This window comes from Mesorhizobium vachelliae (assembly GCF_033977325.1).
Classification (GTDB): domain Bacteria; phylum Pseudomonadota; class Alphaproteobacteria; order Rhizobiales; family Rhizobiaceae; genus Mesorhizobium; species Mesorhizobium vachelliae.
Genome location: NZ_JAVIIR010000002.1, coordinates 1 through 51,802 on the forward strand (window position 1 = coordinate 1; position 51,802 = coordinate 51,802).

A 51,802-nucleotide genomic window follows, 5' to 3' on the forward strand; every position below is an offset into this window, starting at 1 on the left:
TCAGTCTTGGTCATGGTGGCGTTCCTTCGCGGGAATCGGTGACGTGAACAATCACCAGCCTGCCATGACCGCCCTCTCTCGGCGAATTTGCAGAACTCTCAGCACACTACCACTTAAAATCAAGCACTTAACCCACGAAATGCCGCCGGCAAATCCTCACCTGAAGTGGCTGGGGTAACGAATCGGGTAACAAGAACCTTCCATCGGCCCGTTCCACGCGACGCAGAATCACCGTCGCGGCCGGCGTCGAGTTCATCCCTGAGAATGGTGGGGGCGCCGGGGTGAGGCTGCGCAAAGCATAGCTTGCGCCTCTGGCGGAGTTGCGCAAATGTATTGCAGACCTTGGGAGGGGTAGAAATGGCGCTGATTACTTGTGGGGAATGTGGCCGCGAAATTTCAGATAAGGCAGCGCAATGCGTTGGATGCGGCGCGCCAGTTGAAGCTGCCACTAACAGGACGCCGCTGCCGACTGAGGTTAAGCTTCAGCCAGATGGTTCGTTCATCGGCACAAAAGCACTACTTGTGAGCTTGGCGCCAAAGCAGTGCTGCAGATCGGATGGAAGCTCGATTCTGCCGATGAGCAGGCTGGACTTGTAGGCTTTACGACCGGCATTACGTGGGGTTCGTTCAGCGGTGTTTCCGGCACGGTCTACATGGAGGATCTTGGCGGCAATCGCTTCCAGGCTACTGGCTCGGCCAAGCAAAATGTTCGTGGTGGCCAGTTCCTGGCGCCGAACCTTTTCAATGAGGCGCAAAGCAAGGTCAAATAAGGTGATCTTGACCATGCGTGAGCTTGCCAACAATCAATGGGACTAGCAGCCACGCCAGCGCACGTTTCCAGACCATCGCCGCAGGAGCCCGCCGCACCAATGGCCCCAAAGTCCGACTTTCGCAGTGTAACGGTTGTTGTCGGTGCAGCCCTCGGTTTCTCGCTTTTGGTGGGCAGACCGTTCTTTCCAGTCGCGTTCAAACCGTATGCGCTTCCGTTGGCATTCCTGGTAGTGATAGGCATGTTTGGGCTAGTAGCTGCTCAAAACAAAGTCTCGGTCGGCCGCGCTCTTCCGGGACCGAAGGCAACAATCAAGAGATCCCATCTTGTTCTATTCATAGCGATTTTGGTGATCTCTGCGTCAAACTTCCTGTTTCACCTAATTCACCGCTAAACCGCGCTTTCGACGTCGGTCTTGGAGAAATCGTCGCCGACAAAGAGCAGCCGGCAAGCCCGGTCCTTCGCTACCTCATAGGCAAAGCAGTCGCCGAAGTTGAGCGCCGCGGCGTGGATGCCTTTGCCCCACCGCGCGTAAGCCTCGGCAACACGCCGAGCCGCGCCTTCCGTCACTGGCGTAATCTCGAAGCCGAGCCCGTCGAGCAGGGATTGCGCCTCCTCGGCCACGCCTCGTCGTGCCGCGACGATCAGGAGTTCCGCAACAGTTCCCGCCGATATCAGAAGATCATCTTCCGCTTCGAGCACGGCGATACAAGCGTCCGCCGCCGGCTCGTCAAGGACGATGGCCATCAAGGCCGAGGTATCGACGGCGATCATTCCGGCAGGCCGTCATCGCCATAGAGGAAATCCTGGCTGCGCGCCGCAGGCGGGCCGGCACTGGCTTTGGCGGCCCCGGAGGCCCGGACGGCCTGCAGCAGGCCCCGGCGGTGCTTCCGGTCCGGCACGGACCGTATTGGGACAAGACGCACGGCCGCGTGACCGTGGCGGGTCAGGATAATCTCATCTCCAGCCTCAGCGCGCCTTACCAATTCGGTCAGTTGCCCCTTGGCGTCTGTCACGGATATCTGCATGATAGCCCCTAATGGACCATGGTTTGGTCCATTAAATAGACCATTCGATGGCCTGCTTCAACGCCGCGATGCGGAGGAACGGTAAACCCGCCGGGCGAGAACCCCAACACCTCGAGCCCGGCGAGCCTACAACCCGATCTGGAACGCGACCGGGGCCGGGATCAACCGGCATTGTCTGCGCTGCAAGAGCGATGCCGGAAAGTCTGTTCCGGAGTGGGACAGCTACTCTGATGTCACGTGGGCAATTCAATATCAAATATCGAACTCGCCCTGCCCTTCGTCCATGGCGCTGACCGTCTCGGCGGCCAAGGCGCGGGTGATCGGCGTCTTGCGCTCGAGCGCCGCGCGGTCGAGGCGCTCGACGACGCGCATGGCGGTGCCGAGCGAGCGCTCGATGCGGCGCACCAGATATTGCACGACATGCGGCTCGACCTCGACCTGGCGGTCGGCGAAGAGCTTCGTGATGACGCCGGCGAGCAGCAAATCGTCGGGCTCGTGGATCTCGACCGTCGCCGCCGCCTTCAACCGCGAGACGAGGTCGGGCAGCGCGACACGCCAGGCCGAGGGGAAACGCCGCGCCGTGAGGAGCAGCGTCGAGCCCGCGCCGCGCACGGCGTTGATCAAGTGGAACAGGCCCGGCTCGTCGATCGCCGCCTTGTCGATGTCGTCGACGAGCGCGGGCCTGATGCCGAGACCGGCAATGTGCTCGCCGATCCGGCCGGGATCGATGGCGACGGCGTGCGCCCTGTCCTGCCAGATCCGGGCGAGATGCGTCTTGCCGGAGCCGGGCGGCCCGGCCAGCACCACGACCGGCGACGGCCAGTCCGGCCAGCGGTCGACCAGCGATGCCGCCTGTGCATTGGTGCCCGAGACGACGAGCTCGTCGCGCGAATAGCCGGTGCCGTGGCCGAGATCGAGCGGCAGCTGGCGCGGCGTATCTGCTGGCTGAGCAGCCATTTCAGCCCCGTTTCGAGCGGTGGCCGCCGCCGCGATCGGCCGGCAATGGCGGCGCGGGCTCGGTGGCGTGGCCCTTGTAAAGCGGCGATTCGAGATAGCGGCCGATGGCGAAGCGCACCAGGACCGCAATCGCCGCCGAGGCCGGCACGGCGATCAAAAGGCCGACGAAGCCGAACAGCGCGCCGAAGGCAAACAGCGCGAACATCAGCCATACCGGATGCAGGCCGACGCTCTTTCCGACCAGCCGCGGCTGCAGGATGTTGCCCTCGATGAACTGGCCGACGAAGAACACACAGGCGACCGCGACCACCATGGTCCAGTCCGGCCAGAACTGGACGAAGGCGACGCCGACGGCGAGCACCAGCCCGGTCAGCGAGCCGACATAGGGGATGAAGGAGATCAGCCCGGCGAACAAGCCGATGAGAATGGCGAAGTTCAAGCCGGTCAACGTCAGCCCGGTGGCGTACATGGCGCCGAGCACAAGGCACAGCGTGCCCTGCCCGCGCACGAAGCCGGCGGTGGCGGTGTTGATGTCGCGGGCCAACGCGCGCACCGTCTCGACATGGTCGCGCGGCACCCAGCTGTCGACCTCGGCCACCATGCGGTCCCAGTCGAGCAGCATGTAGAAGGCGACGACCGGCGTGACGACGAACAGGCTCACCACCGAGACCAGCGCCACGCCCGAGCTCCAGATCGAGGTGAAGACGGTGGTGAGCAGGCTGAAGCCGGAGGTCAGCAACGAGTTCAGCCCGTCACGCAAACCACTGGTACTGACGCCGAAACGCTGCTCCAGCCATTTCGGGTCGAAGCTGGTGATCAACGACTGCAGGCGGGTGAGATATTCCGGCAGCTTGCGGGCGAAATCGGCCATCTGGGTGGCCAGCACCGGCACCAGGATGACGAAGGCCAGCACCACGATGACGATGAAGGCGATCAGGATCACCACCGTCGCCATCAGGCGCGAGAGGCCGAGCCGCTGCAGCCAGTCGGCGACCGGGTCGAGGAAATAAGCGAGCACCATGCCGGCCACGAATGGCAGGAGGATGCCTGAGAAGACATAGAGGAACAGCGCCAGCAGGACCGCTGTCGCCAGCCAGAAGAAGACCTGGCGCCGCAGCCCGCCCGAACCGTCGTCAGTGGCGATCATCGCACCGTCATTGTCAGGCGTCCGTGCTGGAGCCGCCCGACTTGCCGATGCCCGACTTGTTGTCGCCGGTCTTGATGTCGCCGGTCTGGGAGTTGCTCGTCCGGGAGCCTTCGCCATAGCCGCTCATATGCCTTAGCCAAGCCACGAGATAGGCCGCGGCCGAAGCCACGGTCAAGACCCCGGTCAGCAATATGAGCGCGGTCCGCAGCGGGCCCACGTGCACGGAAAAGGCAAGTTCGCCCAGCACTAGCGCCGCCAGCACGATCTGCGCCGCTGTGTTGGCCTTCGATACAAAGAGAGGCTTCACCTCGACCGGATGGCTCATCACGCTGGACAAAAGCACGGCGCAGACGATCAGCCCGTCGCGCGAGACCATGGTCACCACCAGCCAGAGGGGCAGTTCGCCGGCAAAGCCCATGACGACGAAGACCGAGACCAGAAGGAGCTTGTCGGCGATCGGGTCGAGATACGCGCCGAGGCGGGACGATTGATTCCAGCGGCGCGCGATGAAGCCGTCGACGCCATCGGACACGCCGGCGACGAGGAAGCCGGCGAAGGCCCAACCCCAAAGCGACTGCAGCATGGCCAGCACCACGGCGGGCACAAGCAGCAAGCGCAGGATAGTGATCAGGTTGGGGATGGTCACGTGATGTCCCGTCGTGACTTTTTGTTGGGAAATAGATGAGGGAGATGGAAGATGGGTGCAAGGGAGGTGCTGCTAATCTCCCCATAGGAAGAGATCAGCTCTCGCGCCTTGCTCCCCGAAACCATTCATGCGAAGAGCCCGCAATGGAAACAGGGACGAGCCAACGATGAGCAAGGGCGATAAGGCCAAGCGCAAGAACGGGCTCACCTACGCCGAGGCGGGCGTCGATATCGATGCCGGCAACTTGATGGTCGAGAAGATCAAGCCGCTGGTGCGCGCGACGCGCCGGCCGGGCGCCGACGGCGAGATCGGCGGCTTCGGCGGGCTGTTCGACCTGAAGGCCGCAGGCTTCACCGATCCGGTGCTGGTCGCCGCCAATGACGGCGTCGGCACCAAGCTCAAGATCGCCATCGATTCCGGCAAGCACGACACGATCGGCATCGACCTTGTCGCCATGTGCGTCAACGACATCGTCGTGCAGGGCGCCGAGCCGCTGTTCTTCCTCGACTATTTCGCCACCGGCAAGCTCGATCCCGATCAGGGCGCTGCGATCGTCGGCGGCATCGCGCAAGGCTGCCGGCAGGCCGGCTGCGCGCTGATCGGCGGCGAGACGGCCGAGATGCCGGGCATGTACCACGACAAGGATTACGACCTTGCCGGTTTCGCCGTGGGCGCGGCCGAGCGCGGCCAGTTGCTGCCGACCGACGACATCGTCGAGGGCGACGTGCTGCTCGGCCTCGCCTCCTCCGGCCTGCACTCCAACGGCTTTTCGCTGGTGCGCCGCATCGTGGCCGCAAGCGGTCTTGGCTGGAGCGATCCGGCGCCGTTCAACGAGGAGCTCAGCCTCGCCGAGGCGCTGCTCGAGCCGACACGCATCTATGTGAAGTCGATCCTCAAGGCGATCCGCAACACCCATGGCATCAAGGCGCTGGCTCACATCACCGGCGGTGGCTTCCCCGAAAACATTCCGCGCGTGCTGCCGAAGGATTTTTCCGCCGAGCTCGACCTCGAGGCGATCGACGTGCCGCCGGTGTTCTCGTGGCTGGCCGCGACCGGCGGGGTCGCGCCGGAAGAGATGATGCGCACCTTCAATTGCGGCATCGGCATGATCCTGGCGGTTGCGTCCGGCCAGGCGGCGCAGGTGGCGGCGGTGCTGCAGGAAGCCGGCGAGACGGTGACGCCGATCGGCCGCATCGTGCCGCGCCGCGACGCCGGCGTCATCTATCGGGGCTCGATCGGCCTATGAGCAGGAAACGCACGGTCGTCCTGATCTCGGGACGCGGCTCCAATATGACCGCGCTGATCGCGGCCGCTGCCGACCCTGCCTATCCGGCGGAGATCGTCGGCGTCATCTCTGACCGCGCCAACGCCGCCGGCCTCGGCATCGCCCAGTCGCGCGGCATCGCCACCAAGGTCGTCCAGCGCGCCGACCATCCGAGCAAGGATGCCTATGACGCCGCGATCGATGCCGCGCTCACCGGCTTCGGTGCCGATATCGTCGCCTTGGCCGGCTATATGCGCATCCTCGGCCGCGGCCTTGTCGAGAAATGGCAAGGGCGCATGGTCAACATCCACCCTGCCCTGCTGCCGGCCTTCAAGGGTCTGGACACGCATGCGCGCGCGATCCGCGCCGGCGTGCGCATCCATGGCTGCTCGGTGCATTTCGTCACGCCCGAGACGGATGACGGCCCGGTGATCGCACAGGCAGCCGTGCCGGTGATGGTCGGCGACAATGAAGACACGCTCGCGGCCCGGGTGCTGAAGGTCGAGCACCGGCTCTACCCGCTGGCGCTGGGGCTGGTCGCCGAAGGCAAGGCGCGCATGGAAAAGGGCCACACCGTGTTCGCCCATTTCGCCGACGACGCCGACAACGCCACCTCGGTGGTGATGGCGCCGGACCCGTTGCGCGAGGAGACCGATCTCGAACAGCTGGCGCGGATCACGCCGTAGCCTCGGTTGGAAGCAGCAGTATGGCGATCAACTCGGAACTGCCGAACCAACCGCAAAGCCGAACTGAAACAGACCGGCTGCATAAGGCGTGGGAAGACGAGCTGGCCAGCGGCCCGTTCGATGATTTTGACATCGAGGCAATCAAGGAGAAGGCTCGCGCTCGTCTCGCTGGTTGCCCTGGTCCTGATCGATGCCCCTGAAACAGCTGCTCATCCTGCGCCACGCCAAGTCGAGCTGGGACGATCCGGCACTTGCCGATTTCGACCGGCCGCTAGCGCCGCGCGGCTTGAAGACGGCGCCGCTGATGGGTCGCGAGCTTGCCCGACGTGGCTGGCTGCCCGACCTCGCTTTGGTCTCGCCGGCGCTGCGTACGCGCGACACCTGGCGGCTGGTCACGGCTGAACTGCCCCAGCGTGTGCCGGCGCAGTTTGCCGAGGAACTCTACGAGGCGGCGCCGGCCGCCATCCTGGCGCGCCTGCGGCAAGTCAAGGCCAGGCGTGTGCTGGTGATCGGCCACAATCCCGGCTTGCAGCATTTTGCGCTGCGGCTGGCCGGCGCGGGATCGGATGAGGGCGTCTTCAAGAAGATCGAAGCGAAGTTTCCGACGGCAGCACTTGCCCGGTTCACGCTGGATGAGGATTGGGTGGACCTCGACTTTCGCGGCGCCCGGCTTACCCATTGCGTTCGGCCGAAGGACCTAGCCTAGAACCCGAAGCTTGCCGGTCCCCTAAAGTAAGGCGGCGGGCAAGCCCGCCGCCGTCAGTATTTTCAAAGACGCTGATCAATTACCCCAATTGTCCGCGGGCGGACCCGGCCAATTCGCAGGGTCGGTCGCTCCGGTCTTCATCTCGGTATCGACCTTGGGGGCCGGCTTGGCCATCCTGTGCTTCGGGATCGAGGCCGTGACGCTGGTGTCGGCGCCAACGGCTGCCTGATTCACGCCATCAGCGCCGTAGTGATCGCTGCCGGCGGATGCGGTGCCCATGGCGGCGACAAGTATGGCGGCCGCGACGAATGCAATCCTGGTCATGTTCTGTTTCCTTTGTTCCGTGTCGTTTCATCGGCGGTAGCCTTGGGAGGATGGCCCCGCTGCCGAGAAGACCTGAGGCGGCCGGGATTTATTCCCGGGCGCTTCGCTGTTTTCAGCGACCAAAGCAGCGTCGGCTTCGACTTCGCTCGGAAAAAGGCAAACAATTACAAATGCTTGTGATACAAATACTTGTGAAGACGATTCATCTTGCCGGTAGCCGGCTGCACAAAAGCAGAGCGGCGGGACAAGCCCGCCGCCTGGTATTTCCCGGGCCGGATCAGTGGTTGCCGAACAGGTCGTGGTTGGCGCCCTGGGTGACCGGCTTCTGGGCATCCATATCCGATTTATTGATCGACGTCGTCACCGTCCGGTCGATGGCAATGGCCGGCTGACTTGCGTTGGTGGAGCCGTAATGGTCGGAACTGGCGAAAGCGGCGCCTGTGGCTACGAGGATGGCGGCTGCGGTAAGTGCGATCCTGGTCATATCAAATACTCCTGGTTTCGGGTTTCGCTGTTTTCGATCGGGCGCGATCGACGATCCGATGACCCCAGTGGATCGGCTAAGGACGGCCCTGGGCATCGCCCGGGTGCTGCCCGCTCGTTCCACTCGCGAATTTCCCTGGATCGGCCCCGTCTATCGGCCCTTGCTCCCACTTCGGTGACAGCCAAAGCGCCGTTACAGGCCTCACCACTTCGTGATCGACGCTGACCAACCCCACAAAGGCCCCGGTCTAACGGATAGCCGGCTTCATAAAAGCAGAGCGGCGGAACAAGCCCGCCGCTTTGAGGTCTGTCGAGGATAGAACCGGTTAGTGGTTGCCGAACAGGTTGTGATCGGCGCCCTGAACGACCGGCTTCTGAGCATCCGCGTCCGACTTCTTGATCGAAGCGGTGTACGAGATGTCGACCGAAGCGGCGGGCTGGTTGGCGTTGGCCGAGCCATAGTGGTCGGAGCCGGCGAAAGCGGCACCGGTGGCAACCAGAAGGGCGGCGGCAGTAAGAACGATCTTGGTCATTTGAGTTACTCCAGATTCAAAGGTTGTTGGTTGGGTTGTTGGTTGACGTGGACAGGACGGAGCCGCTTAGCGGCCCCAGATGCCCTGGCCCGACTGCGGCTGGTTCTGATCAGGCGTGATGTGGAGGTCGCGCTGCTCGAACTTGTTGAACTCGCGGATCGAACCGGTGACAGTGTTGTCGACATTGCCCGCAGGAGCGGTCACAGCCGGCTGATTGACGTTGTCGGAACCGTAATGGTCGCTGCCGGCAAAAGCGCTGCCCGTGGCAATGAGGAAAGCAGCGGCGGCAAAAGCAATCTTGTTCATTTTAGGTACTCCAGATTTCAAAAGTTATGTCCGTCTAGTGGCGTGCCGTAATGGAAATTCGCGTCGCTCGGACCACCCCGAAATGGGTCGGCCCTGTTGCCATTTCCAATCACGAAAAGTTGTGAACCGAACCGTTCGGTTCGATCTTGAAATCGTATAAGCGGCGCAGAGGCCACATTCTTGTCGTTTAATATCAATCGGTTACGGCAATCGTCGCGCGATGCGGCACCCAGATAAGAGGTGCCAGCGTTCACCCCGGTTACACGAACCGTCAACATTAATTGAACCGAATGGTTCGATTTCTTCACTTGCACGACCCATCGGGCGGCTCGGCAGGCGCCGTGACCGGAGTGGCGACCGCCGAGAAACCGCGTTTGCGTTGCCGGCCGATCGATACTATTCGGTTGCCTCAGGGACCAATTTGGACGCCGCCTGCCCCCTTGGCGACGGTCGGCGCCGTTGGGAGGAAACAGCGACAAACGATGCGGCTGCTGCTTGTCGAGGACAATCGCGAACTGGCCGATTGGCTGAGCAAAACGCTGCGCCAGGCGAGCTATGTCGTCGACGTCGTCCATGACGGCGAGGATGTCGAGCATGCTTTGGCCGCCGGCGACCACGCCTTGATCATCCTCGACCTCGCCCTGCCCCGCATGGGCGGCATGGAGGTGCTGAAGAGGCTGCGGGCGCGCGGCAACCCGGTGCCGGTGATCGTGCTCACCGCCAATGCCAGCCTCGACGGCCGGGTCAAGGGCCTCAACGAAGGCGCCGACGACTATCTGGCGAAACCCTTCCAGATCGAGGAGCTGGAAGCACGCATCCGCGTGCAGCTGCGCCGCGCCAACGACCGCACCGCGCCGGTCATTGCCTGCGGCGACCTTGTCTTCGACACCAACACACGCCTGTTCTCGCTTGCCGGGGCGACGCTGTCGCTGACGCCGCGCGAGCACGCCGTGCTTGAACAACTCGTCGTCAAGGCCGGCCGCACGGTGAGCAAGGCAGCGCTTTCGGCCGCGATCTACGACTTCGAGACCGACGCCGACCCCAGCGCCATCGAGATCTATGTGCATCGCCTGCGCAAGAAGCTCGAGGGATCGCAGGTCCAGATCGCCACCTTGCGCGGCCTCGGCTACCTGTTGCGCCACGACGATCCGGCGCCATGAGGATCGGCGGTCTTCGGATCGGCAGCCTTCGCCTGCAGTTGCTGGCCTGGGTGGTGCTGCCGCTGGCGGGGCTCGCCGCCATCAATCTGTGGACCAGCCATGGCAATGCGCTCGCGACTGCCGATCTGGTTGCCGACCGGATGTTGATGGCGTCGGCGCGCGCTATCGCCGAGCAGGTCGCGGTAAAAGACGGCGTGCTTGACGCCACCATCCCGCCGGCGGCGATCGAAATGTTCGATACCGGCGACCGCGACAGGGTCTACTACCATGTCGAGACCGCGGGCGGCCGCCTGCTCACCGGCTATCCCGACCTGCCCAAGGCGACAGATCGCGCCAGCATCGAGACCGGCTTTCGCGATCACCGTCTGCGACTGGCAACGCTAAGCCATAGCGTGATCGGCGCCGGCGCGGATTCGCCGATCACGGTCACAGTCGGCGTGACGCTCGGGGGGCACGACGCGATGGTGAGGCGTCTATGGTTGAGCGCCTTCGCGCAGCAGCTTGCCTTGGTGGCTATTGCCGGCGTGTTCGTGCTGCTTGGCCTGCGCCGCGGGCTGGCGCCGCTCATCCGGCTGCGCGATGCCGTGCGCTCGCGAAGCCGCAGCGATCTGGATCCGGTCGAGATCTCGGGCGCCCAAACCGAAATCCGGCCGCTGATCGAGGCGCTCAACGCCTACATGGCGCGCGTGCGGGCCCAGATGGCGGCGCAGCGCCGCTTCATCGCCAATGCCGCCCACCAGCTGCGCACGCCGCTGGCGCTCTTGTCGACACAGGCGAGCTATGCCTTGCGGGAGACTGTCCCCGATGCCCGCCATGAAGCGCTTGTGGCCCTGCAGGCAAGTTCTGGTCGCCTGGCGCGTTTGGCCGAGCAGTTGCTCACCCTGTCGCGGGCAGAGCCCGGGAGCAGGCGGCCGCGCGCCGATCGCATCGATCTGACCGAAGCGGCGCGGCAAGTGCTCGAAACCCACGCACCGATCGCCGTTGGCCGCAATATCGATCTCGGGCTGGAGGAAACCGGTTCCGTGACTGTCATCGGCGACGGCACCATGCTGCGCGAGATGATCGTCAACCTGGTCGACAATGCGCTGCGCTACACCCAGGCGGGCGGCACGGTCACCGTCAAGCTTGTCGCCAGCAATCGCGAAGCCGTGCTCACGGTCACCGATAACGGACCGGGTATACCTGCCGACGAACGCGAGCATGTTTTCGAGCGATTCTATCGCCTCGCCGACGCAACCGGCGAAGGCAGCGGACTCGGACTGGCCATCGTGCGCGAGGTGGTCGAAAATGCCGGCGGCCGCGTCACCCTTGCGGATGGCGCGACCGGCGGGCTGGTGGTCGAGGTGCGGCTGCCGCAGGCGGGCGGTTGATCCCGCTTACTGCGTCTCGTGCAACGGCTGCGGCCGCCATTTCGCCAGCCGGCTTTCGACCAAGGTCATCAGGTACTCGGCGCCAAGCGCCACGACCATCACGATGACGATCGCCGCATACATGCCGGCGGCGTCGAACGAGCCCTTGGCGATGTTGATCAACAGGCCGATGCCGAAGCGCGAACCAACGAACTCGCCAACGATGGCACCGATGATGGCGAAGCCAAAGCTGACATGCAGGCTGGCGAAGATCCAGCTCATCGCCGAAGGCACGATCACCGAGCGGGTCAGCTGCCAGTCGGAGGCGCCGAGGATGCGGGCATTGGCGATCATCGCCCGGTCGGCCTCGCGCACGCCCTGGAAGGCGTTGTGGAAGACAACGAAGAAAACCATGACGAAGGCCAGCGCCACCTTGGAGGCAAGCCCGAGGCCGAGGATCATGATGAAGATCGGCGCCAGCACGACGCGCGGGATCGAATTGATCACCTTGATGTAGATCGAGAAGATGTCGGCGGCCATGCGGTTGCGGCCGAGCGCGACGCCGATGATGATGCCGGCGACCGAACCGGTGACGAAACCCAGCACCGACTCCTCCATGGTGACATAGAGGTGGTACCAGAGCGGACCCTCCGAGGTGCCCTCGGTGATCCATTCATAGAGCCGGCCGGCGATCGTGCTCGGCATGGCGTAGAAGAAGGGATCGATCCAGGCCATGCGGCCGGCGATTTCCCACAAGCCAAGGAAGACAATCAGGATGGCGAGCCGCCAGAACGTGACGGTGTGGCGGCGATGCGCCGCGGCCTTGGCGGCGGTCGCCTCGATCTCGGCGTCCGAAGTGCCGGGCCGGAAGCTGGCGGTGGTGATGTTGACGGTGGCGTCTGTCATATCGCCCTCCTCAGGCCGCCGCGCGGGCGTAGCTGGTCTCGACCTCTTCCTTGAGGTCGGCCCAGATGGTGCGCGAATAATCGATGAAGCTCTGCTCGTAGCGGATGTCGGCGACGACGCGCGGGCGCGGCAGGTCGATCGTATAGACGGATTTCACAGTCGCCGGGCCGGCGGTGAGCACATAGACCTTGTCGGCCAGCGCGATCGCCTCCTCGAGGTCATGGGTAACGAACACCACCGAAGCCTTCGCCTCCGACCACAGCCGCAGCAGTTCCTCATGCATGAGCACGCGTGTCTGCACGTCGAGGGCCGAGAACGGTTCGTCCATCAGCAGGATCTCGGGGCCGTTGATGAAGGTTTGGGCTAGCGCCACGCGCTTGCGCATGCCGCCCGAAAGCTGGTGCGGATAATGCTGCTCGAAGCGCGCCAGCCCGACGCGCGCCAGCCAGTCGCGGGCTGAAGCCTGCGCTTGCGCCTTCGGCTTGCCGCGGAAGAGCGGTCCGGCCATGACGTTCTCTATCACAGTGCGCCAGGGAAACAGCGCGTCGGTCTGGAACACGAAGCCTATGCGCGGATCGATGCCCTTGACAGGTGCCCCCATGACGCGGACCTCGCCGGCGCTCGGACTGGCAAGTCCGGTGACGAGGTTGAGCGTCGTCGACTTGCCGCAGCCGGTCGGTCCGACGACAGCGACGAACTCGCCGCGCTCGACCGTCATGGTGAAATCGCGGATCGCAGTCAGCGATTTACCGGTGGGGGAAAGGAAGCGGCGGCTGACGTTGATCAGCTCGATCGCCGGAGCGGTCTTTTCGATAGCCATGGGGAGCAACTCCAATAGCAGGCGCTCCGCGCGGGATCGCCTGGCGCAAAGACACAGGGCGGATACTGGCGCGAGGCGAACCTCGCGCCGGCCTTGTCCGCTATTTCGCGTTCTTGACGAATTCGCTTGTGTAGGTCTTCGAAAGGTCGATCTGCTTGCCCTGCAGTTCCTTCTTGAAGGCCGACAGCACGGTGAGCACCGTTTCGGGACCGCCTTCGGGCATCACGCCATCGGCGGTGAACATCGCCTTGCCGGCATCGAGGGCCTTCACATAGCCGTCCTTGTCGCCGACATAGTAATCCTTCGGCATCTTTTCGGCGATCTCGGCGCCGCTGTGTGTGCCGATGAACTTCAGTGTCTTGACGAAAGCATTGGCCAGCTTCTGCGTCTCGTCCTTGTGCGCTTCGACCCATTCAGTTTGCATATAGAGCGAAGCAGCCGGATAGGTGCCGCCGAGAGCTGCCTTGGTGCCTTCGATCGTGCGCATGTCGATCAACACCTTGGCCTCGCCGGTCTTGAGCAACCGCGTGATCGTCGGCTCGGTCGTCATGCCGGCCTGGATCTTGTCCTGCTGCATGGCGGCGATGAAAGTATTGCCCGCGCCGACCGGCACCGAGGTGAACTCGCCGAGCTTCAGGCCGTTCTTGACGGCAAGATACTCGGTCAGGAAGTTGGTCGAGGAGCCGAGGCCCGTGACGCCAAGGCTCATGCCCTTGAAGTCGGCCGGCGACTTGATCTCGGGGTGCTTGGAAGAGACCAGCTCGACCTCGCCCGGCGCCTGGCTGAACTGGACGACGGATTCGACGAACTTGCCCTTGGCCTGCAGGTCGATGCAGTGATCGTAGAAGCCGACCACGCCCTGCACGGCACCCGCCAGCATCTCGTTCTCGGCGTCGACGCCGGCAGGTTCGTTGAGCAGCTCGACATCGAGGCCCTCATCCTTGAAATAGCCGAGCGCCTCGGCAAGCTTCGCTGGCAGGTAGATCTGTTTTTCATAGCCGCCCACCATGATCGAGATCTTGTCGGCGGCCGAAGCCGTCGTCGCGCCTGTTGCGACCATGGCAAGCGTTAGCGCCACCGAACGCAGGGCGTGCTTAGGGATGAAACCGGTCACTATTCTTCCTCCACCTGGGCGGCGCGGAGCGCCGCATTCCTCCTCGCGGCCACTCCCAGCCGCTCATGTGGCGAACGCCACGAAACTGTCATGGCACGGCCAAGCTTTCAGCTGGCTTTCAGCGGTTTTTAGCAGCCGCTGAAACGAAATCCCATGAAATCCAGTCAAGAGTCAGCGAACCCAAGCACATCGTGCATGTCGTATTCTCCGGGCGACCGCCCGGCAACCCAGAGTGCCGCCGCGACAGCGCCGCGCGCGAACATCGAGCGGTCGCCGGCCGCATGCGAGAGCGTGAGCGCCTCGCTCTCGGCGAGGAAGCTCACGCTGTGCTCGCCGACGATGCTGCCGCCGCGCAGCACGGCGAAACCGATCTCGCCGGCACCGCGCGGGCCAACGAAGCCATCGCGGGCGCGCTTCGCCACATCGTCCAGCCTGACGCCCCGCCCGCGCGCGGCCGCCTCGCCCAGCATCAGCGCCGTGCCCGACGGCGCGTCGACCTTGAAGCGATGATGCGCCTCGAGGATTTCGATGTCGCAGTCGTCGGGTCCAAGCGCCCTCGCCGCCTGTTCGACCAGGCCGGTCAGCATGTTGAGCCCCAGCGAGTAGCTGCCGGAGCGGACGATGGCGATCTTCCTCGCCGCTTCGGCGATTGCAGCCAATTCCCCCGCGCTGAAGCCGGTCGAGCCGATGACCAGCGCCGGGCCACCGCGCGCCGCACAGGCTGTTGCCAGTTCGACGGAGGCCGCAGGCGTGGTGAAATCGATGGCGACGTCGGCAAGCGCCAGGGCTTCGTCGCGCTCGACCAGGCCCTCGCCGGCGCTACCCGGCCTATGGAAGCGAGCGACGAGTTCCAGCCGAGAATCGGCAGCGATTGTTTCGGCCATCTGCCGGCCCATGCGGCCGAGCACGCCGGCTATGGCAATCTTGAGCGGCTGCGGCATGGCTATTCCTGTCAAAAGCCGAGTCGGTACAATCCTCTAGCACGCCGCCTTGTTAAATGGATTCAGGCGGCGCCGTTGGTCTTCAGCATCACGCCGGCGATCTCCTTGACCAGCTTGGCGGCGACCAGCGCCGTCACGTTGGAGAGGTCCTGGCGCGGATTGTATTCAACCACGTCGGCGGCCACGACAGGCTGGTCTATTGCCTGGATCAGGCCGATGACCTGGCGCGTCGTGAAGCCGCCCGGCTCACGATGGGAGATGCCAGGAGCGAAGGCCGGATCGAGAGCGTCGATGTCCATCGAGATATAGACCGGCGTCTTGAGGTCGAGCTGCAAGCCTTCTCTGAAATGCCGCATTTCCACCACCTCGACGCCGAAGCGTCTGAACTGGTCGCGATGGTGGTCGTTGACGGTGCGCAGGCCGATCTGGATCAGCCGGTCGGCCAGCTTCTCCTCCATGATGCGGGCGAAGGGCGAGGTGTGCGAGCGCGGATTGTCGTCATAGGAATGATAGATATCCGGGTGCGCGTCGATGTGGACGATCGTGAGGCTCTGGTGGCGGCGGCGCACCGCACGCAGCACTGGCCAGGAGATGGCATGGTCGCCGCCGAGCGAGATCAGCGGATGGCCGGCGTCGAGCGCGCGGCCCACCTCGGCCTCGATGCGCTGCCACGGGTCGCCACCTTGCGTGAAATCGATGTCGCCGTGATCGACGAAGCGGTCCGTCAGGTCGAAGCCTGTTTCCGACCATGAAGTGTAGGCGTCGCTTACGAGTTCGCGCCGGATCAGCGCCGGCGCCTCGGCAGGCCCGCGCAGATAGGACGAATTCTCGTCATGCGGAATGCCCAGAAGCGAAACCTTGGCGATGACATCCTCCCTCGTTGCGGAGATAGGGTGCCTCTATAGACGCCGGAGCTGGCGGGCGCGACCCGGAGCCACTAGGCCAGATGGCAAAGGCCGGCGGCGGACCGCCCGCAAATGTGAAGCGCCACACTCATCATCAATCGCTCGATGTGCTAATTTAGGAGTGTCCGGCAGCACCCGGACCATGTCCGAGGGGGGACGCTCATGCTGCGGCCAGTGCATGCCCTGGTTCTTTCCTGCCTCGCCTTGACGCCGCTAGCCGGTGCGGCCTTCGCGGCCCAGGCATCTTCCGACAAGTCCGACGATGCTGCCAAAAAGGCTGCCGACGACGCGGCGAAGAAGGCGGCGCTCGCCGAGGCAATCAGCGTCTGCGACAAGGGCGCTTCCGTGCCGCTTGATCCTGAAGCCAAGGCGCCGCCTGTCCAGTATGGCGAGCTCTTCCCGCAAGATTTTGATCTCAGCAAGCTCAAGACCCTCGCCGACAAATGCCAGGCGGCGATGCTCGGCGCGCCGAAAGAAAAGCGGCTGGCGCTGCAATGGCTGCGGGTCCAGGTGGCGCTCAACCAGCCGGGGCTTACCTTCCTCCTCCCGCAGATCAAGCTACTCGCCGACGGCGGCAGCCCGGAGGCGAACTATCTTCTCTACGAGGTCTATTCGGTGCATCGGCACGACGGCGCCGATGCCGGTCCGCCGCCGGTAACGCGGGACATGGCGCTCGATGCCTTGCAGAAGGCCGGCAAGGCCGGTCATCTCACAGCGCTAGAGACGTTGCTCCGTCAGTATATCGACGGGCCGCTGCTGCGTCGCGACCCGCACAAGGTGGTCGAGACCGCACAGCGCATTGTCGACGCGCCGGTCCAAGGCCAGTCGCCCGGCGAATGGGACAGCCAGCTCCGCAAAGCCATGCCGCTGCTGATCACGCAGACGACCTTGGAGAATGACGGTTTTTCTGGCGAGGAGCAGCAAAAGGCTTTTCACGCCGTGGACGCGGATTCCAAGGCCGGAACCACTGGGCCGGAACCGTCCGTGCTCGCCTATATCAAGGCGCTGCGGCTGGGTCGCGGCACGCAGCAGGACGCGGCGAAGGCGAAGCAATTGCTGGAAGCGCGTGTCGCCAACGATCAGTACGCGGTGCCGATGCTGGCCGACATGCTGGCCAAGGGCGAAGGCGGCCCGGCCGATGGCAAGCGCGCCATCGCCATTTTGCGCCCCGCCTCCAAGAATGTCGCCGGCGCCGCACCGCTTCTGGCCGGCCTGCTCCTTGACGGCAAGTTCGTCGGCCGCCAGCCGCGCGAAGCGATCCAATTGCTTAACGCCCCATGGGACCTCGACGCCAGCATCAGGCTTGCGAACCTGCTCCCCGACTACGGCTTTCAAGTCGATAATCCAGACCAACTGGTCGAGCGCCTGAGCGACGCCGCCGAGGCCGGCGAGCCCGGCGCGGCCCTTGCGCTGGCGCGGCTCCAACTCTCGGACGATCAGCAGTTCAGGAACGAGGACGTGGCGCGCGCCATGCTGAAGCCGCTGGCGGATGCGGGCGATCGTGAGGCGCTCTGGCTCTATGCCTCGACGCAATATGCCAACCTCGATTCGACCAGCTACCGCCCGTCGCGCCGCGACGAGGGCCTGAGCGACGATCAGTTGAAAGCGCTCATCAACGAAGGTGAAGCCAAGAAGGAGCAGCAGGCTTATCTGCTGCAGGCGAAGCTGTTGCGCAAAGGCGTGGTCTATCCGCAGGACGACCAGAAGGCGACCGCGATGCTGATCAATGCCGCCAATCTCGGCAGCGTCGAGGCGATGGTGCTGCTGGGCGACGCCTATGACGATGGTCTCGGCATCGACAAGAACCCGCGCGAGCGGCTGCATGCCTGGCGCGAGGCGGCGCGGCTCGGTTCGCTCAAGGCGAAGGACAAGATTGCGAGCGCCTTCCCCTTCGACAGTTTCGACCATCTGATGACGCTGCGCGAAGGCATCACCGACCGCATCGCGCTTTACAATGACGGCATCGGCCGCATGGGCATCGGCGTGTTCGGCGGCGACGCGGCGAGCATCGAGCTCAGCGGCCTCTTTTCCGGTCCGGCGTCCAGCGCCGGAACGGCGGCGATTGCCGCGGCGGTGATGGACGCATTTCGCGAAGCGCCGGCCGGGCTCGACGAAGACAACCTCGTCGGCCTCGGCAAGGCGCTGCCCGACGAGATCCGCGTCGCGATCGAGACGACGCTGAAGAGCGAAGGTTTCTATGCGGGCGAGCCAAAGGGCTATTTCGGCCCGGACGTGCGCATGGCGCTCGCCGCCTGGGTCGATGCGAAGGGCCCGCTTGGCGATGCTCCCGCCTCGCAAGCCACTGCGACGCAGCTGGCTGTGCCGGCTCCAGGCGGGCTCGATGTGGACGCCGTCAACCGCATCCGCGACAAGGTCTTCGCCCAGGCGCAGGCGGCCAAGACGGACAAGCAGAAGCTCGCGGCCATCAAGCAGCTTGGAGCGCTCGCCCGCTACGGCGATCTTCCCTCACGCTGGGTGCTGGTGCGCAACTACCATCAGGCAAGGGCCATCCGATCGGTCGTCACGCCCGAGGAGATCACCCGCTATGCGCTGGACATTCTGGTGTCGAAGCCCCAGGGCGTCGACAAGCCGGAATTCGAGTTCATCTTCGACCTCACGCAGATCGCTCAAGACCGGAAATCGAAGGCGGTGGGAAGCGCTACGCTTCAGGCGATTCGCGACGATCCGCGTCTGCAGGATCCGCTCACGCTCGGCGCCATCATGGGCCAGTTCGCCTTCGCGCCGGACGCCTGCGACTCCGTGCTTGCCGCGGCCCGCAAGGCCGGCATCGACGGCCTGGGTGAGGATGGATGCGACGAGCAGACACGCACCGCCCTCATCGCCTTTGCCAAGGACAAGGGCGCTTCCGGCGTCGATGCCGCGGCGCGCAAGGCGGCCGCGGATGAGATCAAGGCGATGGACGCGCAGGCGGCGAAGTAGCCGGGGCGGGTAATCGAAGAGTTGAAGACCTGAGAAACCGACGGTGCCGCCGGTAAGCTCATAAATGCCGGATGACCATGGTGGAAAGCAGATGATCAGGTTGCTATTCTCCGAGCATGAACGCCTTTGCGCAATCGCCCACAACTTCGCTGACTCCATGGCCAGTGGCTTGAGCTTTGTTGTCGGCTTCTACTCAACTGACGTGTTTGAGGAGGCTGCGACCAGCCCTGGCGGAGTAATCGAGATTGATTTCCTGCAAGGGACTATTGTTAGAGGCCGTCCCTCGGACGGATTGAAAAGTGCTGCGGCCATATTCGGCCAAGCCTTTCCCGACTTCTGCAAGAAAAATGGCGCAGAGGTGACTGACTTCCGAAGTTTCTTAGCCGCCTTTCATGTCAAAGGAGGCAGGCCCGGAGCAGTGCTGACCGTCGTAGACCGCGGCGGTCGCCGTTCTCTTACCGAGTATGATGGAGTCCCGTTGAAGCGCTTGAGAGTGCTCGACGCCTTGGGCCGTATACGCCGAAAAACAAGGCAAATCGAGAAAGCGGGCTAATAGGCAGGTTGGTTGAAAAACACCTCGCCACCGCCTCACACTTTCCTGCTTCAAAGACGTTGTCAGAGCGCCTTGAGCCACACCTTGTTGTCATGGACGGCGGCGCCGCCATAGGGCGCCGGGGCGTCGGCGCCGGTCAGCACGTTGATGCCTTCGCCGCGCTCATGCGCGCTGTTCGGCCAGATGCCTTCCGCAATCACCACGCCGCGTTTCACGCCGTCGAAGAACCTGGCATGCAGCACCACGTCGCCGCGCTGGTTGCCGACCTCGACGCGGCCGCCATCCTCGATGCCGAGCGCTGCGGCGTCTTCGCGGTGAATGAGCAGTTCCGGCCTGCCCTCCTTGGCCTTCGACACCGGTGTCTCGGCAAAGCTGGAATTGAGGAAGTTGCGCGCCGGCGAGGTCGCCAGCCGGAACGGGTGCTCCTCATCCGCGACCTCGATCAACTCGACATGGTCGGGGAATTCCGGCAGCCGCTCGACCGGGCCGAACAGGCCCATGCTTTTCGGCGGCCGGTTGGGCGCCGACTGCCCGGTCCAGTTGGGCCGGAAGTGGAATTTCTTGTCGGCATGGCTGAAGCCGTTGATGAAATGCGCATCGTCGAAGTCGGGCTGAAGGTCGACCCACTTCTGTTCTTTCAGACTGTCGAAGTTGCCGAGCCCGCGCTTGCCGAGGATGATGTCGATATGCTCGCGCTCGGTCAGGCCGAAGCCGGGACGGTCGCCGACGCCGAGCCGCTTGCCGAGCTCCTCGTTGACGTAGTGGTTGGTGCGCGGCCCTTCCGGCGGCTCGATCAGCTTGGGGCCGAGCGTGATGTGTTGGTTGCCGCCGCCCTTGTAGATGTCGTCATGCTCCAGGAACATCGTCGCCGGCAGCACGACGTCGGCGAGCTTGGCGGTATCGGTCATGAACTGCTCGTGCACGCAGGTGAACAGGTCCTCGCGCAGAAAACCCTTTCTCACCAGCCGCTGCTCCGGCGCGACATTGGCCGGATTGGTGTTCTGGATCAGCATCGCCGTCACCGGCGGGCCGCCATAGAGCGCATCCTCAGCGCCGGTCAGCACCGGGCCGATGCGCGAATGGTCGAGATAGCGGATGTTCGGATCGCGCATCGCGGTGCCTTCGAGCACATCCTGGTTCAGCTTGAAGATGCCGGAGTTGGAGTGGAAGGCGCCGCCGCCCTCATACTGCCAGGCGCCGGTGACGGCGGCGATGCAGGAAGCGGCATGCATGTTGACCGAACCGTTGCGCTGGCGGGCGAAGCCATAGCCGAGGCGGAAATAGGTCTTTTTCGTCGTGCCGACGAGTTGCGCGAAAGCCTCGATCTCGGCGGCGGATAACCCGGTGATGGCGGCCGCCCATTCCGGTGTGCGCGTCCTGAGATGCTCTTCCAGCCCGTGCGGATCGTCGGTGTATTTTTCGAGATAGGCGCGGTCGGCCAGCCCGTCGCGGAACAGCACATGCATCACAGCGCAGGCCAGCGCGCCATCGGTGCCGGGCTTCAGCACCAGGCCGAGATCGGCCTGTTTCATGGTGGCGTTGTCATAGATGTCGACGACGACGATCTTCGCGCCGCGTTCCTTGCGCGCCCACATCGCATGGGTCATGACGTTGACTTGGGTCACCACGGCATTGGTGCCCCAGATCACCACGCAGTCGGCTTTCGCCATCTCGCGCGGGTCGGGCCCGCGCAGGGCGCCCGCGCCCATCATCCAGCCGGTCCAGGCCAGATTGGTGCAGATCGAGCCGAAGAAGCCCGAATATTTCTTGGCGTGCCGCAGCCGCTCGATGCCGTCGCGCTGCACCAGCCCCATCGTGCCGGCATAGAAATAGGGCCAGACCGTCTCGGAGCCGTATTTTTCCTCGGCCGCGATGAATTTTTCCGCCACGAGATCGAGAGCCGCTTCCCAGCTCGCTTCCTTCCAGGCGCCCTCGCCCTTGGCGCCGGCCCGCACCAGCGGCTTCAGCAGGCGGTCGGGATGGTGCACGCGGTCGGCATAGCGCGCGACCTTGGCGCAGACCACGCCCGACGTATAGGTGTTCGCCTTGGCGCCATGGACGCGGCCGATGCGGTTGTTGTCGAGCAGCTCGACTTCGAGCGCGCAGGTGGAAGGGCAGTCATGCGGACAGGCCGAATGGCCGATCCGGAGCTTGGCGTGCTGGTTCATACCGGGTGTTTAGCGGGTTTTGGGGGAGAGGTGTAGGGCCAGAGACAATTAGCCAATCTCCCCCCTCGTGGGGGAGATGGCCGGCAGGCCAGAGGGGGCGCGAAGGAACGCCAACTTTTGATGTTGTCGCCCCTATGACCACTCGGCGACTGGTCACCTACGAAGAATTGATAGGCCGGCGGGACAGCGCCCCCCTCTGCCCTGCCGGGCATCTCCCCCACAAGGGGGGAGATTGGCCAATCACTCCGCGATCCCCTCTTCATATTCCGCCGACATGGCCAGCCACTTGTCTTCGTTCAGCGCCAAGGTGTGTGCCAACTGCGAGCGCTCCTTGGCCAGCCGCGTCGCGGTCGAGGGGTCTTTTTCGTAGACGGCCGGATTGGCGAGCTCGTCCTCGATCAGGTCGATGCGCTTGCGGATGCGGTCCATCAGCGCCTCGGTGGCGCGGATCTCCTTGGCCAAGGGCTCGAGCGCGGCACGGCGCTGGGCTGCCTCGCGGCGGCGGTCGGCCTTGGAGGCCTTGTCCGCCTCCTTCTGCTCGCGGCGGTTGGAGGAAACGCCGGTGACCAGCGTCTTATAGTCCTCAAGGTCGCCGTCATAGGGATTGACCGCGCCATCCTTGACCAGCCACAGCCGATCGGCCGTCGCTTCAAGCAAATGCCGGTCGTGCGAGATCAGGATGACCGCGCCCGGGAAATCGTTGAGCGCATGGATCAGCGATTCACGGCTGTCGATGTCGAGGTGGTTGGTCGGCTCGTCGAGGATGAAGAGGTTCGGGCCCTCGAAGGCCGACAGCCCCATCAGCAGGCGCGCCTTCTCGCCGCCGGACAGGTCTTTCGCCGCGGTGTTCATTTTCTCGGTCGAGAGGCCGAACTGGGCAACACGGGCGCGCACCTTGGCTTCCGGCGCATCCGGCATCAGCCGGCGCACATGTTCATAGGCGCTTTCCTCGGGGCGGAGATCGTCGAGCTGGTGCTGGGCGAAGATCGCCACTTTCAGGCCAGGCGCGATCGTCATCGAGCCGGTCTCGGCCTTCAGCCGGCCGGCGAGCAATTTGGCGAAGGTCGACTTGCCGTTGCCGTTGGCGCCGAGCAGCGCGATGCGGTCGTCGGCATCGATGCGCAGCGTCATCTTCTTCAGCACCGGACTGCCCTCGGTGTAGCCGACATTGACGCCATTCAGCGCCACGATCGGCGAAGCCACCGTCTTCACCGGTTCGGGGAAGGAGAACGGCCGCACCGTGTCGTTCACGATAGCGGCGATCGGCTTCAGCTTCTCCAGCGCCTTCAGGCGCGACTGCGCTTGTCTCGCCTTGGAAGCCTTGGCGCGAAAACGCTCGACGAAGGATTCCATGTGCTTGCGCTGCGCTTCCTGCTTGACGCGGCTCTTTTCCTGCAATTCCCGCTGCTCGGTGAGCTGGCGTTCGAACTGATCGTAGCCGCCGCGCCAGAAGGTGAGCTTCTTCTGGTCGAGATGGACGATCGAGTTGACGGCGCGGTTGAGCAGGTCGCGGTCGTGCGAGATCAAAAGCACCGTATGCGGATATTTGGAGACATAGTTCTCCAGCCACAGCGTGCCTTCGAGGTCGAGATAGTTGGTCGGCTCGTCGAGCAGCAGAAGGTCGGGCTCGGAGAACAGCACCGCCGCCAGCGCCACGCGCATGCGCCAACCGCCGGAGAAGGACGAGGCCGGGCGCTTCTGCGCGGCATCATCGAAGCCGAGGCCGGCAAGGATGGTGGCGGCGCGGGATTCGGCCGAATGGGCATCGATATCGGCCAGCCGGGTGTGGATCTCGGAGATGCGGTGCGGGTCGGTCGCGGTCTTCTCTTCTTCGAGCAAGGCCTGGCGCTCGACATCGGCCTTGAGCACGATCTCGATCAGCGGCTCCTCGGTGCCGGGCGCTTCCTGCGCCACCTGGCCGATGCGCGTGTTCTTGGGCAGGCTGATCGAGCCGGTCTCCGAAGGGAAATCGCCGGTGATCGCCTTGAACAGCGTGGTCTTGCCGGTGCCGTTACGGCCAACCAGACCGGCCTTGGTGCCGGCCGGCAGGGTCAATGAGGCATGATCGAGAAGCAGCCGCCCCGCCATGCGCAGCGTAAGGTCGTTGATGATAAGCATGAGCGGGCTTTTGCACGGGACATCGGCTCTTCGCAAGAGCCAGTGCCTGGACGAAGCCCCGCCGCGCACTACCTTAAATCGGCCGTTCAGCAAAAAACTCGATGGACTGGAACCAGTTGTCTGCCGGAGCGTTTTGGAGCCCGTGATCCGCTATCTCGCCCTCGCCTTCATCTTCTTCCAGGTCGCCACGACAACCGCGCTGGCGACGCAGGTGGTTCTGTTCGAGGACGAGACCCCTCATATCGCTCTCGCCACTGAACCCGCGAGCGGGCCGCAGGCCCAACCGACCTCCCCCCAAGCGGGCAAGATTGCGAGCCGGCCAGAGACGCGGGAGCCGGAACACCTGTTGATCCAAATCGATTCCGGAAAAACATCTTAGGCTTCGCCTATGATTGACCAAGAGGCTGGTAGGACAGCACGCCCGTCTGCCCTGCAGGGTATCTCCCCCTCGCCGAAGATTGCTCGCTCCTCCGCTTTCCCCAATCACCGGTCACACTTTGCTTGCCACGTCACAGGTTTGGCGTTGATCGTCGCTGTCGTCTCAACCTATGCTGGCGGGAGCGGCGGGTCGATTCAAGCAGAGGGCAGATCAGATGTCGGGCAAGACCACGCTCCTTTCGGCCTCACTGGCGGTCGCGACTTTCGCAGTCGCCGCTGGGCTGGCTATGCTTCTCACCACCCCCGCGGCCCGTGCGGCAGCCGTCGACTGCGCGGCGGCGAAGACGCAGGCCGACCTTGCCACCTGCACGGCCGCGAACGCCGCTTCGGCGGACGCCGGGCTCAACGCAGTCTACAAGGCGCTGGCGGGACGTCTCGCTCCCGCCGACCTGAAGCGCCTGCGCGATGCGCAGCGCGCCTGGATCCCGTTCCGCGACAAAGAATGCGCCTTTCGCACCCAGCCCTATGCCGATGGCTCGGTGTACTCGACCCTGGTCGAGACCTGCAAGGCGGAGGTGACCAAGGTGCGGCTGGCGCAGTTGCAACACCAATTGCAATGCCCGGAAGGCGACCTCTCCTGCGTGCCGCAAAGCGGCGGCAATGCCGCGCCCACGAAGAACGCGCCCGCGGCAGCCAAGGCTGCGCCTGCGACGCCCAAGGCCGCGCCTGCGACGGCTGGCGCCGCGCCTGCGAAACCCGCCCCTGCCCAGGCAAGCCAGAACGACACGAAAACATGCGTGCAATCCGCCGGCAAGGCAAAGTCGGACCAGTATGTCTCGCAATGCATCCAGGTGTCGCCGGCGACCAATCCGCCCTGCAACGGCCAGAATGCCTGCAGCATGATGATCGACGAGATCAAACGCGGCTGCGCCATGATCGGCAACGACAACCCGCCGGGCTTCTGCTCTGCCTATAAAGGTTGAGCGGCCTGACAGCCGTAGCCGATCCACATTCCGTTACGGAAAATCAACCGGGCGAGGCAAGACAACCGCAAGTTCGGCTTTGGCTGAATATTGGCGGGACAAGCGACCATGCCACCAAAAAAGAGCAGCGAAATCTTGCCAGCCAAGGATGATGCTTATCAAAAATTGATTTCAGTTTTATCGCAAACCTGCAAACCTATGAACGCGCTGTGAGTCGTGAGTAGCGCCAACGATAACTTGGTCCCACGTAACTTGGCCCAAATAACTTGGCCGTGTCAGGAGCTCACGATGGATGGAGCGCCCAGCGATCTACGAACGCTGAGATATGTCGCGGAGATCACGCGCAAGCTGGCAAGAATGCTCTCGCGCACGCGCTATCAGATGCTTGTCTATCTTCTTGAAATGACTGCGGTAGAGGCGGAGAGCCTTGCCGGCGAACAGGATCCCGAACGCACCCGGCCGGTCAAGCCATCTCAGGCCCGCCGCTAGCTCTATAGCGCGTCGCGATCTTTCAGATTCGCTCCATGCGCTTTAGGTCTTTGATTTTACGCATGTCTTTATCTCGAAACCGGTTCTCACTTTCGGGAGACCTGCTTTAGCAGCTCGCTCGGGGCTGGCCGTTCGCCGCAAGGCGGTCCAGAACGGCCAGGCAGTTCAGCCTGCGCGCCTCGATGGCCGACGGGTCATCGCATTCGATGATGGCGCGCTCGAACCGGTCGAGCGCGTCGAGCGCGGCAAGCAGTTCGCCGGTCGGCTCGCCCAGCGAAAACAGGATGCGCCGCATCCTGACGCCGTCGGCCGCGTCCACCGAGGACTGGGCGGCCACCCCGCGGCGCAAAGCGCCAAGAGCAGCCAGACGATCGCGCCATGGCCATGGCGCGACGTCACCCGTCGCGGGCACCATGCCTCAGGCCTTGGCCTTGCGCTTACCCTTGCCTGCATCGCCGCCGGCCGGCTTGCGGCCGAGGCCGGACGATTTGGCCAACGCCGAGCGGGTCGCCGAATAGCTGGGTGCCACCATAGGATAGTCGGCGGGCAGGCCCCATTTCGCGCGGTATTCGTCCGGCGTCAGGCCGTGATCCGTCGCAAGGTGGCGCTTCAACGACTTGAACTTCTTTCCGTCCTCGAGGCACACGATGTGATCGGGGAAAACCGAGCGCTTCGGGTTGACGGCGGGCGTCAGCGCCACCGCCTCCTTGACAACGCTGCCGCTGGCGAGCTTGCGCACCGAGGCGCTGACGCTGGCGATCAGGTCAGGCAGTCCAGAGGCCGGGAGCGGGTTGTTGCCGACATAGGCCGAGACAATGTCGGCGGTCAGTTCGATTGCAGTCTTGTCGTCGATGTTGGACAATTTTTTCACCTTCTGCTGGCCCTCAAATCGCCAGGCGTTTTTTAAGACTTTCGTCGGTGTATCGTATTGGACCTGTCCCCCAACGGACCGTCCATAGTCAGTAAAGCTACCAGACTCAATACAGGGTGATGTTTCTACGCGGACTGGAGACGCGCAAGTTAGGAATTCTAATAGCTATAGCCAACGTTTTATAGCACCGGCGGTCTGCCTGGATGCGTAAAGGGCGCTATAGCACTTCGATTTGCGATGGAAGTTGCTGAAAAATCGAAGTTCAGGCCAAGTTCCAGCACGGCAACGATAATCCGCCAGCCGAATACTCGACCATGCGCGATTCGGCGGTCCCATTGCAAATCGCTATCTGGCGGCGGCGCCGCGCCTGAGCTCTGCGGGCGGCTCGTCCGCGAGGATCTCCAGCACGCGCTTCCAGCGCGCGCAGCGGCCGAAATCCTTCTGCTCGATGGCCTTTTCGGCCTTCATGGCCGCATAGAGCGGCGCCTCCGCGCCAAACTCCCTGACCAGCCAGTGCGCCTCCTGCCTGGCGCGGCGTTCGTCCTCGTCAACGGCCATCTTGGACATTGTGCCTGGTCTCCGTACCTTCGATGCCGACCGCGAGGCAGCTGCCAATGACGAGGACGGCGCCGGCAACGGCCGTCATCGACAGGCTTTCGCCCGACAAGGTCAGCAGAAACGTGGAAGCGATCGGCGTCAGATAGGCGACGACCGCTATCCTGCCGCCCTGGTCGAGCTTTGCCGCGCGCGACCAGAAATAGTAGCCGAGCCCCATCGGACCGGCGCCGAGATAGAGGCCGAGCAGAAGATGCGCGCCGCTCGGGCGCACGACGCCGTCATGCAGGCACCAGGCGAAGGTGAGCGCGACGCCGATCAGCGCCGAAGGCAAAAGCAGGCGCTCCGGCGACACGGCAAGGCGGCCGACAATGAGCGAGTAAAAGGCCATGCAGAGCGCCGAGCCGAAGGCTGCGAGATAGCCGACGAAGCTGCCGCCTCCGAACCAGGTCGGCGCGCGGCCGCCGGAAATCACCAGCGCCACGCCGACAAAGCCAAGCGCCGCCGCCAGCCCGAGCAGCAGCGGACGACGCGGACGGCCAAGCACGATAACCGCCGCGGCGGTCATCAGCGGCCAGGTGTAGGCGACAAGGTTGGCCTCGATCACCGGCATCGAGGCGAAGCCGATATATTGCAGGACCATCGTTCCGACGAGACCAATGAAGCCGACGGCGTAGGCGGCAACCTCGGACGTCACCTTCTCCCCTTGTGGGAGAAAGTGTCGCCGAAGGCGACGGATGAGGGGTGTTCCGGCCTGGCAATGACGGCGATCCGTCCAACACCCCTCATCCGTCTCGGCGCTGCGCGCCGACCCGCCTTCACCCGCAAGGGGGGAAGGAAAGAGCCGGATCAGCGCGAAGACCAGCGCCGCGCCGCAAAATTGCAGGAACTGCACTTGCGAGACCGGATAGGCGGCGAGCAGCGTCTTGCCGACCAGGGCGTTGGTCGCCCACAGAGCCACGGCGCCAAGGGCGAAGGCCGGCGCCGCCCCGAGGGCGGCGCCGGAACGGCTTTGGCTTTCCGGCACGACCGGACCGAGGCTCAGCGACACCGCAGGCGGCTGATGCTCGACCGGATCGTCGGTCATTACCACGACTCCCTCGCACCGCCGGAAACAGGCTCGGCGGCCGGCTGCGGCACGGGATGCTCCTCGGCATGACGGCGATAGGCAGGCAGCTGGTTGGTCCAGACATCCTCGGCCAGCTCGTTCACCCAGGCACGGTCATGGTCATTGTCCGCGGCGAGGTAGAACATGCGGTTGTCGTCGACATAGGGCTTGGTCGCCGAGCGCTGGTTGAGCACCAGCGTCACGCGCTCGCCGAGCTGAATCGGCGCCGTGCGGTGGAGCACGCCGAGGAACTGGCCGAGCGTTGCGTAGTTCATCTTGTGGTCGATGCGCATGATCTTGTTGCGCGGCAGGTCGCGGCCGGATTCCAGGATCGAGCGGCCGGTCTCGGAATCGTCGCAATAGATCTCGAGATGGCCCCCGATGAGCGGATCGCTGATCGACAACGGAATGAGCTCGGTCACCGGAACGCCGTCGCAATGCCATTCGACGGCGCCGTCCTTGGGATTCATGAAGGTGACGGTCGAGCCGACGATCGACAGAGGATACGGCTCGAGCTTGGTCCCCATCATGTCGGACAGCCTTTCCAGGCGCAGCTTGTCGTGCAAAAGCTCCTTGATCTCCGGAATATAGCGGTCGGCGCCGGTGATGAAGGTGAGGTCGAGATGCTTGTGCACGGCATGGCTGGCTTTCAGCTTCAGGGCGGCTTCCTCAATGGCGGCAAGCAGAGCGGGGTCGTAACCATGACGATACTGGGCGACGCCGAAGGTCGACACTTTCCAGGCCGTCTCATGACCAATGATAGCCTCGCGGCTCATTGCACAGCGCAGTTCGGGAATTGTATGGGCGTTCATTCTACTTTCTCCAAGGTGGGGGCAACACTTGGTTAACAGTCATTTAAACGCCTACCCCTGTAAATTTAGGAATGCTGGTGGTAGCGTAAGCCCAGCTTAAGGTCGAAACCCCGTGCGTCTGCTCAGTCAGGTCAACCTCAACTCGCTGAAAATCGTGGAGAGCGCCGCGAGGCACAAGAATTTCACGCGCGCCGGCGAAGAGCAGTTCATCACCGCTTCCGCTGTCAGCCAGCGCGTGAAAAGCCTAGAGGATCAGCTGCGCTTCAAGATCTTCGAGCGCGGCGGCAACGCCGTGTCGCTGACGCCGGAGGGCGAGACCTATGTAGCGCGCGTGCGCGAGGCGCTGGAGCGCATCGTGGCGGCCAGCATGGAGGCCACCGGCCAGTCGCAGGCGCATGTGCTGCGGATCTGCGTGCTGCCGACCTTCGCGGCGCGCTGGCTGTTCCCGCGGCTTTCGGCCTTCCAGCATCAATATCCCGACATCGAGATGCGGGTGTCGACCTCTTACGCCACTCATGAATTCTCGACTTCCGAATACGATCTCGAGATTCGCTACGGGGACGGCAACTTTCCCGGCCTCACCTCGGAGCTGCTGTTCAAGGAAGACCTGACGCCGGTCTGCAGCCGCAAGCTCTTCCACGACGTGCTGGGCGACAAGCCGCTGTCGAAGGTGGTGCCGGAGGACCTGCGCTACTTCACGCTGCTGCACTCCGACACCTGCACGCAGAACTGGCAGTCGTGGCTGGGCTTTGCCGGCGCGAGCTTCGTGCTTGGCGAGACGAGAAGCGTCTATTTCGATAGCTGCATGATGTCCTACGAAGCGGCCAATGCCGGGATGGGCTTTGCCGTCGCCAACCGCGCCTATATGGCAAGCGATATCCGCGCCGAAAGGCTGGTGGCCCCCTTCGCGGTCCACCATCCCAACACGGCGGGCTGGTATTTCGTCAGTCCTATCAAGGCGCTCGGGGCGCGCAAGGTGGGGCTGTTCAAGCAGTGGATCTTGGCCGAAGCGGCGCTGACGCAGCGCCAACTGGACATCGAGATCGCCGGCGGACAACAGGGCCGCTCGGCGCTGGCGTGAGGGCCCGGATTGCCGGCTACCAGCGTTCGCGCATTTCTCGCTCGATGCCTCTGGCCTCCAATATCCGACCGTCGGCATCGATCGCCACGTCATGCATCAAAACACGATTTCCATGAGCCGCTAAGGCGAACCGGCAGAATTTCAGGATTCTCCGGTGATTTCTTCGGAGCTGCATAGCCGGCTACCGCGATCACGCCATGACGCAACGTCGAGACTCAGCTATGTTGGATTGTGCGGCGGGCCTGATTTCCCGCTCGGCCGGCGCTATCGAGCTTCCTCCCAAGCAGCGCCGGCCTTCTTCGTTTCAGCCCGACGATAACTAGACCTGCCCTGCCCTATTGCTTCGGCGGCGTGCCCGGCTGGTCACCGCCGGTGGTCGATTTCGGCACCGGGTTCTTGTCGACCTGAGGGTTCTGGCTGACTTCATCACCCGGCGCCTTGGTGGGCTGCACGCTGTTGTCGCAGGCGGCGAGCACGAGCCCTGCCGCGAGAGCCAGCAGCACAGGAAGCTTCTTCATGACGACCTCCTCTCGTTCGCCCCTTTCACCAAGGGCAAACGAGGCGGTAGCGGTTTGGTTGCGTGGACCGGCGGGAACCAACCGGCCCGCGTCCGGTTGAAATCCCGAGCCAATCGAACGCAAGGAGGAATTGATCATGATCCGCCTTCTGCTTGCCGGCCTTTTTGCCTACACCGCCTATCGCGTTGCCGTGAGGATCATCGATGAGGAAACGTCGCGCCGCTGGACATGCCGGGCGACGAGAGGCGCAAGTTGCGGCGCCAGTCAGCGGCGATGGGGGTCGAGCCGAAGCGATAGTTCAGCCGATCTCCCCTTGGTGGGGAAGATGAGTTGTATTGCGAACAAAGCGGAAACGATGCTTGATGGGCGATGAACATCGCCGCCCGTGATTCGTCCTTCGAGACGCCCGCTTATCTTGCCCGGCTGAATGACGAGCAACGGCTGGCGGTGGTGCATGGCGACGGCAAGGTGGCGACGCCGCTGCTGGTGATCGCGGGCGCCGGCTCCGGCAAGACCAACACGCTGGCGCACCGCGTCGCCCATCTCATCGTCAAGGGCGCCGATCCGCGCCGCATCCTTTTGATGACCTTCTCTCGCCGCGCCGCCGCCGAGATGGCCAAGCGCGTCGAGCGCATTGCCGGCGAGGTGCTGGGCCGCGACGCGGCCATCATCGCCGACGCACTGGCCTGGGCCGGCACGTTTCACGGGATCGGCGCAAGGCTGCTGCGCGATTATGCCGAGCAAATCGGCCTCGATGCGGCCTTCACGATCCATGACCGCGAGGATTCGGCCGACCTGATGAATCTTGCCCGGCACGAGCTGGGCTTTTCCAAAACCGAGAGCCGCTTTCCCACCAAAGGCACCTGCCTGCAGATCTATTCACGGGCCGTGAACGCGCAGGCGCCGCTGGGCGAAGTGCTGGGCTCGGCCTTCCCCTGGTGCGCGGCATGGGCGGATCAGCTCAAGGAACTGTTCGCGGCTTACGTCGAGGCCAAGCAGGCGCAGAACGTGCTCGATTACGACGACCTCCTGCTCTATTGGGCGCAGATGGCGGCCGAGCCGGAGATCGCCGCGCATCTCGGCAGCCGCTTCGACCATGTGCTGGTCGACGAATATCAGGACACCAACCGGCTGCAGGCCTCGATCCTTTTGGCGCTGAAGCCCGACGGCGCGGGGCTCACGGTGGTGGGCGATGACGCGCAGTCGATCTATTCCTTTCGCGCGGCGGAAGTACGCAACATCCTCGATTTTCCAAAACAGTTCGCGCAAGGCGCGGAAATCGTCATGCTGGAGCGCAACTACCGCTCGACGGAGACGATCCTGGCCGCCGCCAACAAGGTGATCGGCGAGGCCAGCGAGCGCTTCACCAAGAACCTGTGGACCGAGCGCCGGTCCTCGCACAAGCCGCAACTGGTCAGCGTGCGCGACGAGGCCGAGCAGGCCAATTATGTGTGCCAGGCGATCCTCGCAGAACGCGAGGCGGGCACGGCGCTGAAGGCGCAGGCGGTGCTGTTCCGCACATCGAGCCATAGCGGACCGCTGGAGGTGGAGCTCACGCGCCGCAACATCCCCTTCGTCAAGTTCGGCGGCCTGAAATTCCTCGATGCCGCGCATGTGAAGGACATGCTGGCGATGCTGCGCTTTGCCGAGAACCCGCGCGACCGCGTCGCCGGCTTCCGCGTGCTGCAATTGATGCCGGGCATCGGACCGTCCGCCGCCTCGCAGATCGTGGACGCAATGGCGACGTCGCTGGACGAGACGCTGGGCCTTGCCCGCTTCCGGCCACCGCAGCGCGCCGCGCAGGACTGGCCGGTGTTCCTCGACATCTATAGCGGGCTGCGCGCCGGCGCCAAATGGCCGGCCGACCTGGAGCGGATCAGGCTCTGGTACGAGCCGCATATGGAGCGCATCCACGAGGACGCGATCACGCGCCGGGCCGATCTCATACAGCTTGAGCAGATCGCATCGACCTATCCGTCGCGCGAGCGCTTCCTGACCGAGCTCACCCTCGACCCGCCCGATGCCACCAGCGACCAGGCCGGGCCGCCGCACCGCGACGAGGATTACCTCATCCTGTCGACGATCCATTCGGCCAAGGGCCAGGAGTGGAAGAACGTCTTCGTTCTCAACACGGTAGATGGCTGCATTCCGGCCGATCTCGGCGTCGGCACCAAGGAGGACGTCGAGGAGGAGCGGCGCCTGCTCTATGTTGCGATGACCAGGGCCAAGGACAGCCTGCATCTGGTGGTGCCGCAGCGGTTCTACCCGCACAACCAGCCGGCGCGCGGCGACCGCCATGTCTATGCCTCGCGCACCCGCTTCATCCCGGCCTCGATGCTTTCGGCCTTCGAGCAATCATCCTGGGCAAGCGCCGCGCTCAAGGACGACCCGCGCCAGCGGCCGGGCGTCAAGGTCGATCTCGGCGCCCGCATGCGCGGGATGTGGAAATAGCCGCCTGCCCGACGGATCAAATCCAAGACGGAAAGATCGGCACGCGCGGAACCTGTCGCCGCTCGCCGCGTTGTGTGGCGTCCTCCCCAGACCGGAGGCGGCAGCCCGCCGCTTCCATAGCCAATAGACGAGGTCCGAATGCACGACAGGACGTTCTTCACCCCGGTCGCCCTCAGCGTCGGCGCCGGCCACAAGCGCATGATCGCCTCGCTATTTGACATGCATGACTTCCTGACCGAGTTTCCGCCGTCGCGCCGCCGCCTCAGCTACGGCGCCGCGGTGAAAGCCTGCGAGGCCGCGCGGAGTGGAGAAATCTCGGCCGAGGCCGCGCGCGATGCGCTGATCACCTTCGCGGTGACGGCCGGCGTGCTCTGGCCTTCGGAGCAGCCGATCGTCCCCGTCAAGCCCCTGGGGCGCGGCGATGGCGGCTTCGTCGCCTGACAGCGAAAACACTCCCTATTCAGGAAGCCTGCCACCTGTGAACCGACCCCTGGAGGTCAATTCACCGGGTGGTGGGTATTTCCGCGCCGTCATTCCGGCTTGGCGGCCGCCGGCGAAGCTTCGGCGATCGGCGCGGCCGGCTCGGCCGTGGTCACGAAGGGATAGACGAGCTGCCGGTGATAGAGCTGCGGCACCGGCTCGTCGAGACCGTATTTTTCCGGCATATGTTGCGGCATGAACAAGGTGCCGCCGATCAGGTCGAGGACGGGCAACTGGGCGGCGAAGTTCTTGTCATAAGCTTGGCGATCATTGGCATGATGCCAGTGATGAAACTGCGGCGAGGCTATCAGCCATCTCAGCGGTCCGAACTTGATGCGGGTGTTGGAGTGGATGAACACCGACTGCCAATGATAGATCAGCACGTAGATGAGAACCGCCTCGCCTGAAAAACCCAGCGCGAAGAGCGGCAGGAACGAAGCCGACTTGGTCAGGATCTGGTCCACCGGGTGCACGCGGTGGGCGGCCAGCCAATCCATCTCCTCGATCGAGTGATGGATGGCGTGAAAGCGCCACAGGAACGGCACCGCGTGAAAGGCGCGATGGGCAAGGTAGAAGCCTATGTCGGCGACGAGCAGTGCCTCGATTGCCTGCAGCCATGAAGGCTGTGACTGGACGGCGGCGGGAAGCGCCTCGGGAACGACACGCCGGACCACCAGCATCGCAGCGCCGACCAACAGCAGCATGCCGAACTTGATGACGATGCCGTTGAAGAGCAGATAGAAGACGTCGTTCAGCCAATGCCGGCGCGTTGCCGATTGCCCGGCATGCAGCGGCAGGAGCTGCTCCAGCGGAATGAAGATGAGGGCGATGACCAGCACCGCCTTGTAGTCGATGAGATCGAACACGGTCGCTCGCGGATCGGCTGAGGCCAGCCTTCGACACTACCCGTCAAAGGATGAACGGACCGTTGCTGGCGCCCAACGCGGCGCCGCGAAATCCCGTGAAACTTTTCGACCGCTGCGTGAAACACCGCACGGACCGGTGGCGTGCACCATGTCAGTAGCGGACGCGCTTCAAGTCTTTGTTTTGATGCATGTCGTTGTCCCGGAACCGCTGCACACTTCCGGGCGACATGCATTAGGAGGGCGGATGTTTCTCGATCGCGAGCGTTTCAAGCCGGCGGCAGAAATGCGGCTTAGCCGCAGATCGTCGATCCAGGTGACGATAACCGACCCCAAGGCGTGCGAGCTCGGCGAAGCCGTCTATGCCTGGATCACCGCCGACGGCAAACCGGTCAGGATCGGCACTTGCGGCGCCTCGGCGGCCAAACGCCTGCTTTCCTATCCCGGCTATATCAACCGCAGCCTCACGGGGCGCGGCGGCGTGACGCCCAAATGGGAAGCGCTGAAATGGCTGAGCCTGCTCACCGAACACGGCATGCTGACGGCGGTGGTGCATCAGCCGGAACCGACCCCGACCGCGGCGGGCCTGATCAGGCCCTATCTCGATATCGAGCGCCAGTTGATCCGCCAGCACAGGCCGCTGCTCAACCGCAGCCGCCGCTGAGAGCGGTTCAGCCGAGCCCCTGCCGCGAAGAGCCGTTCAGTGGATCGTGTTGGCGACGTCGCCCGACGGCACACCGCGCGGGCTTTCGAAGCTCACCTGGTCGCGTCCATTCGACTTCGCCTTGTAGAGATGCCTGTCGGCGACCTGGAACATGTCGTGATAGGTGGTTGGACCGCTGAAGGCGATGCCGCCGATCGAGACCGAGAGCGGCCACGGCTGACCGCCGGGCGCGAACTCGGCCTCGCGGATGCGCAGCCGGATCGATTCCGCGACCAGGAAGGAGCGCGTCGCGTCGGCTCCCGGCAGGAAAACCGCGAATTCCTCGCCGCCGATACGGCCGACAATGTCGGCGCCACGCAGTTGCCCCCGGATCGTGCTGGCGATCAGCCTCAGCGCCTGGTCGCCGCAGTCATGGCCGAGACGGTCGTTGATCGATTTGAAATGGTCGGCGTCGACGATCAGCAGCGCGCCGGAATCGGCGACGTCATGGCTGCGTGCCTGCTCGAGATAGGCCTCCACCAGCATCGAGAAAGCACCGCGATTGAAAACGGCCGTCAGGCTGTCGGTCGCCGCGACGATGCTGAGCTCCTTCTGGGCGATCGCGAGCTGGCGCATCTTCCACATCAGGAAGAACAGGAAGGTGCCGCCGAGGGCGAGCGGCAGGAACAGGTCCGTAAGTTTCGCCCACAGCAGCGCCTGCGGCGACAGCGAGGGGAAATTGAAGGAATCGACGAAGAAGGCGGCGGCAATGAAAAAGGCGGTGCCGGCGGCGGTGACCACCACGACCCTGCCCCAACTCGTCGGGGACAAATCGATGCGCATGGCATTGCTCCCACTGCAATTGGGCCCATTTTGCAGCGGGAGCGCAAACGAAGTCCTAATACATTAGCTTCAATGCAATCCCGGTGGGTGCGGCGACGGTGCGAAGCAACCGGCAGGCCCGCACCACAGTAGGCGGGCCCGCCTCTTCCTGAAATCGCTTTAGTGGGCGGTCGAGCTGCCGCCTGCGGTGCCGCCAACGCTGCCCGTCGCGCCGAACGAGGTGCCGGTGGTGGTCGTGCCGGAGGCGCCACCGATCGTGCCGCTGGCGCCGGCGCTCAAGCCGCCGGTGCCGTTCACGGTGCCGGTGCCGCCAACGCCGCCCGTCGTACCGGACGGGGTGCCGGTGGTGGTCGTGCCGGTCGCGCCACTGATCGTGCCGCTGGTGCCGGCGCTCAAGCCGCCGGTGCCGTTCACGGTGCCAGTACCGCCGACGCCGCCCGTCGCACCGGACGGGGTGCCGGTGGCGGTCGTGCCGGTCGTGCCGCCGATCGAGCCGTTGGTGCCGCCGATCGAGCCGTTGGTGCCGGCGTTCAAGCCGCCAGTGCCGTTCACGGTGCCGGTTCCGCCAATGCCGCCCGTCGCACCGAACGAGGTGCCGGTGGTCGTGCCCGCGGCGCCACCGATCGAGCCAGTCGTGCCGGCGTTAAAGCCGCCAGTGCCGCTACCCACAGTGCCGGCGCCGCCCACGCCGCCCGTCGCACCGAACGACGTGCCGGTGCCGGTAGTCGTGCCCGCGGTGCCGCCGATCGAGGAACTCGTTCCGGCGCCGCCCACGCCGACGCCACCGATGCTGCTGCCAAAGCCCGTGCCGAGACCGGTTGAACCGCCCATCGAAGAGCCCGCGCCGATACCCGCGCCGCCCGAGCTACCCGCAGCGACGCCGGTGTTGTCGATGCCAAAGCCGATGTCGAGATCAGCGGCATTTGCCGGCACGGCGAGAATGGCGATGCCGCCGACCAACGTGCCGAAGATTTTTTCTACGATACCATTCATGGCATTCTCCTTCATTTTTCCGCACCGCATCGCCGGAGTGCCTGGTCCGGGCGCATGCCTGTGCGAGAGGGAATGAAGGGAATACGAACGGGCTCGGTCAGGGTTCCATTTTTTCAAGGAAAAATTCTTTGTTTCAAAACGATATACGCGTTTTCCTTGATGTTTGAGTTTGATCAACAATCGGCGAGCGGGAAAGCCTGGACGCTGCTGCGCTCAGGCGTAGGCTCGGCCTTCTTCGGAACGCTGGAACAGCGCCAGATCGAGCGGCACCGAGGGCCGGCCGAGCACGGTGAGGCACATATGCGCCTGGCCGCGATGATGGGTCTGGTGGTTGAAAAGATGGCTGAGCGCCGGCGCCAGCCGTTGCGAGACGGTCCGCATGTCGGTCGTCATATAGGAAAAACGTCCGGTGAACGCCTTGTCGGTCATGGCGCCCACCCAGTCGACGATCCTCCTGTCCTCGGCCTCGCGTGCCACGCGCAAGCCCGGGAAGGCGCGATAGAGGATCGTCGCAAGACTTGAGGGCGCGTCACCCTCGCCCGTAAAGCGCTTCATCCAGACGCGGTCGGTGACGAGCAGATGGTTGAGCGTGCCAAGCATCGAGCCGAAGAAGGCGCCGACGTCACGGCCGAGCTCCTCTTCGCCGAGATCGGCGGCGGCATCATAGATGCGCGTATTGGCCCATTGATTGTAGGCCGCAAACATCATGAAATGCTGTTTCATTCTTCCATCCGGCTCACAACGAATCCCGGCTCTTCGTAACCTGCAGGAACGGCAATGACCATTCTGTTCTATGACCTCGTCGGCCACGACGCACAACGCCCGTTCAGCCCGCATTGCTGGAAGACGAAGATGGCGCTGGCCCATAAGGGGCTCGCCGCCACCAAGGTGCCGACGCGCTTTCTCGAAGTGCCCAAGGTGGAGGGCGGCGTGTCGAAGACGGTGCCGGTGATCCGCGACGGCGAACGGGTGGTGGTCGATTCCTTCGCCATCGCGCTCTATCTCGACGAGGCCTATCCGGAGCGGCCGACGCTGTTTGGCGGCGAAGGCGGCAAGGCGACGGCGCGGTTCATCGAGCGCTGGTCGCAGCTCACCATTCACCCCTATGTCGCGACGGTGGCGCTTACCGATCTGCACGGAATGCAGGACGAGACGAATGGCCGCTACTTCCGCGAGGATCGCGAACGGCGCTACGGCAAGCGGCTGGAAGAGGTGGTGGCCAATCGCGATGCCGGGCTCTCGACATTCCGCGCCTCGCTGGAGCCGCTGCGCTCGATGCTCACCTACCAGCCCTTCATCGGCGGCGCCTCGCCGCTGTTTGCCGACTACGTCGTCTTCGGCGCGCTGCAATGGGCGCGCATCGCCTCGCCCTACCGATTGCTCGACGACAGCGACAGCGTGGCCAGCTGGTTCGAGCGCTGCCTCGACCTGCATGGCGGGATCGGCCGGATGGTCGCGGCCGCGGCGTGAATGCCGCGAGCGCGGGACTGCCATGCTGCGCTATGAGATTAAGGCCGAGATTTGGGTCTACCCCGGCAAGGGCGGCTGGCATTTCGTGACGCTGTCGACGGACGTCGCGGCGCGGATCAAGGCGGCGATGACGGGATTGGCGCGCCCCTGGGGCTCGCTCGGCGTCACGGCAGTGATCCGCAAGACCAGGTGGCAGACATCGCTCTTCCCCGACAAGGCGTCCGGCAGCCTGCTGTTACCGGTCAAGGCCTCGGTGCGCCAGCGCGAAGGTCTCCATGCTGGCGATACGCCGGCACTGACCATCGAGATCGAACTTTAAAGCATGTCTCCCGAAAGTGGGAACCGGTTTCGGGATAAAGACATGCGTAGAATCAAAAAACCTAAAGCGCATGGAGCGAGTCTGAAAGATCGCGACGCGCTTTGGGCGCCTACTTTGACGCGCCCTTGTCGCGCTTGTCGCCGTTCGGCACGTTGCTTTCGGCCAATCTCACGCAGATCGGATCGCCCTCTCGCATGCGCGCGCATTGCCATTCCGGGCCGAAGCCGAAATTCTGCTCCGCGCGTTGCGGGAAGAAAAGCAGGGCAAGGACGACAGCGGCGAAAAGTACGGCCACGAACAGAAGGCCAGCCATGTCGCCGCGCATGAGATTGGGCCGGTTCATCGCCTCGGGCTCCGCTGCGGCACGCCCCATGGTCTTCATGCGAAGCGCGTTCGCAGCCGTCTAATTATCCCGCAAAGAGGCCGCCCTGACCAGAAGCCGCCGCCCCTTGGCAAGGCGCGAAGCGGCTTGTATAGAGCCCGCCACTCCAATTTCCATTCCCAGAACAAGGACGACCCAATGGCGATCGAACGCACCTTCTCCATGATCAAGCCCGACGCTACCAGGCGCAACCTGACGGGCGCCATCACCAAGATGCTGGAAGACGCCGGCCTGCGCGTCGTCGCATCGCGCCGCGTGTGGATGAGCCGCCGCGAGGCCGAAGGCTTCTACGCCGTCCATAAGGAGCGTCCGTTCTTCGGCGAGCTCGTCGAGTCCATGTCGTCGGGCCCGACTATCGTGCAGGTGCTGGAGGGCGAGAACGCCATCGCCAGGAACCGTGAAGTGATGGGCGCCACCAACCCGGCCAATGCCGCCGAGGGCACCATCCGCAAGGTGCATGCGCTCTCGATCGGCGAGAATTCGGTGCATGGCTCGGACGCGCCGGAGACTGCCACGCAGGAGATCAAATACTGGTTCTCGGATACCGAGATCGTCGGCTGAGGCGCAAAGTCGAGTTTCACGGAACGGCCCGCTCGAGCGGGCCGTTTTTATTTTGAAACGGGTGGCCATATCCGCTGCCTGCCCTAGGTTCAGCGAAATCGGCGACAAAATGGCACTGGGCGTCGCCGGCTGTAAGCGACCACCGCGCTTCCGCCCGAACCGAGGGAGGGAAGCATGATCAAGCCTCATGTTTCTGAAAGTGGCGTTGCCTATCCGGACGACCTCGTCCTGTTGAAGCGTATCTATGACGAGGTCTGCGAGGAGCGCGGCATCGTCATAGGCAGTCCCGAGGCGTCGGACTTGGCGGTAGAGGCCATGAAACTCTTTTCCGCCGGTATCTTCGACGAAAGGACGATCGGCCGCCGGCTTCGTGGCGGATGATGGGAGATGGCGGGTTCAGTCCCCGTCGCCGTAGCGGATGACCTCCACCTTCTCCCTGGTGATCAGGCAGCTCTTTGCCTTGGTTAGCGCCTTGATCTCCGGGATCAGCGCATCGATCTTCTCGGGCGCATCGACGATCTCGACGACGATCGGCAGATCTTGCGACAGGCGCAGGATCTTGGCGGTGTGGAGCACGCTGGAACGGCCAAAGCCGAGCGGACCTCTCAGCACCGTGGCGCCGGCCATGCCGGCCTCGCGCGCCTTGATGACGATCGCCTCGTGCAGCGGCTTGCCGTCAGCGGCCCTGTCGTCCTCGCCGAAGAAGATCCTGAGCAGCGCGCATTGCGCGGGAAGTTCCATGTTCTTCTCCCTTGTTAGAGCGTTTCACCGTTTCACAGAAACGGCGAACCGCTCTATCCCTTTGTTTTGACGCAATTCCGGACGGAAAACCGCTCACACTTTTCCTGGAATTGCTCTAGCTGTCGACCGGCAAGCGGTTGAGCCTGGACGCCATGAGGTAGCCTAGCCAGGCGGCGGCGAGCGACAGGCCGACCACACTGATGAGATAGGTCGCGGCCAGCGGCCAGTCGCCCTCGAACAGCAGGATGAAGGTGTCGAGGCTCATCGCCGAAAACGTGGTGAGCCCGCCGCAGAAGCCGGCCATGACGAAATTGCGGCCGGCCGGGCCGACCATCAGGCGGCCGTCCGGCCCGGTCAACGTGGCGAAGGCCATGATGACCCAGGAGCCGACGACGTTGACGAAAGCGGTCGACCAAAGCGCGTTCAGGCCGAGCAGCGAGACAATCACATAACCCGACAGGAAGCGGGCCAATGAGCCGATAGCCGCGCCGCACCCGACCGCCAGATAAAGCCGCATAGCCATCTGCCTGTCGGTCATCGCTTAGCCCGCAGCCCCGGTGGTTGAACCCATCGCCCAGGTGGTTGAATCAACCACCCACACTACCGCCCAGAAGCCGAGGGCGACGAACAGCACGCACAGCACCGAAGAAGCGACGACATTGAAGGCGGCGAGCCGCCCTTCACCGTCGAGCCCGAGGTTCAGCGTCTGCAGGCAGAAGGACGACACCGTGGTGTAGCCGCCAAACAGGCCGACGACGATCAGGTCGCGCACGAGATCGCTGGCAAAGACGCCGCCGACCGACCGCGCCGCGCCGGCGAAAGCGCCGATGGCAAGGGCGCCGGAGACGTTGACCGCCAGCGTGCCCCAGGGAAAGGTCTCGCCAATGCGGCGGCCGACCACCCCGGACAGGAAAAAGCGGGAAATGCCGCCGAGGAAACCGCCGATCAGGACAAGGGCGCAAGCCGCAAGGGTCATCGTTTCAATGCCTTTCCAAAACGCGATCCCAGACGGAATCACCTCACGAAATCAGGCATGATACGAGCGGGAAAACAAATCCTGCCGCGCAAGAGCACGCCTGGCAGGAGTCATCAGCCCATAAGGGCGGTCTCGGGGGAACCCCATCCCCATTTTTACGGCAAGCTAAGCGTTCGCTTCTGCAGGGTCAATCGGGTCAGCGAACCAGCGGCGTGTCCCAGAGGTCGCCGAGCAGCGCCTTCAGTTCACGGAAGCGCTTTGGTCCAAGCTCCTCTGCCCATTCCCGTTCGATGTCGAGCAGGATGTCGGCCATCTTCTGATAGGCGGCCCTGCCCCGGTCCGTGAAGCTGACGACGGTTCCGCCGGCGTCTCCAGATGCCCCACCGCGGGTGATGTAGCCCATTCCTTCCAGCGTCTTCAGCAACTGATTCATGGCTTGTTTGCTCATTGCCGCGCGCTCGGCAAGCGCGCTCGGTCGCATACCGTCCGGTCCGGGATACTGGATCACCGCCATATGCGGCGGCGTCAGATCATCGAACCCGGACGCCTTAAGCTCGCGGATCAGCCTGCGGTGAATGGCCATGGCCGGCACGCGCAGCAACGCGCCGATCAAGGGAGGCTTCTTCAGCGGATTTTCATCAAGCGACGGCATTGACACTCCGGTAAATTGAGTTTACTCAGTTGGTAAATTCAATTTACCATACGGGAGGGTGCAATGCTAGACAAAGCCAGCCAGGTCCGGATCAATCCGGCGGATGAGACGTTCAGCCATGACGGAGTGATCGTGCGCTTCCTGCTCACGGGCGACCAGTCCAACGGAAGCATCGCGGCATTCGAAGTGACGGTGCCGGGCTCGAAGCGCCTGCTAGCCCCGGCTCACAGCCACGACCGCTACGAGGAAACTATCTACGGTGTAGAGGGAACCCTCACCTGGACAGTCGACGGCCACCCGCACGATGTCGGCCCAGGACAAGCGCTATGCATCCCGCGCGGAGCGGTCCATCGTTTCGACAACAACGGCGAAAAAGCCGCCAAGGTGCTCTGTGTGGTGTCGCCGGCGGCGATCGGACCGGAGTATTTCCGCGAGACCTTCGCGCTGTTGAACGCTGCCTTGGCCGGCCCGCCCGACCGGGCGAAGATGAAGGAGATCATGCTTCGCCACGGCCTGACGCCGGCAGCGCCGCCGCCGCAGGCTTGATCTTCCGCAGATGCCCGAATTCGCTTGGTGAAGCTCAACTCGCCGCCATCTTCAGCACGACGGTCTGCGACTTGCCGTCCAAGGGATCGACATGGTGGTGGACATCGTTGGCGAAAAGCAACCGATCATCAACGGTGATGCGCGCCTGCAGCGCATAGGTCCGGCCCTTCCGGATCGCCTTGGGATCGAAACCGATGTCGAACCTGATCGGCACCTGGCCGGTGAGCGTAATCCTGCGCTTGGCGATCACGGTCGCCGGCGCGTCGGCCAGCGAGACATCAGCAAGTTCGACCATCAGCACGGCATCGGGCGGCAGGACGATGCGCTCGCGATAGATCACCTCGCCCGCGATCGTCCTTTCGCCGGCACTGGTCAGCTCCGGCACGGCAAGCACGCCGACGACCAGCGGCACCAGCCCGAAGATGAAGAATTCCGCAATTCGGTCCAGCATGAGATTGCTCCGCCAAGCAAATCAAACCGATTAGCAAGCTTTGGGAAGAATTGCGGTCGTTCGATGGCCGAACGGGAGTTTTTCTGATGCATGTCGTTGCCCCAGAACCGCTGCGCACTTCTGGGCGACATGCATTATTCGCCCTGCTTCTTCCAGCGGTCCGCAGCGTGATCGTCGGCTTCCTTGGCCTCGACCCAGCCGCCCTGAGAGCCGTCGGCAAGATGCTCCTTCTTCCAGAAGGGCGCGCGCGACTTCAGATAATCCATCAGGAAATTCGCCGCTTCGAACGCCGCCTGCCGGTGCGACGAGGCCGCGACCACCAGCACGATGTTCTCGCCCGGCGCTATCTTTCCATGGCGATGGATGACGGTGAGGCCCTGCAGCGGCCAGCGCTCGAGGGCTTGCGCGGCGATGCGGCCGATCTCGGCCTGCGCCATGCCGGGATAGTGCTCGAGCTCGAGCGCCGACAGCGCGCCCTGCTCATCACGGCAAAGGCCTGAAAAAGTGACCACGGCGCCGATGTCGGCGCGGCCCTTGGTCAGGCCGGCGATCTCGGCGGCGACGTCGAAATCCTCGCGCTGGATGCGGATGGCGGGCACGACCGCGCCGGCCATCTCAGCCTCCGGTCATCGGCGGAAACAGCGCGATCTCGCGCGCGCCCGCTATCTTTTCGCGGTGGCCGACATGTTCCTGGTTGATGGCGACGCGGATGACGTCGGGATACTGCAGCGCGTTCTCATATTCCTCGCCGCGCGACTTCAGCCAGCGCAGCAGATCGGCGACCGTCTCGATGCCGGAAGGCAATTCGACGTCCTCTTCCGGCTTGCCGATCCGCTCGCGCACCCAGGCGAAATAGATGAGCTTCGTGGACATTGTCTTCACTCGTCCATGATGTGCTTGAGGCCGGCGCGGAAATAGTCGTAGCCGGTGTAAAGAGTGACAAGCGCCGCGATCCACAGCAGCACCAAGCCGATCTGGGTGGTCAGGGGGAAGATCTTGTCGCCGGCCGGGCCGACCAGCAGGAAGGCGATCGCGACCATCTGGATGGTGGTCTTCCACTTGGCGAGCTGCGTCACCGGCACCGAGACTTTCAAGGCAGCCAGATATTCGCGCAGGCCCGAGACAAGGATCTCGCGGCACAGGATGATGATCGCCGCCCAGAGCGACCAGCCGGCGATGCCGCCATGGCGGTCGGTGTCGGCGGCAAGCAGGAGCAGGCAGGTGGCGACCAGCAATTTATCGGCGATCGGGTCGAGCATCTTGCCGATGTTGGAGGTCTGCTGCCAGGCGCGCGCGAAATAGCCGTCGAAGTAATCGGTGATGGAGGCGAGCAGGAAAATGACCAGCGCCGACCAGCGGGCGAAGTCGGACGACTTCAGATGTCCTTCAAGAAAAAAGCACAGCACGACCAGCGGCACCGCGACGATGCGGGCATAAGTGAGGATGTTCGGCAGGTTGAACGCGCGCTGTGCCATGTCGTCTCGGGAAATCTCCTCCGCCAGACGTACTCAAATCAGAAGCGAATGTAGGGGGTCAACAGGCGAGATTCGATTGACCAGTCAAAAATAGCACTTGTACCGACCAGGGCCTCTGCGGCCCATCGTCCGATCCGTCAAACTTCCGTGCCCGAAACCGGCCCTCAGCTCTCGTGGAAGTGATTGTAGACCAGCTTTGCGACATGCTCCGAAATGCCGTCGACCTTGACCAGGTCCTCGACCGCGGCGCGGCTGACCGCCTTGGCGGTGCCGAAGGCGAGCAGCAGGGCGCGCTTGCGGCCGGGGCCAATGCCGGCGATCTCGTCGAGCGGGCTTTTCACCATCTCCTTCTTGCGCCGAGCCCGGTGCGAGCCGATGGCGAAGCGGTGCACCTCGTCGCGCAGGCGCTGGACGAAATAGAGCACCGGATCGCGCACCGGCAACATGAAAGAGTCCCTGCCCTTGACGAAGAAGCGCTCGCGCCCGGCGTCGCGGTCCTGGCCCTTGGCGATGCCGATAGCGACGACGCGGTCCTCGACGCCGAGGTCGGCAAGGATCTGGCGCACCGCCGTCATCTGGCCCTGGCCGCCGTCGATCAGGATGACGTCGGGCCAGGCGGGGAAGCCGCCATTGCCGGCGACCAGATCCTCCTCGCCGGCGTCATCGTCCGCGGTCGCGCCGGGCTGCTCGTCGCCATGCTCCTTGAGCAGCCGCGAAAAGCGCCGCTGCATCACCTCGCGCATCATGCCGAAATCGTCGCCCGGCGTGATCTCGGTCGAGCGGATGTTGAATTTGCGGTACTGGTTCTTCACGAAACCTTCCGGGCCGGCGACGACCATGGCGCCGACCGCGTTGGTGCCCATGATGTGCGAGTTGTCGTAGACCTCGATGCGCACCGGCGGCTTCGCCAAGCCGAAGGTCTCGGCGAAGCCCGTCAGCAGCCGCGCCTGGGTCGAGGTCTCTGCCAGCCTGCGACCGAGCGCCTCGCGCGCGTTCTGCAGCGCGTGATCGGTCAGATCCTTCTTCTCGCCGCGCTGCGGCACCGAGATGGATATCTTGCGGCCGGCATGGGTCGAGAGCGCCTCGGCGAGCAGTTCCTGTTCCTGCGCAGTCTGTGACAGCAGCAGCGCGCGCGCCGGCAGCTTGTCGTCATAGAATTGCGCCAGGAACGAGCCCAGCACCTCGGCCGGCTCGAGCGCCGGATCGGCCTTGGGGAAATAGGCGCGGTTGCCCCAGTTCTGGCCGGTGCGGAAGAAAAACACCTGGATGCAGGTCTGGCCGCCTTCCTGGTGGATGGCGAAGACGTCGGCCTCCTCGACCGTCTGCGGGTTGATGCCCTGATGCGCCTGCACATGCGAGAGCGCCGCAAGCCGGTCGCGGTAGATGGCGGCGCGCTCGAAATCGAGCTCTTCGGAAGCCTGCTGCATGGCGGCCGAGATCTCGGTCTTCACCTTCTGGCTGCGGCCGGAGAGGAAATCCTTCGCTTCTTCGACCAGCTCGGCATAGCCCTCATGCGAGATCTCGCCGGTGCAGGGGCCGGCGCAGCGCTTGATCTGGTAGAGCAGGCAGGGCCGCGTGCGGTTCTCGTAGAAGGAGTTGGTGCAGCTTCTGAGCAGGAAGGCGCGCTGCAGCGAATTGATGGTGCGGCCGACCGCGCCGGCCGAGGCGAAGGGGCCGAAATAGTCGCCCTTGCGCGAGCGCGCGCCGCGATGCTTGTAGATGCCGGGCGAGACATGGTCTCCGGTCAACAGGATGTAGGGGAACGACTTGTCGTCCCGCATCAGCACGTTGAAGCGGGGCCTCAGCCGCTTGATGAGGTTGGCCTCGAGCAGCAGCGCCTCGATCTCGGTGCGGGTGACGACGAATTCCATCGTCGCCGTCTCGCGCACCATCCGGCCGATGCGGGCTGTGTGGAAGCGCCCCTGCGCATAGTTGGTGACGCGCTTCTTCAGGCTGCGCGCCTTGCCGACATAGAGCACGTCGCCGGCAGCATTCATCATGCGATAGACGCCGGGCTGGTTGGGCAGCCGCTTGACGAAGGTCTGGATCACCTCGGCGCCGACCATGCCGTCGGCGTCGCCGGCATGCGGCGTCCAGTCGATGGCCGTGAAGGCGACTTCGGGGCCGGTCGGGACCGACTCCGGTTCGACAATCTCCTCCGCCGCCTCGTCCTCGATGTCGAGATCGACATCGGGCGGCAGATCGTCGGCGGCGCCGTTTCGCTTATGTCTTTGGGCTGAGGGACTCATTCCACCATGCCTGTCACATCGGGCGTCTGCCACGCAAGATGCTGGCCGCCGTCTAGCGCGATCATCTGGCCTGTCACCGAGCGCGCCTGCCAGAGATAGCGGATCGTGGCGCCGAATTCGGACAATTGCGGGCCGCGCTTCAGGATCAGGCCTTCGACCTGCTTGCCGAAATCATCGTCGTCCTGGCGCTTGTTCTTCAGTGTCGGGCCGGGGCCAATGGCGTTGACGCGGATGCGTGGTCCGAGCGCCTGCGCCAGCATCTGGGTTTGCGTCCACAGCGCCGATTTCGACAGCGCATAGGAGAAATAGCGCGGCGTCGGTCGCCAGACGCGCTGATCGATCATGTTGACGATCAGCCCCTCCTGGCCTTCGCGCAAAGCGCGGGCAAAGGTCTGCGCCAAAAGCGCCGGCGTCTTCACGTGGATGGCGAAATGGCGGTCCCACGCCTGCCAGTCGAAATCTTCCACCCGGTCGTCGACGAACAAGGAAGCATTGTTGATCAGCAGCGTGACAGGGCCGAGCGCGGCCTCGGACCTGCCGACAAGATCGCCAACGGCGTTCATGTCCGTCAGGTCGGCGGCGACCACGGCGGCGCGGCCGCCCTCGCCGATGATCTTGCTCGCCAGCGCCTCGGCCTTGTCGCCGGAGCGATTGGCATGGATGGCGACGGCAAAGCCATTGGCGGCCAAATCCTCGACAATCGCCTTGCCGATCCGTCTTGCTCCACCCGTCACCAGCGCGACGGCAGCGGCTTCTTTCATGGTGTCAATCCTCAATCGGCTTCACGATTCCGGGAAGCCGGCACAATATGACGGGCCAAACGTTAAATGCCATTTCCACCTGGGGCAGGAATGTGGCGAAGCGGCCCGGACGCGCGTCTATCCCCGTGGATTCGGGGCGCTACATACAAGAATATATGTCGCTGGAGCCCTTGAACCAAGCGGTGTGCAGCGCAACATACTTAGCCTGCTGACATTCGCTGTTGCGAAGATGCAACGTCACCTTTCGGCCTCATTCGCGCCTGGGAATGACCCAAGTTCAGGTTCGCTTCAGCCGCATTTCAGCACGACATTTGGAACCGTTGAGCGCCAAGCCCGTTTATCCCCCCGGACGGGCCGGGGCGTTTCATGAACAAACAAGCCTAAGTGTCTTGTGGCTTAAGGAGTATATAATGAAGACCAATCTCAAATTCGCGCCGCTTGCCGCTGCGCTCGGGCTGTTCGCCTTTGGTGGTACCGCCTTTGCGGCCGACGTCGTTTCCGAAGAGCCGCCGGCTCCCGCCCCGGTTGCGGAGCTTCCGGTTGCTTCCTGGGCCGGCCCCTATGTCGGTCTTAGCGCCGGCTATGGCTTCGGCGGTCACGCCAAGCTGAAGGACCAGGGCACCAATATCGGCACCAAGGGTTTCGTCGGCGGCGTGTTCGGCGGCTACCAGTGGCAGCAGGAGAACTTCGTGTACGGTGCTGAAGCCGACCTCGGCTACAACGGTACCAAGGGCTCTTCGAACGGCTTCAGCGCCAAGTCGGGCCTCGAAGGCTCGCTGCGCGCTCGCCTCGGCTATGCCGTGACCCCCGAGATCCTGCTCTACGGCACGGGCGGTCTCGCGGCCAAGAACCAGAAGGTCACCGACGACGTTCTCGGGACCAGCGACAGCAAGGGCATGTTCGGCTGGACGGCCGGCGCCGGCACCGACATCAAGATCACGGACAACGTGTTCGGCCGCGTCGAGTACCGTTACACCGACTACGGCAGCAAGAACTTCGACAATGTCGGCAAGGTCAAAGCTTCCGACAACCGCGTCACCTTCGGCGTCGGTATGAAGTTCTAAGTCGTTAGAAGCCACGACACAGAAAAGCCGGGCCTTGCGCCCGGCTTTTTTTGTGCCTGGCGCTTGCTGTCCTTGTTGCCTCAAACGCGCTTTTTCGCGGATTTGACTTTCGGCGGCAGCGTCTCGACGAAGGCGAGCGCGAGAGCCAGCCAACCGGCGAGATCAGCTTCGCTCGCCGTGCCTTCCGGCGCGACATGGAGGTAGCCTTCCATCGAACGCCCGCCCATCTCCATCAGTCGCGCATGAGGACGAGCTACCGCCGCCGCATGCGCGTCCTTGCCGACGCGCACCAGAAGCCCACGCTTCGAGGTGCCGATCAGCATGTTGCCGTTGATCATGAAGCAGGTGCCGCCGAACATCTTCTGCTCGGTGAAGGCTCGTTGCCCGAGGGCAGCACGAAGGCGCGCGACCATCGGGTCGGGCGCGGCACTGGTTTGGGTGACTGACTTCGCCATGCTCACCACTCCCACTTGGGTGATGTCAGGCAAGCATGGAAGCAGGCGAGGTTCAAGCTCGCCAATCTCCCCCCTTGAGGGGGAGATGTCGCCGAAGGCGACAGAGGGGGTCGCCGCGCGTGAAGCGCCAAGGCCCTTTATGACGGCAGACGAGGTTGGCGTTCTACGTGAGACTGCCCTGCCGGGCATCTCCTCCTCAAGGGGGGGAGATCAGCTGTATCCTACCCCGGCACACTTGCCTTCAACTCCGGGAACTTCTCATCAAACCGCCCGGCCCAGCGCACGAGCCGGCCGCGGCCCTTCTCCCATTGGCCGGAAAAGCGCAGCGCGAGATAGCCGAGGGTTGCGCGTAGCGCCATGTGGCCGGCCGTGATCTTCTTCGGCAGCTTCGGCGGGTTGGCGTTGATGAGGTCGAGCGCGGTGGCGATCTTCGTCCATTGCCGGTCGAGCCAGGGCTGATAGACCATCGCCTCGGGCCGCGTGCGGCGCTCATAGACCATCGACAGCGCGCAGTCGCAGATGCCGTCGGCCAGCGCCTCGAGAACCTCCGCATCGAGCCGCTTGTCGGGATTGCGCGGGAACAGCGCGTTCTTCGACAGCCGGTTGAGATGCTGGGTGATGGCGCGACTGTCATAAATCGAGCGGCCGTCCTCCAGCACCAGCACCGGGATCTTGCCGAGCGGATTGGATGAGATCAGCTCGGCGGGCTTGTCCTCCGTCTTCACTGGCACGAGGTCGATGGAGATGCCGGCATAGGCGGCCGCCATGCGGACCTTCGAACTGTAGGGAGACGTGGAAGCGTAGAGCAGTTTCGGCATGATCGGGTTCCCAGTTGTTTTGCCGCACTGTTGACCGATCAGGGTCCGAAGGGCAACGGCCAGCAGGCCGATCCGGATTAGCCAATGCTTTTGCCGGCGCAGGCGCGCCAATAAAAAAGCTCCCGGAAGTTTTGCTCGCAGCAAAATTTCCGAGAGCTTTAGGAGGAGCGTTCGCTCCGGCTTCGCTCGCTCTGACACCGAATTGGCGAGAGGGATGCCCAGATGGCACCCGCCCTCACCTCTTGCGGTTCGCGAGCAAAGCTACGCGATTACTTCTTGGCGGCCGGCTTCTTCGCCGGAGCTGCCTTCTTCACAGCGGCCGGCGCCTTGGCGGCGGCGGCCTTCAGCGGAGCCTTGGCGGCGGGCTTGGCCGCGGCCTTCGCTGCCGGCTTCTTGGCGGCGGCGGGCTTGGCTGCTGCCTTGGCGGCGGGCTTGGCTGCTGCCTTGGCGGCCGGCTTGGCCGCTGCCTTTGCGGCAGGCTTTGCCGCCGGCTTGGCTGCTGCCTTGGCCGGAGCCTTGGCGGCTGCCTTCGGCGCCGCTGCCTTCTTCACTGCTGCAGGTTTCGCGGCAGCCTTAGCTGCCGGCTTCTTTGCCGGCGCTTTCGCCGCCGGCGCCTTGGTTGTCGTCTTTGCCATGCGATGCCCCTTGCGTTTTGCCAATGGTCGTGAGTGACCCGGCGTGTCTATGCATATCTGACTCGCGACTGTCTAGCCAGCGAAGCAACACAATGATTTTCAGTTATTGAATTTTGGTTACAGGAAACGCATCCCATTGAAAAATTGTGAGCGAATCTGTCACTTTCTAAGTGACGGCTCACCGGACAGATTTTCGCATGGCTTCTATCGCCTGATCATCCATCGGCCAACAGCATAACCTTATATCGGAATGTGAGCGCAATGCTCACAATAGAGAATGAGCAGCCGAACGCCCGCTTTATCTTGTCCAGCAAAAACATCTACAGATGAAACGGGCCCGTGTCCGGACAAAAGCTTACTGTGCAAAAAGTGAGCTTTGGGCTCACATTCATTCACTGCCCCCAGACCTCCGTGAGCTCACGCTCGCGCTGCAGGCGGCGCGCCGGCTCGGAGCGATGCAGATGGACGGCGTAGGTGTCCCAGGGCGGCGAGACCGCGATCCCGGCCAGCATGCGGCCGATCTCGCCGCGATGGTAGCTGCCGTGCAGGACGACATGGGTCAGCATCTCCTACCTTGTCATGCGGCCCTTGTCGCCGTCGGTGAAGGTGAAGGCAACCGGGTCGTCAAGCTCTTGCTCCGCAACGGTTTCGAGATAGTCCAGATACCATCGGTCGACCTCGGCCAAGGCGGCGCCCAGAGCAACCGGCTCGGGCGTCTCCTCGGTGTTGTCGCTCGCATAGCCATGGGCAACGCCCTTCAGGTGCGCGGCAAATATCCGCGACACGATATGGATATGGTTCATCAGGTGGATCGCAGCGTGACGTGCCCCGGCTTCGCTTGACGGATCCAGCCCTGCAAGCTTCTCCACGAGCTCGTCATTCGCCCAGGCCTGATAGGCAAGCATACCCCTCAGCAAGGTCTTGCCACTCATCTTTGCGGCCCCATTTGCGTTGGTGAAATGAATGTGAGTATCCTGTTTATATTCTCGGGAGACGGGCCTGCATGTCTACTCGCATTGCAAAGCCGGCCGCACGCATGCGCAAGCAGCCGCGCCAGGCACGTTCGATCGCCACCGTCGAGGCGATCATCGAAGCCGGTGCTCAGGTTCTGAGCGAGCTCGGCTGGGCGGGCTTTTCCACCAACAAGGTGGCGGAAGCCGCAGGCGTCAGCATCGGCTCGCTCTATCAATATTTTCCCGACAAGCTCGCGCTGGTCGAAGCGATCCGGCGCCGTCACTTCGACCATGTGCTGTCGGTGATTCGTGAAGCGGCGGCAGATGAGAAGCCGCTGAGGCAATTCGCGCGCGAGCTGGTGCGCGGCATGATCGGCGCGCACTCGGTCCATCCGACGCTGCA

65 protein-coding genes and 1 riboswitch (1 of these 66 cut by a window edge) are annotated in these 51,802 nt (G+C 63.9%); of the genes, 22 read left to right on the plus strand and 43 right to left on the minus strand.

Annotation, left to right across the window (positions count from 1 at the left end; genetic code table 11):
• Window positions 1–482: 482 nt before the first annotated feature.
• From RFM41_RS03530 to RFM41_RS03555, 6 genes are all read right to left on the minus strand, one after another.
• Window positions 483–785, minus strand: a complete 303-nt coding sequence (locus tag RFM41_RS03530; protein WP_320246930.1) for a hypothetical protein — start codon at window positions 783–785, stop codon at window positions 483–485.
• A 374-nt stretch (window positions 786–1,159) separates the two neighbouring features.
• Complete coding sequence (locus tag RFM41_RS03535) at window positions 1,160–1,543, minus strand: type II toxin-antitoxin system VapC family toxin (RefSeq protein ID WP_320246929.1); 384 nt, start codon at window positions 1,541–1,543, stop codon at window positions 1,160–1,162.
• Window positions 1,540–1,797: a type II toxin-antitoxin system Phd/YefM family antitoxin gene (locus RFM41_RS03540; protein WP_320246927.1), complete on the minus strand. Its 258-nt coding sequence runs from the start codon at window positions 1,795–1,797 to the stop codon at window positions 1,540–1,542. The genes RFM41_RS03535 and RFM41_RS03540 overlap by 4 nt, the downstream gene beginning before the upstream one ends.
• Before the next feature lie 252 nt (window positions 1,798–2,049).
• On the minus strand, window positions 2,050–2,754 hold the full coding sequence (gene hdaA, locus RFM41_RS03545) for a DnaA regulatory inactivator HdaA (RefSeq protein WP_320246925.1): 705 nt from the start codon (window positions 2,752–2,754) through the stop codon (window positions 2,050–2,052).
• A gap of 1 nt (window position 2,755) precedes the next feature.
• Window positions 2,756–3,901 (minus strand): AI-2E family transporter, encoded by a 1,146-nt coding sequence (locus RFM41_RS03550; RefSeq protein WP_320246923.1) that lies wholly within the window; start codon window positions 3,899–3,901, stop codon window positions 2,756–2,758.
• A gap of 13 nt (window positions 3,902–3,914) precedes the next feature.
• Window positions 3,915–4,547 (minus strand): CDP-alcohol phosphatidyltransferase family protein, encoded by a 633-nt coding sequence (locus tag RFM41_RS03555; RefSeq protein ID WP_320246921.1) that lies wholly within the window; start codon window positions 4,545–4,547, stop codon window positions 3,915–3,917.
• A gap of 166 nt (window positions 4,548–4,713) precedes the next feature.
• On the opposite strand from RFM41_RS03555, the gene purM reads away from it, so the two are divergent.
• Genes purM through RFM41_RS03575 form a run of 4 tightly spaced genes read left to right on the plus strand, consistent with a single transcriptional unit; the run spans window position 4,714 to window position 7,203 of the window.
• Complete coding sequence (gene purM, locus RFM41_RS03560; protein WP_320246919.1) at window positions 4,714–5,793, plus strand: phosphoribosylformylglycinamidine cyclo-ligase; 1,080 nt, start codon at window positions 4,714–4,716, stop codon at window positions 5,791–5,793.
• Window positions 5,790–6,497 (plus strand): phosphoribosylglycinamide formyltransferase, encoded by a 708-nt coding sequence (gene purN / locus RFM41_RS03565; RefSeq protein WP_320246918.1) that lies wholly within the window; start codon window positions 5,790–5,792, stop codon window positions 6,495–6,497. Before purM ends, purN begins: the two co-directional genes overlap by 4 nt.
• Before the next feature lie 20 nt (window positions 6,498–6,517).
• On the plus strand, window positions 6,518–6,697 hold the full coding sequence (locus tag RFM41_RS03570; protein WP_320319246.1) for a hypothetical protein: 180 nt from the start codon (window positions 6,518–6,520) through the stop codon (window positions 6,695–6,697).
• On the plus strand, window positions 6,688–7,203 hold the full coding sequence (locus tag RFM41_RS03575) for a SixA phosphatase family protein (RefSeq protein ID WP_320246917.1): 516 nt from the start codon (window positions 6,688–6,690) through the stop codon (window positions 7,201–7,203). Before RFM41_RS03570 ends, RFM41_RS03575 begins: the two co-directional genes overlap by 10 nt.
• Before the next feature lie 75 nt (window positions 7,204–7,278).
• On the opposite strand, the gene RFM41_RS03580 is transcribed toward RFM41_RS03575, so the two are convergent.
• From RFM41_RS03580 to RFM41_RS03595, 4 genes are all read right to left on the minus strand, one after another.
• Window positions 7,279–7,527, minus strand: coding sequence for a DUF680 domain-containing protein (locus RFM41_RS03580; RefSeq protein ID WP_320246915.1), 249 nt, complete (start codon window positions 7,525–7,527; stop codon window positions 7,279–7,281).
• Between the two features lie 277 nt (window positions 7,528–7,804).
• A complete protein-coding gene (locus RFM41_RS03585) occupies window positions 7,805–8,011 on the minus strand; it encodes a DUF680 domain-containing protein (protein ID WP_320246913.1) in 207 nt (68 codons plus the stop codon).
• Window positions 8,012–8,336: 325 nt separating this feature from the next.
• Window positions 8,337–8,543, minus strand: a complete 207-nt coding sequence (locus tag RFM41_RS03590) for a DUF680 domain-containing protein (protein WP_320246911.1) — start codon at window positions 8,541–8,543, stop codon at window positions 8,337–8,339.
• 66 nt (window positions 8,544–8,609) lie between these two features.
• Entirely contained in the window at window positions 8,610–8,849 is a 240-nt protein-coding gene (locus RFM41_RS03595; protein WP_320246910.1) for a DUF680 domain-containing protein, read from the minus strand.
• A gap of 482 nt (window positions 8,850–9,331) precedes the next feature.
• Here RFM41_RS03595 and RFM41_RS03600 point away from each other — a divergent pair, with 482 nt between their 5' ends.
• Both RFM41_RS03600 and RFM41_RS03605 read left to right on the plus strand, forming a co-directional pair.
• A complete protein-coding gene (locus RFM41_RS03600; protein ID WP_320246909.1) occupies window positions 9,332–10,009 on the plus strand; it encodes a response regulator in 678 nt (225 codons plus the stop codon).
• Complete coding sequence (locus tag RFM41_RS03605; protein ID WP_320246908.1) at window positions 10,006–11,379, plus strand: sensor histidine kinase; 1,374 nt, start codon at window positions 10,006–10,008, stop codon at window positions 11,377–11,379. The genes RFM41_RS03600 and RFM41_RS03605 overlap by 4 nt, the downstream gene beginning before the upstream one ends.
• A 6-nt stretch (window positions 11,380–11,385) precedes the next feature.
• Here the strand turns inward: RFM41_RS03605 and RFM41_RS03610 are convergent, their stop codons facing one another.
• The 5 genes from RFM41_RS03610 to speB form a co-directional block, all read right to left on the minus strand.
• Window positions 11,386–12,264, minus strand: a complete 879-nt coding sequence (locus RFM41_RS03610; protein WP_320246907.1) for an ABC transporter permease — start codon at window positions 12,262–12,264, stop codon at window positions 11,386–11,388.
• 10 nt (window positions 12,265–12,274) lie between these two features.
• Window positions 12,275–13,084 carry an ABC transporter ATP-binding protein gene (locus RFM41_RS03615; RefSeq protein ID WP_112101501.1) on the minus strand — a complete coding sequence of 270 codons (810 nt, stop codon included), beginning with the start codon at window positions 13,082–13,084 and terminating at the stop codon, window positions 12,275–12,277.
• Window positions 13,085–13,184: 100 nt separating this feature from the next.
• Window positions 13,185–14,144, minus strand: coding sequence for an ABC transporter substrate-binding protein (locus RFM41_RS03620; RefSeq protein ID WP_320246969.1), 960 nt, complete (start codon window positions 14,142–14,144; stop codon window positions 13,185–13,187).
• A gap of 218 nt (window positions 14,145–14,362) precedes the next feature.
• Entirely contained in the window at window positions 14,363–15,139 is a 777-nt protein-coding gene (gene dapB / locus RFM41_RS03625; protein WP_320246906.1) for a 4-hydroxy-tetrahydrodipicolinate reductase, read from the minus strand.
• Between the two features lie 62 nt (window positions 15,140–15,201).
• Window positions 15,202–16,029, minus strand: coding sequence for an agmatinase (gene speB / locus RFM41_RS03630; RefSeq protein WP_320319250.1), 828 nt, complete (start codon window positions 16,027–16,029; stop codon window positions 15,202–15,204).
• 177 nt (window positions 16,030–16,206) lie between these two features.
• Here speB and RFM41_RS03635 point away from each other — a divergent pair, with 177 nt between their 5' ends.
• Together RFM41_RS03635 and RFM41_RS03640 are read left to right on the plus strand one after the other, a co-directional pair.
• Window positions 16,207–18,984: a tetratricopeptide repeat protein gene (locus tag RFM41_RS03635; protein ID WP_320246904.1), complete on the plus strand. Its 2,778-nt coding sequence runs from the start codon at window positions 16,207–16,209 to the stop codon at window positions 18,982–18,984.
• Between the two features lie 91 nt (window positions 18,985–19,075).
• Complete coding sequence (locus tag RFM41_RS03640) at window positions 19,076–19,537, plus strand: hypothetical protein (protein WP_320246902.1); 462 nt, start codon at window positions 19,076–19,078, stop codon at window positions 19,535–19,537.
• A 62-nt stretch (window positions 19,538–19,599) separates the two neighbouring features.
• Here RFM41_RS03640 and RFM41_RS03645 read toward each other — a convergent pair whose 3' ends face one another.
• A complete protein-coding gene (locus RFM41_RS03645; protein ID WP_320246900.1) occupies window positions 19,600–21,705 on the minus strand; it encodes a molybdopterin oxidoreductase family protein in 2,106 nt (701 codons plus the stop codon).
• A 240-nt stretch (window positions 21,706–21,945) separates the two neighbouring features.
• Window positions 21,946–23,823, minus strand: a complete 1,878-nt coding sequence (locus RFM41_RS03650; RefSeq protein WP_320246899.1) for an ABC-F family ATP-binding cassette domain-containing protein — start codon at window positions 23,821–23,823, stop codon at window positions 21,946–21,948.
• On the opposite strand from RFM41_RS03650, the gene RFM41_RS03655 reads away from it, so the two are divergent.
• The 3 genes from RFM41_RS03655 to RFM41_RS03665 all read left to right on the plus strand — a co-directional run bounded on the left by RFM41_RS03655 (window position 23,822) and on the right by RFM41_RS03665 (window position 25,673).
• The gene (locus tag RFM41_RS03655) at window positions 23,822–24,202 is read left to right on the plus strand and encodes a thioredoxin domain-containing protein (RefSeq protein ID WP_320246898.1); all 381 of its coding nucleotides are present in this window, start codon (window positions 23,822–23,824) and stop codon (window positions 24,200–24,202) included. The two genes, RFM41_RS03650 and RFM41_RS03655, sit on opposite strands and share 2 nt — an antisense overlap.
• 214 nt (window positions 24,203–24,416) lie before the next feature.
• On the plus strand, window positions 24,417–25,184 hold the full coding sequence (locus RFM41_RS03660) for a lysozyme inhibitor LprI family protein (protein WP_320246896.1): 768 nt from the start codon (window positions 24,417–24,419) through the stop codon (window positions 25,182–25,184).
• Between the two features lie 288 nt (window positions 25,185–25,472).
• On the plus strand, window positions 25,473–25,673 hold the full coding sequence (locus RFM41_RS03665) for a hypothetical protein (protein WP_320246895.1): 201 nt from the start codon (window positions 25,473–25,475) through the stop codon (window positions 25,671–25,673).
• A 106-nt stretch (window positions 25,674–25,779) separates the two neighbouring features.
• Here RFM41_RS03665 and RFM41_RS03670 read toward each other — a convergent pair whose 3' ends face one another.
• From RFM41_RS03670 to RFM41_RS03690, 5 genes are all read right to left on the minus strand, one after another.
• The gene (locus RFM41_RS03670; protein ID WP_320246894.1) at window positions 25,780–26,088 is read right to left on the minus strand and encodes a hypothetical protein; all 309 of its coding nucleotides are present in this window, start codon (window positions 26,086–26,088) and stop codon (window positions 25,780–25,782) included.
• Between the two features lie 3 nt (window positions 26,089–26,091).
• Window positions 26,092–26,535, minus strand: coding sequence for a Ros/MucR family transcriptional regulator (locus RFM41_RS03675; protein WP_320246892.1), 444 nt, complete (start codon window positions 26,533–26,535; stop codon window positions 26,092–26,094).
• A gap of 354 nt (window positions 26,536–26,889) precedes the next feature.
• Window positions 26,890–27,111: a hypothetical protein gene (locus RFM41_RS03680; protein WP_320246890.1), complete on the minus strand. Its 222-nt coding sequence runs from the start codon at window positions 27,109–27,111 to the stop codon at window positions 26,890–26,892.
• Window positions 27,092–28,186 (minus strand): DMT family transporter, encoded by a 1,095-nt coding sequence (locus RFM41_RS03685; protein ID WP_320246888.1) that lies wholly within the window; start codon window positions 28,184–28,186, stop codon window positions 27,092–27,094. The genes RFM41_RS03680 and RFM41_RS03685 overlap by 20 nt, the downstream gene beginning before the upstream one ends.
• The gene (locus RFM41_RS03690; RefSeq protein WP_320246886.1) at window positions 28,186–29,019 is read right to left on the minus strand and encodes a hypothetical protein; all 834 of its coding nucleotides are present in this window, start codon (window positions 29,017–29,019) and stop codon (window positions 28,186–28,188) included. The genes RFM41_RS03685 and RFM41_RS03690 overlap by 1 nt, the downstream gene beginning before the upstream one ends.
• Window positions 29,020–29,131: 112 nt before the next feature.
• Here RFM41_RS03690 and RFM41_RS03695 point away from each other — a divergent pair, with 112 nt between their 5' ends.
• Window positions 29,132–30,100, plus strand: a complete 969-nt coding sequence (locus tag RFM41_RS03695) for a LysR substrate-binding domain-containing protein (protein ID WP_320246884.1) — start codon at window positions 29,132–29,134, stop codon at window positions 30,098–30,100.
• A gap of 335 nt (window positions 30,101–30,435) precedes the next feature.
• Here the strand turns inward: RFM41_RS03695 and RFM41_RS03700 are convergent, their stop codons facing one another.
• A complete protein-coding gene (locus RFM41_RS03700) occupies window positions 30,436–30,618 on the minus strand; it encodes a hypothetical protein (protein WP_320246882.1) in 183 nt (60 codons plus the stop codon).
• Window positions 30,619–30,987: 369 nt separating this feature from the next.
• On the opposite strand from RFM41_RS03700, the gene RFM41_RS03705 reads away from it, so the two are divergent.
• The gene (locus RFM41_RS03705) at window positions 30,988–33,069 is read left to right on the plus strand and encodes an ATP-dependent helicase (protein WP_320246881.1); all 2,082 of its coding nucleotides are present in this window, start codon (window positions 30,988–30,990) and stop codon (window positions 33,067–33,069) included.
• A 138-nt stretch (window positions 33,070–33,207) separates the two neighbouring features.
• The gene (locus RFM41_RS03710) at window positions 33,208–33,510 is read left to right on the plus strand and encodes a DUF982 domain-containing protein (protein WP_320246879.1); all 303 of its coding nucleotides are present in this window, start codon (window positions 33,208–33,210) and stop codon (window positions 33,508–33,510) included.
• 89 nt (window positions 33,511–33,599) lie between these two features.
• Here RFM41_RS03710 and RFM41_RS03715 read toward each other — a convergent pair whose 3' ends face one another.
• Complete coding sequence (locus tag RFM41_RS03715; RefSeq protein ID WP_320246878.1) at window positions 33,600–34,415, minus strand: sterol desaturase family protein; 816 nt, start codon at window positions 34,413–34,415, stop codon at window positions 33,600–33,602.
• Between the two features lie 244 nt (window positions 34,416–34,659).
• On the opposite strand from RFM41_RS03715, the gene RFM41_RS03720 reads away from it, so the two are divergent.
• Window positions 34,660–35,076: a hypothetical protein gene (locus tag RFM41_RS03720; protein ID WP_320246877.1), complete on the plus strand. Its 417-nt coding sequence runs from the start codon at window positions 34,660–34,662 to the stop codon at window positions 35,074–35,076.
• Window positions 35,077–35,112: 36 nt separating this feature from the next.
• On the opposite strand, the gene RFM41_RS03725 is transcribed toward RFM41_RS03720, so the two are convergent.
• The 3 genes from RFM41_RS03725 to RFM41_RS03735 all read right to left on the minus strand — a co-directional run bounded on the left by RFM41_RS03725 (window position 35,113) and on the right by RFM41_RS03735 (window position 37,614).
• Entirely contained in the window at window positions 35,113–35,898 is a 786-nt protein-coding gene (locus tag RFM41_RS03725) for a GGDEF domain-containing protein (RefSeq protein WP_320246875.1), read from the minus strand.
• Window positions 35,899–36,057: 159 nt separating this feature from the next.
• Entirely contained in the window at window positions 36,058–36,891 is an 834-nt protein-coding gene (locus tag RFM41_RS03730) for a hypothetical protein (RefSeq protein ID WP_320246873.1), read from the minus strand.
• A gap of 213 nt (window positions 36,892–37,104) precedes the next feature.
• Entirely contained in the window at window positions 37,105–37,614 is a 510-nt protein-coding gene (locus tag RFM41_RS03735) for a DinB family protein (RefSeq protein ID WP_320246871.1), read from the minus strand.
• Window positions 37,615–37,668: 54 nt separating this feature from the next.
• Here RFM41_RS03735 and RFM41_RS03740 point away from each other — a divergent pair, with 54 nt between their 5' ends.
• Together RFM41_RS03740 and RFM41_RS03745 are read left to right on the plus strand one after the other, a co-directional pair.
• Window positions 37,669–38,361 (plus strand): glutathione S-transferase family protein, encoded by a 693-nt coding sequence (locus RFM41_RS03740; RefSeq protein ID WP_320246869.1) that lies wholly within the window; start codon window positions 37,669–37,671, stop codon window positions 38,359–38,361.
• A 22-nt stretch (window positions 38,362–38,383) separates the two neighbouring features.
• Window positions 38,384–38,680, plus strand: coding sequence for a DUF1905 domain-containing protein (locus RFM41_RS03745; RefSeq protein ID WP_320246868.1), 297 nt, complete (start codon window positions 38,384–38,386; stop codon window positions 38,678–38,680).
• A 109-nt stretch (window positions 38,681–38,789) separates the two neighbouring features.
• Here RFM41_RS03745 and RFM41_RS03750 read toward each other — a convergent pair whose 3' ends face one another.
• Window positions 38,790–39,062, minus strand: a complete 273-nt coding sequence (locus RFM41_RS03750) for a hypothetical protein (RefSeq protein ID WP_320246867.1) — start codon at window positions 39,060–39,062, stop codon at window positions 38,790–38,792.
• Between the two features lie 138 nt (window positions 39,063–39,200).
• Between RFM41_RS03750 and ndk the strand changes: the two genes are divergently transcribed.
• Window positions 39,201–39,623, plus strand: a complete 423-nt coding sequence (gene ndk / locus RFM41_RS03755) for a nucleoside-diphosphate kinase (protein ID WP_320246866.1) — start codon at window positions 39,201–39,203, stop codon at window positions 39,621–39,623.
• Between the two features lie 174 nt (window positions 39,624–39,797).
• A complete protein-coding gene (locus tag RFM41_RS03760; RefSeq protein WP_320246865.1) occupies window positions 39,798–40,004 on the plus strand; it encodes a hypothetical protein in 207 nt (68 codons plus the stop codon).
• A 15-nt stretch (window positions 40,005–40,019) separates the two neighbouring features.
• Here RFM41_RS03760 and RFM41_RS03765 read toward each other — a convergent pair whose 3' ends face one another.
• The 4 genes from RFM41_RS03765 to RFM41_RS03780 form a co-directional block, all read right to left on the minus strand.
• A complete protein-coding gene (locus tag RFM41_RS03765) occupies window positions 40,020–40,364 on the minus strand; it encodes a DUF190 domain-containing protein (protein WP_320246864.1) in 345 nt (114 codons plus the stop codon).
• A gap of 115 nt (window positions 40,365–40,479) precedes the next feature.
• Window positions 40,480–40,902, minus strand: a complete 423-nt coding sequence (gene crcB / locus RFM41_RS03770; RefSeq protein ID WP_320246863.1) for a fluoride efflux transporter CrcB — start codon at window positions 40,900–40,902, stop codon at window positions 40,480–40,482.
• Between the two features lie 3 nt (window positions 40,903–40,905).
• Complete coding sequence (gene crcB / locus RFM41_RS03775) at window positions 40,906–41,340, minus strand: fluoride efflux transporter CrcB (RefSeq protein WP_320246861.1); 435 nt, start codon at window positions 41,338–41,340, stop codon at window positions 40,906–40,908.
• A gap of 97 nt (window positions 41,341–41,437) precedes the next feature.
• A riboswitch (Fluoride riboswitch) is annotated at window positions 41,438–41,500 on the minus strand.
• A 36-nt stretch (window positions 41,501–41,536) separates the two neighbouring features.
• Window positions 41,537–41,992: a MarR family winged helix-turn-helix transcriptional regulator gene (locus tag RFM41_RS03780; protein WP_320246859.1), complete on the minus strand. Its 456-nt coding sequence runs from the start codon at window positions 41,990–41,992 to the stop codon at window positions 41,537–41,539.
• Window positions 41,993–42,055: 63 nt separating this feature from the next.
• Here RFM41_RS03780 and RFM41_RS03785 point away from each other — a divergent pair, with 63 nt between their 5' ends.
• Window positions 42,056–42,538, plus strand: coding sequence for a cupin domain-containing protein (locus tag RFM41_RS03785; protein WP_320246857.1), 483 nt, complete (start codon window positions 42,056–42,058; stop codon window positions 42,536–42,538).
• Between the two features lie 34 nt (window positions 42,539–42,572).
• Here the strand turns inward: RFM41_RS03785 and RFM41_RS03790 are convergent, their stop codons facing one another.
• From RFM41_RS03790 to RFM41_RS03815, 6 genes are all read right to left on the minus strand, one after another.
• Entirely contained in the window at window positions 42,573–42,989 is a 417-nt protein-coding gene (locus RFM41_RS03790) for a YbaY family lipoprotein (RefSeq protein ID WP_320246855.1), read from the minus strand.
• Between the two features lie 134 nt (window positions 42,990–43,123).
• Window positions 43,124–43,603 (minus strand): molybdenum cofactor biosynthesis protein MoaE, encoded by a 480-nt coding sequence (locus RFM41_RS03795; protein WP_320246853.1) that lies wholly within the window; start codon window positions 43,601–43,603, stop codon window positions 43,124–43,126.
• A 1-nt stretch (window position 43,604) separates the two neighbouring features.
• The gene (gene moaD, locus RFM41_RS03800; RefSeq protein ID WP_041001878.1) at window positions 43,605–43,862 is read right to left on the minus strand and encodes a molybdopterin converting factor subunit 1; all 258 of its coding nucleotides are present in this window, start codon (window positions 43,860–43,862) and stop codon (window positions 43,605–43,607) included.
• Between the two features lie 5 nt (window positions 43,863–43,867).
• On the minus strand, window positions 43,868–44,464 hold the full coding sequence (gene pgsA / locus RFM41_RS03805; protein ID WP_095816028.1) for a CDP-diacylglycerol--glycerol-3-phosphate 3-phosphatidyltransferase: 597 nt from the start codon (window positions 44,462–44,464) through the stop codon (window positions 43,868–43,870).
• A gap of 164 nt (window positions 44,465–44,628) precedes the next feature.
• Complete coding sequence (uvrC, locus tag RFM41_RS03810; protein ID WP_320246851.1) at window positions 44,629–46,713, minus strand: excinuclease ABC subunit UvrC; 2,085 nt, start codon at window positions 46,711–46,713, stop codon at window positions 44,629–44,631.
• On the minus strand, window positions 46,710–47,474 hold the full coding sequence (locus tag RFM41_RS03815) for an SDR family oxidoreductase (RefSeq protein ID WP_320246849.1): 765 nt from the start codon (window positions 47,472–47,474) through the stop codon (window positions 46,710–46,712). The genes uvrC and RFM41_RS03815 overlap by 4 nt, the downstream gene beginning before the upstream one ends.
• 410 nt (window positions 47,475–47,884) lie before the next feature.
• Here RFM41_RS03815 and RFM41_RS03820 point away from each other — a divergent pair, with 410 nt between their 5' ends.
• Window positions 47,885–48,538, plus strand: coding sequence for an outer membrane protein (locus RFM41_RS03820; RefSeq protein ID WP_320246848.1), 654 nt, complete (start codon window positions 47,885–47,887; stop codon window positions 48,536–48,538).
• A gap of 80 nt (window positions 48,539–48,618) precedes the next feature.
• On the opposite strand, the gene RFM41_RS03825 is transcribed toward RFM41_RS03820, so the two are convergent.
• The 5 genes from RFM41_RS03825 to RFM41_RS03845 all read right to left on the minus strand — a co-directional run bounded on the left by RFM41_RS03825 (window position 48,619) and on the right by RFM41_RS03845 (window position 51,378).
• On the minus strand, window positions 48,619–48,993 hold the full coding sequence (locus RFM41_RS03825) for a TfoX/Sxy family protein (RefSeq protein ID WP_320246846.1): 375 nt from the start codon (window positions 48,991–48,993) through the stop codon (window positions 48,619–48,621).
• A gap of 221 nt (window positions 48,994–49,214) precedes the next feature.
• Window positions 49,215–49,811: a glutathione S-transferase gene (locus RFM41_RS03830; protein ID WP_320246844.1), complete on the minus strand. Its 597-nt coding sequence runs from the start codon at window positions 49,809–49,811 to the stop codon at window positions 49,215–49,217.
• A 269-nt stretch (window positions 49,812–50,080) separates the two neighbouring features.
• Complete coding sequence (locus tag RFM41_RS03835; protein WP_320246843.1) at window positions 50,081–50,446, minus strand: hypothetical protein; 366 nt, start codon at window positions 50,444–50,446, stop codon at window positions 50,081–50,083.
• 392 nt (window positions 50,447–50,838) lie between these two features.
• Entirely contained in the window at window positions 50,839–51,012 is a 174-nt protein-coding gene (locus RFM41_RS03840) for a DinB family protein (protein WP_320246842.1), read from the minus strand.
• A gap of 3 nt (window positions 51,013–51,015) precedes the next feature.
• Window positions 51,016–51,378: a damage-inducible protein DinB gene (locus RFM41_RS03845; protein WP_320246841.1), complete on the minus strand. Its 363-nt coding sequence runs from the start codon at window positions 51,376–51,378 to the stop codon at window positions 51,016–51,018.
• 104 nt (window positions 51,379–51,482) lie between these two features.
• Here RFM41_RS03845 and RFM41_RS03850 point away from each other — a divergent pair, with 104 nt between their 5' ends.
• Window positions 51,483–51,802: the 5' portion of a TetR/AcrR family transcriptional regulator gene (locus RFM41_RS03850; protein ID WP_320246967.1), read on the plus strand. The gene runs 274 nt beyond the window's last position; only the first 320 of its 594 coding nucleotides appear in the window; it begins with the start codon at window positions 51,483–51,485; its stop codon lies beyond the right edge, outside the window.

Coding starts and splice junctions, on each gene's coding strand:
- RFM41_RS03530 (WP_320246930.1), bottom strand. CDS start 785: ATGGTCAAGATCACCTTATTTGACCTTGCTTTGCGCCTCATTGAAAAG.
- RFM41_RS03535 (WP_320246929.1), bottom strand. CDS start 1,543: ATGATCGCCGTCGATACCTCGGCCTTGATGGCCATCGTCCTTGACGAG.
- RFM41_RS03540 (WP_320246927.1), bottom strand. CDS start 1,797: ATGCAGATATCCGTGACAGACGCCAAGGGGCAACTGACCGAATTGGTA.
- hdaA (WP_320246925.1), bottom strand. CDS start 2,754: ATGGCTGCTCAGCCAGCAGATACGCCGCGCCAGCTGCCGCTCGATCTC.
- RFM41_RS03550 (WP_320246923.1), bottom strand. CDS start 3,901: ATGATCGCCACTGACGACGGTTCGGGCGGGCTGCGGCGCCAGGTCTTC.
- purM (WP_320246919.1), top strand. CDS start 4,714: ATGAGCAAGGGCGATAAGGCCAAGCGCAAGAACGGGCTCACCTACGCC.
- purN (WP_320246918.1), top strand. CDS start 5,790: ATGAGCAGGAAACGCACGGTCGTCCTGATCTCGGGACGCGGCTCCAAT.
- RFM41_RS03570 (WP_320319246.1), top strand. CDS start 6,518: ATGGCGATCAACTCGGAACTGCCGAACCAACCGCAAAGCCGAACTGAA.
- RFM41_RS03575 (WP_320246917.1), top strand. CDS start 6,688: ATGCCCCTGAAACAGCTGCTCATCCTGCGCCACGCCAAGTCGAGCTGG.
- RFM41_RS03580 (WP_320246915.1), bottom strand. CDS start 7,527: ATGACCAGGATTGCATTCGTCGCGGCCGCCATACTTGTCGCCGCCATG.
- RFM41_RS03585 (WP_320246913.1), bottom strand. CDS start 8,011: ATGACCAGGATCGCACTTACCGCAGCCGCCATCCTCGTAGCCACAGGC.
- RFM41_RS03590 (WP_320246911.1), bottom strand. CDS start 8,543: ATGACCAAGATCGTTCTTACTGCCGCCGCCCTTCTGGTTGCCACCGGT.
- RFM41_RS03595 (WP_320246910.1), bottom strand. CDS start 8,849: ATGAACAAGATTGCTTTTGCCGCCGCTGCTTTCCTCATTGCCACGGGC.
- RFM41_RS03600 (WP_320246909.1), top strand. CDS start 9,332: ATGCGGCTGCTGCTTGTCGAGGACAATCGCGAACTGGCCGATTGGCTG.
- RFM41_RS03605 (WP_320246908.1), top strand. CDS start 10,006: ATGAGGATCGGCGGTCTTCGGATCGGCAGCCTTCGCCTGCAGTTGCTG.
- RFM41_RS03610 (WP_320246907.1), bottom strand. CDS start 12,264: ATGACAGACGCCACCGTCAACATCACCACCGCCAGCTTCCGGCCCGGC.
- RFM41_RS03615 (WP_112101501.1), bottom strand. CDS start 13,084: ATGGCTATCGAAAAGACCGCTCCGGCGATCGAGCTGATCAACGTCAGC.
- RFM41_RS03620 (WP_320246969.1), bottom strand. CDS start 14,144: ATGGTCGCAACAGGCGCGACGACGGCTTCGGCCGCCGACAAGATCTCG.
- dapB (WP_320246906.1), bottom strand. CDS start 15,139: ATGCCGCAGCCGCTCAAGATTGCCATAGCCGGCGTGCTCGGCCGCATG.
- RFM41_RS03635 (WP_320246904.1), top strand. CDS start 16,207: ATGCTGCGGCCAGTGCATGCCCTGGTTCTTTCCTGCCTCGCCTTGACG.
- RFM41_RS03640 (WP_320246902.1), top strand. CDS start 19,076: ATGATCAGGTTGCTATTCTCCGAGCATGAACGCCTTTGCGCAATCGCC.
- RFM41_RS03645 (WP_320246900.1), bottom strand. CDS start 21,705: ATGAACCAGCACGCCAAGCTCCGGATCGGCCATTCGGCCTGTCCGCAT.
- RFM41_RS03655 (WP_320246898.1), top strand. CDS start 23,822: ATGAGCGGGCTTTTGCACGGGACATCGGCTCTTCGCAAGAGCCAGTGC.
- RFM41_RS03650 (WP_320246899.1), bottom strand. CDS start 23,823: ATGCTTATCATCAACGACCTTACGCTGCGCATGGCGGGGCGGCTGCTT.
- RFM41_RS03660 (WP_320246896.1), top strand. CDS start 24,417: ATGTCGGGCAAGACCACGCTCCTTTCGGCCTCACTGGCGGTCGCGACT.
- RFM41_RS03665 (WP_320246895.1), top strand. CDS start 25,473: ATGGATGGAGCGCCCAGCGATCTACGAACGCTGAGATATGTCGCGGAG.
- RFM41_RS03670 (WP_320246894.1), bottom strand. CDS start 26,088: ATGGTGCCCGCGACGGGTGACGTCGCGCCATGGCCATGGCGCGATCGT.
- RFM41_RS03680 (WP_320246890.1), bottom strand. CDS start 27,111: ATGTCCAAGATGGCCGTTGACGAGGACGAACGCCGCGCCAGGCAGGAG.
- RFM41_RS03685 (WP_320246888.1), bottom strand. CDS start 28,186: ATGACCGACGATCCGGTCGAGCATCAGCCGCCTGCGGTGTCGCTGAGC.
- RFM41_RS03690 (WP_320246886.1), bottom strand. CDS start 29,019: ATGAACGCCCATACAATTCCCGAACTGCGCTGTGCAATGAGCCGCGAG.
- RFM41_RS03700 (WP_320246882.1), bottom strand. CDS start 30,618: ATGAAGAAGCTTCCTGTGCTGCTGGCTCTCGCGGCAGGGCTCGTGCTC.
- RFM41_RS03705 (WP_320246881.1), top strand. CDS start 30,988: ATGAACATCGCCGCCCGTGATTCGTCCTTCGAGACGCCCGCTTATCTT.
- RFM41_RS03710 (WP_320246879.1), top strand. CDS start 33,208: ATGCACGACAGGACGTTCTTCACCCCGGTCGCCCTCAGCGTCGGCGCC.
- RFM41_RS03720 (WP_320246877.1), top strand. CDS start 34,660: ATGTTTCTCGATCGCGAGCGTTTCAAGCCGGCGGCAGAAATGCGGCTT.
- RFM41_RS03725 (WP_320246875.1), bottom strand. CDS start 35,898: ATGCGCATCGATTTGTCCCCGACGAGTTGGGGCAGGGTCGTGGTGGTC.
- RFM41_RS03730 (WP_320246873.1), bottom strand. CDS start 36,891: ATGAATGGTATCGTAGAAAAAATCTTCGGCACGTTGGTCGGCGGCATC.
- RFM41_RS03735 (WP_320246871.1), bottom strand. CDS start 37,614: ATGAAACAGCATTTCATGATGTTTGCGGCCTACAATCAATGGGCCAAT.
- RFM41_RS03740 (WP_320246869.1), top strand. CDS start 37,669: ATGACCATTCTGTTCTATGACCTCGTCGGCCACGACGCACAACGCCCG.
- RFM41_RS03745 (WP_320246868.1), top strand. CDS start 38,384: ATGCTGCGCTATGAGATTAAGGCCGAGATTTGGGTCTACCCCGGCAAG.
- RFM41_RS03750 (WP_320246867.1), bottom strand. CDS start 39,062: ATGAAGACCATGGGGCGTGCCGCAGCGGAGCCCGAGGCGATGAACCGG.
- ndk (WP_320246866.1), top strand. CDS start 39,201: ATGGCGATCGAACGCACCTTCTCCATGATCAAGCCCGACGCTACCAGG.
- RFM41_RS03760 (WP_320246865.1), top strand. CDS start 39,798: ATGATCAAGCCTCATGTTTCTGAAAGTGGCGTTGCCTATCCGGACGAC.
- RFM41_RS03765 (WP_320246864.1), bottom strand. CDS start 40,364: ATGGAACTTCCCGCGCAATGCGCGCTGCTCAGGATCTTCTTCGGCGAG.
- crcB (WP_320246863.1), bottom strand. CDS start 40,902: ATGACCGACAGGCAGATGGCTATGCGGCTTTATCTGGCGGTCGGGTGC.
- crcB (WP_320246861.1), bottom strand. CDS start 41,340: ATGACCCTTGCGGCTTGCGCCCTTGTCCTGATCGGCGGTTTCCTCGGC.
- RFM41_RS03780 (WP_320246859.1), bottom strand. CDS start 41,992: ATGCCGTCGCTTGATGAAAATCCGCTGAAGAAGCCTCCCTTGATCGGC.
- RFM41_RS03785 (WP_320246857.1), top strand. CDS start 42,056: ATGCTAGACAAAGCCAGCCAGGTCCGGATCAATCCGGCGGATGAGACG.
- RFM41_RS03790 (WP_320246855.1), bottom strand. CDS start 42,989: ATGCTGGACCGAATTGCGGAATTCTTCATCTTCGGGCTGGTGCCGCTG.
- RFM41_RS03795 (WP_320246853.1), bottom strand. CDS start 43,603: ATGGCCGGCGCGGTCGTGCCCGCCATCCGCATCCAGCGCGAGGATTTC.
- moaD (WP_041001878.1), bottom strand. CDS start 43,862: ATGTCCACGAAGCTCATCTATTTCGCCTGGGTGCGCGAGCGGATCGGC.
- pgsA (WP_095816028.1), bottom strand. CDS start 44,464: ATGGCACAGCGCGCGTTCAACCTGCCGAACATCCTCACTTATGCCCGC.
- uvrC (WP_320246851.1), bottom strand. CDS start 46,713: ATGAGTCCCTCAGCCCAAAGACATAAGCGAAACGGCGCCGCCGACGAT.
- RFM41_RS03815 (WP_320246849.1), bottom strand. CDS start 47,474: ATGAAAGAAGCCGCTGCCGTCGCGCTGGTGACGGGTGGAGCAAGACGG.
- RFM41_RS03820 (WP_320246848.1), top strand. CDS start 47,885: ATGAAGACCAATCTCAAATTCGCGCCGCTTGCCGCTGCGCTCGGGCTG.
- RFM41_RS03825 (WP_320246846.1), bottom strand. CDS start 48,993: ATGGCGAAGTCAGTCACCCAAACCAGTGCCGCGCCCGACCCGATGGTC.
- RFM41_RS03830 (WP_320246844.1), bottom strand. CDS start 49,811: ATGCCGAAACTGCTCTACGCTTCCACGTCTCCCTACAGTTCGAAGGTC.
- RFM41_RS03835 (WP_320246843.1), bottom strand. CDS start 50,446: ATGGCAAAGACGACAACCAAGGCGCCGGCGGCGAAAGCGCCGGCAAAG.
- RFM41_RS03840 (WP_320246842.1), bottom strand. CDS start 51,012: ATGCTGACCCATGTCGTCCTGCACGGCAGCTACCATCGCGGCGAGATC.
- RFM41_RS03845 (WP_320246841.1), bottom strand. CDS start 51,378: ATGAGTGGCAAGACCTTGCTGAGGGGTATGCTTGCCTATCAGGCCTGG.